Below are 57,671 nucleotides of genomic sequence, written 5' to 3' on the forward strand. Positions count from 1 at the left end.
ACTGCGACTGAGGTTGGGAGTTGTCTTTAGATAGAACAATTTCGTTTCCCTCGCTTAAAAGAATCTTATATTGTGTGTGTAAGATGTTGTCAGTGTGAAAAGCGGTTCATGTGAGGTGGTGACCTTATATGGGCCGTTTTTATTTTATAAGCACTATTTTTTGCCCCTGCCCTTGTACGTTAATACGCTTAATTAAATGATCTATTTTGAGGCTAAGAACCATATTAATAGCTGAGTAAAAATTCGCTATTCAATTGTTTTAAATGCGCGTTTTAAACATACACAGCCACACATCACCCCCACCAAAGGATTTACTATTTATTGCGGATTGGAATTATTCAATTATAAAGTTATTCTTTTGTTTTAGCTGTTTAATGGTATTTTCATTCTCTTTTAAAAATACATTAAACTTTCTAATAAGATGTGGGTGCTTAATGCTCGATAGCATAAACGCTTGATGATCAACTGGCAGCTGATGCTGAAAAAACACAGGTACAGGGGTATCGAAAAACTCCTCAATATTGTACTTAAGTACATCGTGTGAAATATATATACAATCAACTCGCTCTTTATGCAGCAAGTAAATCATCTCAATAACATTATCATTTTCGATTACTTTTAAGTTAGGCATTGAAGTTAATTTATTAAGCCCTTGTAATGTAAAACCACGCACTTTTGCAAGTGATTTGCAGTCTTCAAGTTTAATATTGTCTTTTAAACTTGCTATACCTGTATGTGTAACTAATGAAGGCACAGAATAATTAATGCTTTGCTGGTGCTGACGTTTGTAGCTTACTTGCCAATTAGGGTTATCTGGATATTTAAAATCAACATGGTGATGCTCTATAAACTCTTTATATAGGCGAGGAATTGGTAAAGTATAAAACTCAAACTTGATATTTTGCTGTTTTGCAAATAACTCCAGCAGCTCTTTGCTAAAACCAAAATAATCACGTTTGTAAGTACCACTACCATCGTAATAAGGCATATACTCGATATTTTCTACGCCTATTACATATTTTTCATTTGGTTGTGCTTGGGTTGGGCTTATTGCTATAAGCCCATACACAAGTGCTAAAGTGTAAATCAGTTTGATAGTTTAACGTCACTTTTATTGGTTGATACCTAAACTTATATAACATAATTGCAGTTAATTAAAGTTTATATTTATTTAAAGAAGAGCGAACGAATCGCCCTTAAAAATTAGCTTTTGTCGCGGGGTTTAAATTCTAACACTGTGGCATTAATGCAATACCTATCCGTACCTCTAGGCCCTTCACCTATAAATAAGTGCCCTAAATGAATACCTGAACTTTTAGATTTAAGCTCAATTCGTGTCATTCCCCAGCTTGTATCCTTGTGTTTAGTCACACTATTTTTTACTGGATGCTTAAACGACAGCCAACCTGTGCCCGAATTAAATCTATCTCGAGTATCAAACAAGGGTTCACCACTTAACTTATCTACAAATACGCCATCGGGGGTATTTTTAAATTCCTTATACTCTTTGCAATACGGTCTGTCTGTGCGCTCATGAAATGCCACCTCGTATGCATCACTATCACCTAACTTAAATGCACCCAGCGCTTTATAAAATTCAGCGGGGGACGCGTAGCCTTGATGTGCATACACCTCCTTACCATTTTCTAAAAATAAAATTGTAGGGGTTGCCCACGTTGCCGATTTTATAGTTAACCCTTTGAGTTCATCTGCATGGCGAAAGGTTAAAGGAATTGAGCCTTTATAATCATTTACTACTAATTTTTTAAATTTTTCGCAGTAAGGGCAATACTCCCGCGAATCGAGTACCACAATATGCTTGCCGCTTAGTAAAAAGTTATTGTCTACATCTACTTTTTTAGTTTTATTAAAAACCACACCTGTGGCGTGATCTGGGCAATAGCCATTTGGGTTCTTTTGTAAATAATTTTGATGGTACTCCTCAGCAGATACAAACCCCTCAAGCGGTTTTATTACTGTTTTTATTTGGCCATAGCCTGTTTCTGTTAATAACAGCTGATACTCGGCTTTAACTTGATCTGCAAGCTGCGCTTGCTCTTTTGTGGTAGTAAGAATAATTGATCGGTACTGCGTGCCAATATCATTACCTTGGCGGTTCAATTGTGTAGGATCATGGCTTTCAAAGTAATTTTGTATCAATGCTTTAGAAGAAATCACATTGCTGTTGTACATAACTTGCACTACTTCAGCGTAGTTATTTTCGTCAAAACGACGAGATTGGTCGGTAATATTTTTATAGGTTGCTTTAAAACCGTGTCCATCAGCATAACCCGACTCTGCATCTATAACCCCCTCTAGTGCTTCGTAACGTTTTTCGGCTCCCCAAAAACACCCAGAGCCTAGCACTATGGTTTTTATGTGCATGGTGGCCGCTACGTTACTGTGCTCTATTTTTTCTGTTGATAAAGCAAAACAGCCAGCGCTAAAGGTAATAGCAGCGCCCAATAAATAAACTGTTCGAGAAAATGTCATAAATACCTCTTAATACCTGCGTGTTTTAATTAAGACCTAACCAACCATGTTTTAATTTCAGCAAATAAATACGTACTAAATTTGTATTCAGTTTGAGTCTACATTTTATCTTCGCCGGTTTTCTTATGGCTAGGTACTGATTAAATTGACAAAACTATGTTAGCTTTGCTTCACGTTGTATAAAAAGATTAAGTTATGACTGCATTATCACAGGTATTTACTTTAACAAATAACAGTTTGCTATTAGATGCCACACAGCATAAACAAAACAATGTGTTAGACACTCAAAAAAAAATTTGGGCGCTCACTAAGAATCTAAAGCAAAGTAACGAATTTATCGATTTAGTCCCAGGCATGAACTCTTTAACGCTTTATTTAAAATCGGCTCATAATTTAGAAAAATGGAAAAACGCTCTCCCAGATTTATGGGACAAAGTTCACGCATCAACATTTACAGGCACTCATCATAAAATACACACTACTTATGAAGGAGAAGATTTAGATTTTGTTGCCAAACAAACTAACTTAACACCCCAGCAAATTATTCAAATACACAGTCAAACCACTTACCACGTTTTATTTTTAGGGTTTCAGCCCGGTTTTGCCTACCTTCATGGATTAGACTCACGCTTGCATATCCCACGCAGAGATACGCCGCGTACTAAAGTGCCTAAAGGTGCGGTTGCTTTAGGTTCAGATCAAACCGCCATTTACCCTGCAGAAACACCTGGCGGTTGGCATATTATTGGCCACACTAATACGCCTCTTTTTGATAGCACACACGCAGAACCTTGCTTACTCAAACCCGGCGATACGCTATCGTTTGTTTCAATAAACACAGTGCAAGGAGCATAACGTGATAAAAGTTCTTAAACCCGGCGTACAACTTACAATTCAAGATAGCGGACGCTACGGTTATCGACATTTAGGTGTTAGCCAAGCGGGTTGTTTAGACCCTTACGCACAAATAATTGCTAATAAATTAGTGGGTAACAAAGATAATGAAGCTGTGCTTGAGGTGACATTAGGCCTGTGCGAGTTACAGTTTGAATCCGATACAGTTATCGCATTACAAGGCGCTGATTTAAACGCTGCGCTTGATGAAACACCCTTGTACCCAGGCTGGAGCTACCAAGTAAGAGCGAAACAAACTTTAAGTTTTGATACGGGTCGCGCTGGTTTGCGTGCCTATGTAGCCGTACAAGGTGGTATTGATGTTAAAGATGTGATGGGCTCAAAATCAACCGATTTAAACGCGCTCTTTGGTGGTTTAGCAGGTAAAGCGCTTAGTGAGGGCGACATTATCGCGATAAAAACATCGCCCGTGACAATAACGCGCTTTAGACAGCGCGGTGCTATTACCCCGCCTAAATTGAAAGTGATTCGGGTTCACGCGAGTCCGCACGCACAGCTATTAGGTGATACGCTTCTTAAACAGTTTTTCTCCAAACCCTTTAAAGTCAGCCATAACAGTAACAGAATGGGACTTAGACTAACAAACGAAAGCCCCTTAACTCATAGTCATTCACTGCCCTCATTGGGCACAGGCCCAGGCTCGATTCAATTACCGCCCAGTGGCGAACCTATTGTATTACTTAATGATGCTCAAACAACCGGTGGCTACCCATTACTTGGTACGGTAATAGAGGCTGATTTACATCAATTTGCCCAATTTAGACCCGGTGACTCTATTGAATTTAAGCAGGTAAGCCATGAGCAAGCTAAATTGGCAAAACAAAAGCTTGAAGGTCACTTACACCAGCTCAGCTTGGCGCTTAAATACAGTTAATTATAAAAGTGGGCAATTAAGCCTCTATTTGGCGGCTATTTAAAATAGCTAACTGCGCTTTGCTTAGAGGCAATAATAAGCTGAGTTTAGGTAGTTAATAGCTTTAAACACAAAAAATATACAGTAAGACAATTAAGTTTTACTTTAAATTTCGCACAACTTTAGTGCATTTGTGTGAAGTGAATTTTTTAAAACAATGCGCTAACAGCCTTACTAACGCCACTTTTAATAATAAATTTGGTGTAAATATAAACGCACCTTCACACAAAGCACCAACATGGTGCGAAAGCATTGCACTTGGTGCATAAATTATTCTTAATTAATTGCAAAAGCAGTGTGACTTGAGTAATTATTTCTGATAAAACAAGGTTTCGCAGTACAGCAACGTTGCTTTGCTGCACACATAATAGGAATGAGGAGTTACTATGTGTTCAATTTTTGGTGTATTAGATATTAAATCTAACGCCACTCAGTTGCGTACCCAAGCAATTGAAATGTCAAAGTTACTAAGGCACCGCGGCCCAGATTGGTCTGGTGTATATTCATCTGAAAAAGCGATTTTAGTGCATGAACGCTTAGCTATTGTAGGTGTTTCAAGTGGCGCACAACCATTATATAACCCTGAAAAAACAAATATATTAGCGGTTAACGGCGAAATTTATAATCATAAAGAGCTGGCAGCAGAGTTAGAAGTTGATTTTGAATTTCAAACTCAATCAGACTGTGAAGTTATTCTAGCGTTATACAAACAAAAAGGGCCTGAGTTTTTAGATGACCTAAATGGTATTTTTGCATTTTGTTTATACGATGAAGAAAACGATGCGTACTTAATTGGCCGAGATCACATTGGTATTATTCCACTTTATACTGGCCACGATGAGCATGGTAATTTTTATGTTGCTTCTGAGCTTAAAGCGCTCTCGCCAATTTGTAGGCATATTGAAGAGTTTCCTCCAGGTCATTACCTTTATAGCAAAGATGGAGAGCTTAAGCCTTATTACAAACGCGACTGGGAAACTTTCGATGCAGTTAAAGATAACAGTGCACAAGCGCAAGACGTAAAAGAAGCGTTAGAGGGCGCTGTAAAACGCCAGCTAATGTGTGATGTACCTTATGGCGTATTGCTATCAGGTGGTTTAGACTCGTCGGTTATTTCGGCTATTACGCAACGTTTTGCTGCTAAACGTATTGAAGATAACGATGAAAGTGACGCATGGTGGCCTAAGCTACATTCATTTTCTGTTGGCCTTGAGGGGTCACCTGATTTAGCCGCTGCGCAAAAAGTAGCGGATATGATTGGCACAGTGCATCACCCTATTCACTTTACCATTCAAGAAGGTATTGATGCGCTTCGTGAGGTTATTTACCACATTGAAACGTACGATGTAACTACCATACGTGCTTCAACGCCAATGTACCTAATGGCGCGCCAAATTAAAGCTATGGGTATTAAAATGGTGTTATCGGGCGAAGGCGCTGATGAACTATTTGGTGGCTATTTATACTTCCATAAAGCACCAAACGCACAAGAATTCCATGAAGAGCTAAACCGTAAAGTGTCAAAGCTGCATATGTTTGACTGTTTACGTGCTAATAAGTCAATGGCTGCATGGGGCGTAGAAGCACGTGTACCGTTTCTTGATAAAGAGTTTGTTGATGTGGCTATGCGTATCAACCCTGAAGCTAAAATGTGTAAAGATGGCAAAATTGAAAAGCACATTTTGCGCGAAGGTTTCGATGGCTACCTGCCTGAAGAAGTACTGTGGCGCCAAAAAGAGCAATTCTCTGACGGTGTTGGCTACAGCTGGATAGACACGTTAAAAGAGTTTGTAAACGAGCAAGTAAGTGACCAAGAGCTTGCTAATGCTAAGTTTAAATATCCAATTAATACGCCAGATTCAAAAGAAGCCTATTACTATCGCTCTATTTTTGAATCACATTTCCCAGGTGATGCATCAGCTAAATGTGTACCACATGGTAAGTCGGTTGCGTGTTCAACCCCTGAAGCACTTGCATGGGATGCATCATTTCAAAATAATGCTGACCCATCAGGCCGTGCTGCAGGCGTCCACAACGACGCGTATGCAAGCAAAGGCTAAACGCACCTTTTTATCGCAATGTAGGCTCAAGCAGCCTATGTTGCGGTATATAAAGCATCTCTATTCAGTTCCTGTATTTTCTAGTTCACGTTTTAACTTAGCTGGTTCACGTGCGTTAATTGTTATTTATAAACAAGGGTTAAGTACGCGCGTAATGCAAAATATTGCCGCAAATTCGCAGCACCCTGCGACCGTTTTTTTAAATGAAAGCGAAATTTCTCGCCATATATGTAACATTCGCTGGTTTAACCAAACATCAGAAATTAAGCGCTGTGGCCATGGCACCCTTGCTGCTGCAAACTGTTTATTAGCCCACTTTGGCTTTTGCCCTTTATACTTTATTTCGAACGATAAAGAGCGGTTTAAAATAAAGCGTGATAAAGGCCGTGTGCAACTTCAGCTAGCGGCTATTAATTTAAAAAAGGTTGATAAGGTTAATAGTCTTAGAGGTGTATTTTCACATTCTATAAAAGCAACTTACTCAACAGCTCATAAGAGCGGTTATACCGTTGTACTGTTTAACCACATAGTTGATTTAAAGCAATTAAAGGTTGATTTTACGCGCCTAGCAAAAGTGCATAACAATGCGGTAATTGCATTGCAAATACATAGTATTGATAAAAGCAATGCCTGCGCGCATTTTAGGTATTTTGCGCCGCAATTTGGGGTAAATGAAGATTCGGCTACAGGCTCCGCTGTGTCGGTTATAGCGCCACTTATTTTTAGACTACATGGTTTAAATGAAGCAACTCTTATTCAGCAGTCATCAAAAGGTGCGCTGCTAAACTATACATTTAACAGCAATCAGGTCGTTGTAAATTAAGCTGTTACATTGGCCTTAGTAGGCAAAGTGCAAAATAGCTTTTCTCGTCCTGCCATGTTTGTTCAAGCGATAAATTAGCTTGGGCAGCAAGGTTTTTAAACGACTCAAGCGTATATTTGTGCGAGTTCTCAGTGTGGATGCTCTCTCCCGCTACAAAGTCTATTTGCTTATCGTTAATAACCACACTTTGATTACACTTGCTCACTAAATGCATTTCAATGCGGCTGTGCACTTCGTTAAATCGCGATTCGTGTTTAAAATTATCTAAAATAAACGTGCCATTTAATTCGTTATTTATACGCTGTAGTAAGTTTTTATTAAAGGCGGCGGTAATGCCGGCTTTATCATCGTAGGCATCTAGTAACACTTGTCGTTCTTTTACTAAATCAATTCCTATTAATACATAACCATCAACGCCGCACAAACGGAAAAAATTTTTCATGATTTCTATGGCTTTTACTGGCGCAAAGTTACCTAGTGTAGAACCTGGAAAATAAACTAAATTTGTTTGGCTATCTAAAGCAGTGTCTTTTGTTAGCTGCTTAACCATTTGGCTATGGGTAAAATCACCTAACAGTGGCGTAATGGCCAGCTCCGGGAATAACGGCGATAAATGCGCTAACGAGTAATTAAGCATTTCTGATGATATTTCAAAGGGGACAAAGGTTTTTACGTTGCTCATATGGGCAAGTAAATACGCGACCTTTTTACCTGAGCCACAGCCAGGCTCAATAATTGATAGGTTTTCTGGCAATATATTAGCGATAGCTTTTGAGTAATTCTCTAAGATGGCAAGTTCAGTACGGGTAACATAGTACTCTTGCAAAGAGGTTATTTGCTCGAATAATGCCGCCCCTTTATCATCGTAAAAATACTTACACGGCAACGACTTTTGCTGTTGAGCAAGTCCATGTAATACATCATTTAAAAAGTCTAGATCGGTTATTGATTGCTGATTAATTGCTGTTACTTGGCTCATAGTAAGTCCTTTGCTAGTCTTATGCCGCTGCACATCCACGCTTGGTGTGGATAAAAAAAGTTACGGTAGGTCTGTCTTAAATGATCTTTTGGGGTAAACACACACCCGCCACGTAAAACCATTTGGTTATTCATAAATTTACCATTGTACTCCCCTGCATCTCCGCTAAAGGGTTTGAAGCCTGGGTAAGGTAAATAAGCGCTATTAGTCCACTGCCAGCATGTATCACTTAAATGTGAGATGGTATCTGGCTGTTTACATACAGTTGGCGTGAGCAAATTATTTTGCGGTTGTTTAAGTACTTGCTGCTGGGCTACATACTCCCATTCAAATTCAGTAGGTAGACGCGCACTCACAAAATTAGCGTAAGCTGCCGCTTCAAAATAATTTACATGACTCACTGGGGCATCTAAATTTAAGGGCTGCAATCCGTAGAGGGTAAATTCAAACCACTGCCCCTCAATAGACTGCCAGTATAAAGGGTGACTAACTTGCTGAGCGTTTACATTAGCCCAGCCATCACTTAACCAAAATGAGGGAGTTTTATATCCCCCCGCCTCTATAAATTGTAAATACTCTCTATTTGTCACTAGTCGGTTTGCAAACCTAAACGGATGAATAAGAGCTTGATGTTTAGGTTGCTCGTTATCGTACGAAAAGCCATTTTTGGCATCAGCCCCTATATTGGTTATGCTTTGGCTAAATTCGGTATATTTTAAAGTGCCTAACGAATAACTACCCTCGATTAGGTTACTCGGGGCTTGGCGGTAGACAGGAAAACTAGGATTAACCGAAAAATTATATTTAATATCCATCAGCATGAGCTCTTGATGTTGTTGCTCATGATTCAGCCCAAGTTCTATTATATTACACAGTGTTTGGTTAGTGCCTGATTGAAGTAGCTCATTGACGGCATTATCAACATAGGCTCTGTAGCGCATCACCTCCTCTAAACTAGGGCGAGATAAACATCCTCTATTCGCACGCTTAAATTGCTCACCTATGCCATTGTAGTAGGAGTTAAACAATACCTTAAATTGTTCATCAAAGAGTGTGTAGTTAGGCAGGTACTTTGCAAGTAAAAATGTTTCAAAAAACCAGGTGGTGTGTGCTAAATGCCATTTTATTGGACTTACATCATCCATTGCTTGTAATTGGCAGTCTTCTGCACTTAAATCTTTTATAAGCGTAAGGCTATGTTGGCGAACTAGCTGAAATTGTGCCTGTGTTTTCTCAAAGCTGTGCACTTCGTTCGCTTGCGTGTTTAGCATATTTAAGTTCGTCCCTTTTCACTCTTTTGTGATTAAAATATAGCCTACCTCAGATTTTACCTTTATGCATGTAACATAATGATTAAACTGGTAATAAACCCGTTCATATTGAAGGGAAATTCATTTACTAATAAACGAATTTTATGAGGTAGCATTAATTTTAGTTTAATAACAAACTAATTTTTAACACTCACTGAATTAACAATAGCTTATATTTCTATCTATAAATAGCATTTAGCACTAAGTAATCAGTGATTTATAACCAAATAGTTTTACATTTACGATTTAACTCATACACTATTAAGGGTATGATCTATGATTAAATTAATTAGTTCTCAAATAAGTTTTATTGTAAATATTGCAACTTACTTTAGAGGTAATTAACTTAGTATTACGCCGGAGCTCTCTGGCTTGTTAGGACAACATAAGAGGTATTCATGAGCGAAAATCATGACAAGTATAGTATTGATAATACGGACTACACCGTAGGTCAAGATAACGTACAAAAATGGGGGTTTGATATACATAATCCTGTTTTTGGTATTAGTGCCGGTTTGATTGTCATCTTTTTAGTCGCCATTCTTGTTACTGATGCGCAAACAGCAAAATCAACACTTGATGGTATTAAACTCGATATAATAAATAACTTTGATGCGTTTTTTATGTGGGCAGCAAACTTCTTTGTTATTTTTTGCTTGGCGCTGATTGTATCGCCATACGGTAATGTCCGTTTAGGTGGAGAAGGAGCCAAACCAACGCACTCGCGTATGTCATGGCTTGCAATGTTATTTGCTGCAGGTATGGGTATTGGGTTAATGTTTTGGGGTGTTGCAGAGCCAGTAGCTTACTTTACAGGCTGGTACGAGACCCCGCTAAATGTAACCGCTAATACACCAGAAGCTGCAAAAGTAGCAATGGGAGCTACTATGTTTCACTGGGGGCTTCATCCATGGGCAATTTATGCTGTTGTAGCACTCTCCCTTGCGTTTTTTACTTATAATAAAGGTCTTCCTTTATCAATCCGCTCGATTTTTTATCCACTATTAGGCGACAAAGCGTGGGGGTGGCCTGGTCATATTATTGATATTCTTGCTGTGCTTGCTACTTTGTTTGGCCTTGCAACCTCGTTAGGTTTGGGGGCGCAACAAGCTTCTGCAGGTATTAATCATGTATTTGGTACTGAAGGTGGTGTAGGCGCGCAATTATTAGTTATTATAGGCGTTACTTTGCTGGCTATTATTTCAGTTGTGCGCGGTATTGATGGCGGCGTAAAAGTACTTAGTAATATAAATATGCTTATCGCATTTGCCTTACTCTTATTTGTTGGTTTAGTTGGCTTTGCAGTGGCAATTGGTAATGTACCAAACACGGTAATGGGCTACATCGAAAATATTATCCCGCTGAGCAACCCACATGGTCGTGAAGACGAAACATGGATGCACGGGTGGACAGTTTTTTACTGGGCATGGTGGATTTCGTGGTCACCGTTTGTAGGTATGTTTATTGCGCGTGTCTCTCGTGGTCGTACAATTAGAGAGTTTTTAATCGCTGTATTATTAATTCCTACTGCGGTTACTATTTTATGGATGTCTATTTACGGCGGTATAGCCATCGACCAAGTTGTGCAAGGTGTAGGCAGCTTAGGCGTAAACGGTTTAACCGATGTACCTATGGCAATGTTCCAAATGCTAGACGAATTGCCAATGTCGAGCGTGCTTTCGTTCCTTGCTGTGGTTTTAGTATTAGTGTTTTTCATTACCTCTTCTGACTCGGGTTCATTAGTTATCGACTCTATTACAGCAGGCGGTAAAGTAGATGCACCTGTACCACAACGTATTTTTTGGGCTACGGTTGAGGGCTCTATTGCCGCTGCACTTTTATGGATTGGCGGTACAGAAGCAATTCAAGCGCTGCAAGCGGGGGCTGTTTCAACGGGCCTTCCGTTTACTTTAGTGTTACTACTTATGTGTGTAAGCCTATTGTTAGGGCTACGTACTGAGCCTCGTGCTGCTAAGTAGTTAGCTTTAATAAAATAACTATAAAAAACGCCGCATTATTTGCGGCGTTTTTATTGACTAAAATAAACGTTGTTTAATAAATTTAAAAATAGATTTAGCTTAGTAACTCACCCAATGGTGTATCATCACGGTAATGATATTGCACCTGTGCAATCAGCAACTCTGCTGTAGCTAATGCATCAGTTAGTGCATTATGGTTTTGGTACGCAGGCAAAGAGTAGCGACTTCGACAGTCAGTTAGCCTCAGTGAACCTACTTTTTGATTAAACAACCGCCCTATTAACCCTTGTCGGGCGCGCAATGCTCGTTGCTCAAGTTCCATAGTGTCGACTAACGCAAACTGGATCCCTTCGTTAATTCGCGCAAGTAATGCATTATTCAAAAAGTGCCGCTCTATCGCTGCATAATGTACCACCACGACTTTACCACTAAGTGCATCAAGTAGCGGTCTTAGCCGAGAGGTTAAATCAGGGGCATCATCTACTTCTGAGTGAGTAATACCATGAATAACAATCGACTCCTCACTTAAGCTTTTACGCGGTTGTACCACCCAATGTTTAGCATCTGTGCAATACACTCTTTGCAATGTAAAAGGGACTAAGCCAATACTAACTATATCGTCTACCTCACTATTTAGACCGGTTGTCTCAAAATCAAGAGCTACAAACGAAATGTCTTTTATTGGCGTGTGCGTATCACCATAAGCGTGCTGATAAAACGCTTTTAAATGCTCATTTTTAGCGTTTTTAGCCAACGTTTTATAATGGGCCTGCCAGTCAAAATACGATTGTTTAGCCATTCGTTACTTAACACCCGCATTGGCTGAGTAGCTAAACTTTAAGTAGCTTTGTGCTTTTTCGAGTATGGCAAATGCTTCTTTTAAATTACGTTGCTCAAACGGCGAAAGTAAATGCGGGTCTATGTCGTTATCGGGCTCTTCTTCTTGCTCTATTTGCCATGCTTGATGGCGTATTCGCATCATGGCAATGTATTCTAACGCGTCACGTAAATCTTGCGCTTTGCCCTCAGGCAACAGACGTGACTCTATAATATCTTCAAGGCGTTCAAACGAATTTTGCTTACGAGAGCCTATTGCCAGTGCATGCACTCTTATCACATCAGAAAGCGGCGCGGTGCCTCGTCGTTTTAAGTTCATTGAGCGCTTATGCTGGCCGTTATGCTCCAGCACAAAGCCTTTAAAAAACCCAAGTGGCGGTGTGCGGTTTCGGGCATTAGCAGCCATATTCGCTAAAAATACGCGGTTTTGTTTACTTTGTTTGGCAATAAAAATTTTTAGCTCATCGGCCCACTTTGTTTTACCCCACACCCCATCTAAATCAAAAAATATAGAGCTGTTAAGCAGTGCTTGTGGTTTGGGTAAGGCTATCCATTGTGAGAATTGATCAAACCATTGCGAGCGTGTTTTGCGCCACTTTTTAAACGAGGCCATAATCTCGCCACTGCAATAGGTATAACCACATTGCGCTAAGCCATCGCACACAAAATCAGAAATATTTTGAAAGTACTCGTTATGTTTTGCATCATCATAATTGTCATCTAAAATAAGCGCGTTATCTTGATCTGTTACAATAAGCTGCTCATCTCGCGCCATAGAGCCTAACGCTATAAAACAGTAAGGTACTGGCGGCGGACCATACTTTTCTTCAGCTAATACCAATAAGCGCTGTTTAAAAGTACGCCCTATTACGGCCATTGCCGTACCTATCATATGTGAATTAGCGTCTTCATTTACCATACGCACAAATACACTCGGTAATTGGCGAGCATAATGTGCCAAATCTTCAATCGTTTGCTGCGCTAAAATACCGCGTACTAAAAGTAAGCTACTTTGCGACTCGTACCTTAAAATATCGGATAATGAAATAACCCCAATGGGACGGCGCTTTTGTACAACAGGTAAGTGGTGCAAGTTATCACGCAGCATCGCAAGCACCGCTTCAAATACATACGCATTTGAATCAAGTAGTACAAGGTTCGTCGACATAATTTTATCTGCGGTAACGTCAAGGCCTAGCCCTTGTGCTACCACTTTTGTGCGTATATCGCGGTCGGTGATAATACCGACAATTTGCCCATCGTCCTCTTCAGGATCGTCACTAATGGGTTTGTCTAAATCGGTAACTAAAACAGAAGATACCGCTTCTTCTGTCATTACTTTAGCAACATCTTGAATGGTTGTTTGAGTACTTAGCGTTACTACATCCCGGTGAATGAGTGATTTAACTTTGGCGGTTGTTAAGTCGTTACTGTCGGCTTGTTCAACTAACGCTTGGCGAAGACGTACATTGCCATCAGCTTCAAAATAATCAGCAAAACTATCAAACTCATCGCAATAACGATTAAACAATTCAAAGTTAATACAATAAACCAGCGTATCTTCCAATGCTTTAGCAGGAAAACGTACTTTACGGTTCATCAATAGGCCCATTTGGCCAAAAATTCCCCCTACATCTAAACGATTATAGAGCTCGTTATTACGACGATATATTTCCACAGAGCCACTGCGAATAATAAATAAATCAGCGATATCTTGGCCCAGCGTTAATATATCAGTTTGCGAGCGGTAGTAAGCAACCTCAACTTGTTGCGCAAGCTCGTTTAACGCGTTTGTGGGTAAGTCATCAAATGGCGGGTGCTGCGCTAAAAATTGCGCAATTTCAACTTGTTCGGCTTGCATTGAGGATTCCTTGTGGCCAGACAAAAGGCATGAATATGCTTAAGAAGCTATCTTAACAAACAAGGTCTGCCAATCAACCCATAAGCATGCCCAGCACATTTTAATTTAATAACATGGCTGGGCATGGCATTAAGGTTAGTCTATTTTTCAAGCTCTTGTGCGAGTTGCTTAGATTCATCCCCTCTTGGTGTAGTAAAACGTGCTAAGCCTAAGTAAATTACTGGAGTAAGATAAAGCGTAAACAATACCGCCAATGCTAAGCCGCCAAACACCACCCAGCCTATGGCATTTCGGGCCTCAGCCCCTGCGCCTGTAGAGAGGATTAGCGGCAACGCACCAAGCAGTGTCGATATAAGGGTCATTGTAATTGGACGCAAACGCACCATTGCAGCTTGCTCGACAGCTTTTCTGACCGTTAAGCCTTGATCGCGTAACTGATCTGCAAATTCAACAAGCAAAATCGCATTTTTAGCGATTAAGCCTATCAGCATCACTAAACCTATTTGAGAGTAAATATTTAACGACGTACCGGTTAAATAAAGCGCTAATATGGCCGAGGTAATACCAAAGGGAACAGTTATCATTACCACAATGGCACTATTTACATTTTCAAATTGCGCGGCCAACACTAAAAATACGATTAAAAAAGCAAGTACATAGGTTATGAGTACTTCGCTGGATGTTTCTTCATACGTTAGCGCTTCACCTTTAAACGCAAGAGCAATACCTGGTTCTAACGATTGTTCAGACACGGTTTTTATTTGCTCTACTAAAGCAGCTATGGTTAACGACTCTGGCAGTTCCATGCTGAGCTCTATTGAACGACGCTGAGCATGTCGCTCAAGCTCTGCAGCCACGCCTTCTTCAGAAATATTCGCCACACTACTTAACGGCACTAAACTGCCATTACCCGCTCTGATGTATAAATTTGCCAAGTCACTTGGACTGTTTATGGTTTGGTTTTGCGCTTGTAGCATAATTGGCACAGACTGATCGCCAATGTTTAAATCTTCTACGTCGTCGCCATTTATTGCTGCGCGCAAGGTAATGGCAATGTCGTTTAGTGCTACTCCTAGCTCTTGTGCACGTCGTCTGTCTATATTTACACGAAGTTGTGGTTGCGATGGTTGATACGAAATACGCACAGGTGCCACCTCAGGAACGGCTTTTTCTAAGGCCGCAGAAAACTGCTGTGCCGCTTTAAATATTTGCAAATAATCTTGACCAAGTAACGCTATTTCAACGCCTCCCCCTTGGCCGCGTAAATTTAAACTATTTGCACCACCTGGGTATGCCGGTGCTCCTGGAATATCGCCAAGCGGTTGTCGTATTTTGTTAATAATTTCTTGTTGACTAAAATGGCGCTCATCCCAATGCTTTAATGGCACAGTGATAAACACAATATTAGGGTCCCATTGGCCTACAACAGTATAAATAGACTCGATTTCGCCACTATCGACAAACGGAAGTAAAATATCTTCCATTTTTATCGCTTGCCTATCCATAAAGTTAAGCCCTACACCATCTGGGCCTCGTGCAAATATACGAATTTTACCTCGGTCTTCTGTGGGCAAAAGCTCACTATCTAAACTGGCGTACAATGCCCCTGAGCCAGCGGCAACCAATAAACACGCCGAAAACGTAAGCCACGCGTGGTTAAGCACCTTATGAATTGATTTTGTATAAATTGCGCCAAGCCAGTGGCCTAGCTTTGCAAACGGGTGAAAGCCCCCCTGCTTTAACTTTAATTTAGAGGTAAGCGCAGGCACTAATGAAAGTGCAACAAAGCTTGATATAATCACGGCGCCTGCAAGAACACCGCCAAACTCTCTAAATAAGCGACCCGCCGTAGAGGGCAAAAATGCAATGGGTATAAATACAGCAGCCAGTACTGCGGTGGTTGCCACAACAGCAAAAAACACCTCTCGCGTGCCTATTACAGCAGCTGCTCGGCGTCCTAAACCAAGCCCTCGCTGGCGCTGAATATTTTCACTTACTACTATGGCATCATCAACAATTAGGCCAGTGGCTAATACAAGCGCCAACAAGGTTAAAATATTTATTGAAAAACCCAATGCCCATATAAGCGCTAAAGAACCAATTAAAGCAACAGGAATAGCAAAAGCAGGTACTAAAGTAGCACGCCAAGAACCAATAAATACCCATAAAGTGATTACCACTAACAGTACAGTGAGTAACAAAGAGTAAATTACTTCATCGACTGAGCTTCTTATAAATTGTGCATCATCAGAGGTAAGCGTAAATTCCATTTCTAGAAAGCGCGTTTGCATATTTTTTATAAGCTTGAGGACTTCATCTGATATTTCAATTGTATTTGATTGTGCTTGGCGAATAATTTCCATACCAATAACAGGTTTACCGTTTAGCCTTACCATAGAGCGCGGATCGGCAGGCCCAAAATAAACGGCTGCAATATCGCTAATACAGGTGTCGCCTTGAATTATTATATCGCCCACTTGCTCAGGGGTGATTGATGTAGCATCAGCACGGACAATAATTTGCTGATCGTTTGCCTTTAAACTCCCTGCAGGTACGTCAAATGGGGCTTGGCTAAGCACTTGTGCTACATCGGGCACAGTTAAATTAAAGCTACTTAGTTTTAATGGGTCTATGCGTACTCTTAATACTCGTTCTCTATCACCGTTTAAGCGTACATCTGCGACACCCTGAATGGTTAAAAATTGTGGCGCTAAGTCAACATTTACGCGCTCGGTAAGTGCTTCAAGCGATAAACTTTCACTGGATACAGTTAGCGATACAACCGCTTCGGCGTCGTTGTCGGCTTTAATAATAGACACACGTTCCACTTCCTCTGGAAGGTCTCGCTCTACACGTGCAACAGACTCACGCGTCTCATTTGCAGCGTCATCTAAGTTTATTCCTGGTCTAAATTCGACCACAATACGTGCATTTCCCTCTTCACTTTGTGCGCGTATTGATTTAACGCCACTTACACGTGCCACTGCGCCTTCTAATTTACTGGTTACTTCGGTATCAACGGTCTCAGGCGAGCCACCAGGAAAAGGGGCCGAAACCGTAATACGTGGTCTATCCACATCAGGAAGCTCTCTTACTTCAACTCCCGCTATAGCCGCAATACCTGCAATAATAATTAATAAGTTAAGCACCACAATAAGGACTGGGCGGCGAATCGCCATCGAGGGTAAATCGTGCATCATAGGTTGCTGTTTCATACCTACTCCTGCGTATCTTGTGCAGATAAATTAAAGCTTAGTTCTTGGCCTGCACGTAAGCGTTGTACCCCTTCAATGACTAAAATATCGCCTTTAGTTAACGGCCCAGAAACCAATAATCGCCCCGCCAAACGCTGCTCTATTTTTATATCAACACGGGTTGCTTTTTTATCTACACTAGTCCATACGTATGGACCAGTTGCCCCCCACAGTAATGCAGCCTCAGGGATTGCAGCAAAACGCTCGCCTAGCACTTCAATATGTACCCTAAAGCTCATGCCGGGTAAAAATCGTTGTTTTTCATTATTTAGCTTTGCTTTAACGCGTAAAGTGCGGGTTTGTGGGTCTACGCGTGAATCTAAATAGGCAATATCAGCGTTGATGGCAGTCCCTGATTGCCAAGGAAATACCGTTAAGCTGCTTTTATTACGCAACATAGTAATGGCCGACTCAGGCGCATTAAAATTTATATACAGGCTTGTTGTATCATCGATTGTAGCAATAGCGGTTTGCTCGGTTATTCTATCGCCTTCCTCTACATCTGTAAGCCCCATTATGCCATCTATCGGCGCAATTACTTTTCTGTCTTCAAGCTCAGTTTGCGCCTGTACTAACGTTACTTTGGCAAGCTCTACAACGGTTTTAGCATCATCAACATCGCTTTTGGGTACAGCCCCTTTGGCCTGACTTTTTTCTAATCGTTTTAATATTCGCCGGGTGTCGGCAAGTCTAATTTTAGCCTCATCAAGCGCAGCTTTTTGCCTACGAGAATCAAGTTCTAGTAAAATATCACCTTTATTTACTTTATCACCTGGCTTAAAAAAAACGCCTGTTACTCTATCGCCTACTGCCGGATACATGACAACCGAATGTATTGCCTCTGTATTTCCAACTGCTTGAACCTGTTGTTTGGCGTTTTCTAATGTAATTTTTTGCACTACAACGTTTGCGCTCATTGCAGGGGTACAGATAAATATCAATGTACTGAGCACACCGATTATAAAATTATGTGATTTCAACACAGCACCTTAATTAATTATTATTCCCATTACCTTACGAAGTCTAACACCTCATTGATCAATAAGTAGAATAGAGAGATAAATTAGCAAAACTATAAGATGAAATTAAAGTTGGTAATACCAATTTGATTTTAAAAGGCCCCTAAAGGCTGATCATTTATGCAAATACAGGCAGGATTAAACTAAAAAGTGGCTATTTAAATAAAAAAGCCCAGTATAAACTGGGCTATGCAAATAATAAGGAGTTAGAGATTATTTACCGCGCTGCGCATCTTTTTGAGCTTTTTTAGCTTCTTTACGTTGTTGTAAAACCGCTTGCGCTTCATTACCAATATGCCCTTCACCACGAGCTTGTGCTAATTCTATTTGCTTTTGACGCTCAGCAAAACGAGCACGCTGCTCATCGGTTACATTGTCAATACAGTGATGGCACGAAACACCTTCCATGTATTCTGGCTTTTGCTTTTCTTCTTCTGTAATCGGCATACGACAGGCATGGCACTGATCGTAAGAGCCTTTTTGTAAATCATGATTTACTGCTACACGATTATCAAAAACAAAGCACTCACCTTCCCACATTGTTTCTTCTTTTGGCACTTCTTCTAGGTATTTTAAAATACCGCCTTCAAGGTGGTAAACTTCATCAAACCCTTGCTCTTTCATGTAAGCCGTTGATTTTTCGCAGCGAATACCGCCGGTACAAAACATGGCTACTTTTTTGTGTTTTTCTGGGTCTAAATTTTCTTTAGCCCACTGAGGGAACTCACGGAAAGTTTTGGTATTAGGATCGACTGCATTTTGAAAAGTACCAATTTCAATTTCGTAATCGTTACGTGTATCAATCAAAATTACATCAGGGTCAGATATTAATGCATTCCACTCTTTAGGTTTAACATAGCTACCCACTACTTTAAGTGGATCAATCCCTTCAACGCCCATAGTAACAATTTCGTTTTTTAGTTTTACTTTAGTACGGTAAAACGGGCATTCGTCATCGTATGATTCTTTAGTTACTATGTCTTTTAGGTTTTCTTGTGTGTCTAACCACGCAAGTAAGTTATCTATTCCTTCGCGCTTAGCCGATACAGTACCGTTAATACCTTCAGCAGCAAGCAATAAAGTACCGCGTACTTCGTTTGCTTCCATTACTTCTAAAAGGGGTTTACGTAGTGCTTCAAAATTTGGCAAACCTACAAATTTGTACATTGCACACACTACAAAGTGCTCGTTTGTTACATCATCTTTATGAACAGCAGTCATTTTACTTCCTATTTTGCTTTGATAGCCTTTAGTGGCGTTTACCGAATCGTAAATCCGGCGCATATGGGGCGCGTATTTTACGCTTTTTATAATTAATTGCAAAAAATAGCGCGTTAGAATGGTTTTTACTGTCGGCATAACCCTTGTGTAAGCTATAATGCGGCAATAATTTTAAGTTGCACATTGGAGAACACGACTTTGCACTTTACTGATCTTGGGATTGATACTCGCCTTGAAAAACAATTAGCACATCAAGGGATCACCCAGCCCACAGATATTCAAGCACATGCAGTGCCTACCGCACTTGCAGGGCATGACATTTTTGCCCAGTCTAAAACTGGGTCGGGCAAAACATTAGCGTTTTTATTACCTGCTGTTCAGCGAGTTATGAAACAAAAAGCGCTCAGTAAACGCGATCCACGTGTCCTCATCGTTGCACCAACCCGTGAGCTTGCAACGCAAGTATTTACGCAATTGCGTTTATTAATTGCGGGCACAAGCATTAAAGCTGTAAAAATACTCGGTGGCGAGAACTTTAACGATCAAATTAAAGCGCTTCGTAACGACCCGCACTTTGTTGTGGCAACCCCAGGGCGTTTGGCCGATCACATTACAAAACGCTCATTACAATTAAGCGGGTTAGAGCTATTAATTTTTGATGAAGCTGACCGTATTTTAGACTTAGGTTTTACTGAACAACTTAAGATGATTAACGAGCAAGCGAATCACCGCTTGCGCCAAACATTACTTTTTTCAGCAACACTAGATCACGCTCAAGTCGATGCCTTATCGCGTAATTTATTAAAAAAACCAAAGCAAATTACTTTGAGCGCCGCAAACGAGCAACACAGTGATATTAAACAAACACTCTATTTAGCCGATCACCTTGATCATAAAGAAGCGTTACTTGAGCATTTTTTAAAGCAGGACAATGTTGGCCAATGTATTATTTTTACAGCAACACGCGCCGATACCGGCCGTTTGAGTGAAGCATTAAATGCAAAAGGTTTTAAATCGGTGGCTTTAGCTGGCGATTTAACGCAGAGCAAACGCCTTGAGATCATGGATTCGTTTAGCCGCGAAAACTTTAAAATTTTGATCACCACTGACGTCGCTTCACGTGGACTCGATTTATTAAGTGTAACGCATGTAATCAACTTTGATTTACCAAAACACGCTGAAGAGTATGTACACCGTATAGGTCGTACAGGCCGTGCGGGATTTAAAGGTAATGCACTATCGCTAGTAGGTCCTAAAGACTGGGCAAGTTACTTAGCAATTAAGTCGTTTTTGAACGACGAACTGGTTTTTGCAAGCGTTGATGGCCTTAAAGCTAAATTTAAAGGTATAAAACAGAAAAAGCCTGCAACAGCCGCTGTAAAAACTAAAAAAGTTGCACAGGTCAAAAAGCCGCAAGTTAAACGCAAGGCAAAACCTAAAAAACCAGCTGCACCTATAAAAGCCCCATTGAACATTGATGGCAATTCACCAATGCGCCGTAAAAAAAAGCCTGAGCAGGAATAATTATGAGTTACCTAGGAACAACACAAACCTTATTTGTTAAAGAAGTGAGCAATGAAGGTGCTTACCTTGATGGCCACAATTTAGGGGAAGTGTTTTTACCCAAACATGAAATTAAAGATGAACTCGAAGCTGGAGATAGCATAAGCGTTTTTATTTTTTTAGATAACGCAAACTTACCTACAGCAACAGTAAAAAAACCTCACGCCCAAGTTGGTGAATATGCATTACTTCGTGTTAAAGAAATAAATAGCATTGGTGCTTTTTTAGATTGGGGTCTCGAAAAAGATGTTTTAGCGCCTTTTAACGAGCAAAAGCCACGTATGCAAGAAGGTCATTCCTATTTAGTTCGCTTGTACTTGGATAACGCGAGCCAACGTATTTGCGCATCAAGTAACTTTAATCGCTTTTTATCAAAAGATGAACCTCAATACACTCACCTTCAAGAAGTTGATTTAATAGTGGCTGGTAAAACAGATATTGGCTACAAAGTGCTTATTGAAGAGTCTCACTTTGGTGTTGTTTTTTACAACATGGTGTTTAAAAACTTATTTGTAGGGCAAAAGCTTAAAGGCTTTATTCAAAAAGTACGTGAAGACGGAAAAATAGACGTCATCCTTGAAAAGCCAGGCATGGGTAAAGTAAGTGAGCTTGGTGATAAAATAATGGAAAAACTTAAAAACGAAGGCGGCATACTAGCCATTGGTGATAAATCTGATCCTGAGCTTATCAAAAAAGTATTTTCAACCAGTAAAGCTAACTACAAAAAAGCCATTGGTGGTTTATTTAAGCAAGGCTTGATTGATATAGAAGCAAAATCTATTCGCTTAAAATAGTCGTACACTTTTTATAAGCGCTAACATTATGTTGGCGCTTATAGTTAAATTTTTTCTAAATAGTCTAATTAAATGATTGTTGATAGGTGATAAAACGTTTTGATGAATAAAAAACGTGAGTTAGCCACTACCACTAACGGCACTTATATTGCCCTGCTCTTTGCCTTCACGTTGTAGTGAGTGAAATTTATTAAACAAAGCTAAAACTAAGCTTTCTCCGCTTAAAATAATTAGGGGATCGCTAATAGGCATTAACCCATAATACGCTTATACGGTAACGTACATTCTGTATATTGCTTAGAATAATCAAGTATCTCAGCTTTGGTTTCTAAGCTGAGCGGTGCCAACCTAAATACTTTATTTTCACATTCACTTTGTTTGCTATCGTGATTCGAAATACATTCCGAGGTAGTCACGTTTTGGCGCGTTAAGCGCTCTTCATTTTTATAGCATAAGTGGTGTGCATAGCCATGCATGGTTTGTCTAAACTCAAATAAATCTACGGGGTAATTTGCGACGAGATCAGTAATCGCCGCGACACCATCATATGCCTTACTCGAAAAAACATATTTATTTACTGAAAAACCCGCAACAACGATTAATATAGATCCCAAAATTAACTTCAAAATAAACCCCTTACTGCATTCTTAGTACTAATGTAGCATAAAAATGTATTCATAAAAGGGGTTTAGCACTAAATAATTGCTTTTTGTTAATTTAAATTAGCGAGCTGTTAACATCATTCAAAGTTTGTACTGGATTTGATGATTGTGTGATTGGTCTACCAATCACTAAGTAATCGCTACCGGCTTCAATAGCTTGCTTAGGTGTCATAATCCGCTTTTGGTCGCCTAGATCACTTCCCGCAGGGCGAATGCCTGGGGTAATTAACTTAAATTCGCTACCAAAGTGCTCTTTTAACACTTTAGCTTCTTGAGCTGAGCATACCACCCCATCAAGCCCTGCTTCTTTTGTTAATTGTGCTAAATGGATAACTTGCTCTTGCGCTGATTTTTCAACGCCCAGTCGCTTTAACTCAGTTTCATCCATGCTGGTTAGCACTGTTACTGCAATTAATAAAGGTGCTTTATCGCCAAACTTTTCAAGTGCCAGCTTTGCTTTATTCATCATTTCAAAACCACCTGATGCATGAACGTTTACCATCCAAACGCCCATATTAGCCGCAGCGGTAACCGCTTTTGCCACTGTGTTAGGGATATCATGAAATTTTAAATCTAAGAATACGTCAAAGCCTAAATCGATTAATTGTTTAACGAATGCAGGCCCGAAATAAGTAAACATTTCTTTGCCTACTTTTAAGCGACACGACTCTGGTGAGAGTTTTTTTACAAAATTAAGAGCCGCCTCTTGTGAATCGTAATCTAGGGCAATGAGAACTTTTTTTGTATCTTCTAAAGACATAACTATCCTAATGAATGGCAGTAAAGTTATAAATAGTTGGGGGTTATTAAAATCCGTCTAGGCCTCTACTTGGTACAATGGTTTCCCAATGTTTACAAGATGGGCAGTTCCAATAAATGGTGTGGCTTGTAAAACCACAATGTTGGCATTGAAAGTCTGGTTTTGTAGCTATATATGACGTAACTAGCTTATCAATTTCATCAAGTACCTCTTTGGTATTTGGATTTTTATCAGCCATTAGCTGTAATAAAAAGCTAAAACCTCTAATTGTCGGCTGACGTTTTAAGCTGTCAGTTAAAAACTCAAATGCCTGTTTGGTATTTCCCTGCTCTAACAATGCTTGGCAATGTTTTATTTTTATTAGTACCCCACCTTTGTCGAGCAAGTCACATAATAAATCATGAAATTGATGCGTTAAATTTAACTGCTTATAACTATGTGCAAGCTGGTCAATAAACAAAGGCGCAAACAATGTAAATTGGCAGACTAATTCACGCCAATAGTAAATAGCTTTTACGTAGTCTTCGCTTGTGTAAGCCGATAACCCCAATTCGTATAAAGGGCGAACCGCTTTGTAATTTAAACTAATGGCTTTGCTCATTAATTGCGGTTTATTTTCGCTTAGCGCCGCTTCGCTGTAAAAATTAGCAATGGCTTTAAAATGCTGCTCTTTAACAAATAACTCACTGTGGGCTTCGAACATATTAATGCCCTTTTCCCACTCTCGAGTTTGCGAATAAAGAGTAATAATAGGGTCAAGCGCTTGTTCATGCCCGGCTTTAACAAGCCACACTAAATGTTCTTCTGCACCGTCTAATAAGCCGGCCATAATATAATCTTCGGCTAATTCTAAACGGCTAGTGGCAGCTTGTTGCTCATTTAAACTTGGGTGTTTTAAAAGGAGTTCGTGAATTTTTATTGCGCGGTCAAGCTCGCCTCTTCGGCGAAACATGGTAGCAAGGGTTGAGTAGTGGTCGACAGAATCAGCAGCGACCTCTAATAGATTGATTAGATGCTCTAAGCCCTGATCTTCTTCTCTGTCTAGTAAAAACTTTAAGCCTTTACTGTATTCTGAAGTGATTTGGCGATTGAGTTGATGAGCTTGGTTTTTCGCACTATTTTTGCCCATAATCCAGCCATAACCGGCAGCAACAGGCAGTAGTAAAAACAAAAGCTCAATCATGATTAGGTGTCTTTATTAGCAATAAGCTTACTATTATTTTTTTCTGGCGCTAATTGTTTTTTTAAGCGGTAATTTTGCCACTTTAATTTAGAAAACAATTTAAAGCTAATAAAACACCCTATTATTACACCCAGTATAAAGCAGATACTTATTATTACAGCGAGTGGCAAGGTATTACTGGCAATAATATAATTGATTTGTACTAATTGTGGATTTTGAGAACCCAATAAAAATGCGCAAAATAGGCATAGTACAACCAGAATAATTTTTAATACCTTAAACAAGTAACTACTCCAACTGGTTAACTAGGCAATACTCTCGTTTACGCGGTCGCGTAATTCTTTGCCTGGTTTAAAATGAGGTACATGCTTACCATCAAGCTCTACTGTATCGCCAGTCTTAGGATTACGACCTGTGCGAGGAGCGCGGTAATGCAAAGAGAAACTACCAAAACCTCTGATCTCAATACGATCTGAAGTAGATAATGAGCCGGCCATTTGTTCAAGAATTTCTTTTACTGCATTTTCAACATCTTTCACTGGAACGTGTGCGTGCTGTTCGGCAAGTGTTTCTATCAGTTCTGACTTAGTCATAGCGTTTCCTTAAAGAGAATAGTGGAAGGGCAAAACTGCCCTTCCAATTAAAAACTAATTAGTAATTAGTCTTTTTGTGCATTTGCGAAAGCAGCTGCCATTGCGTTTTCAAACACTGGCTCTTCTTTCTTAAGCTTCTCTAGTACTTCTTTCTCTTCTGCTTCGAAAAGAGCTTTAACAGATAAGCTTAAAGTGCGGTTCTTACGATCAACGCCAACGTATTTAGCTTCGATTTCGTCGCCTACAGAAACAACAGTCGTTGCATCTTCAACGCGCTCTTGAGCGATATCAGCTACACGGATGTAACCTTCAACGCCTTCGATAAGCTCTACAGTTGCGCCTTTCGCATCAACTTCAGTCACTTTACCTTTAACAATAGCACCTTTTTTGTTTGCATCAAGGTAGTTATTGAACGGGTCAGCTTCGATTTGCTTAACACCTAGAGAGATACGTTCACGCTCTGGGTCAACTTGCAATACGATAGCAGTGATTTCGTCGCCTTTCTTGAATTCACGTACAGCTTCTTCGCCTGGCGTGTTCCAAGAAATGTCTGAAAGGTGTACAAGACCATCAATACCACCGTCAAGACCGATAAAGATACCGAAGTCAGTGATTGATTTGATCTTACCAGTAACTTGGTCGCCTTTGTTTTGTAGACGAGCAAATTCCTGCCAAGGATTAGCAATACATTGCTTAAGACCAAGAGAAATACGACGACGTTCTTCGTCGATTTCAAGAACCATAACTTCAACAGTGTCACCTAGTGAAACAACTTTTGAAGGGTGGATGTTCTTGTTAGTCCAATCCATTTCAGAAACGTGAACTAGACCTTCAACGCCTTCTTCGATTTCTACGAAGCAACCGTAATCAGTAAGGTTAGTTACACGACCAGAAAGCTTAGAACCTTCTGGGTAACGACCAGCGATAGCTGCCCATGGATCTTCGCCAAGCTGTTTAAGGCCTAGAGATACACGAGTTTTATCTTTGTCGAATTTAAGAACTTTAACTGCGATTTCGTCGCCAACATTAACGATTTCTGAAGGGTGCTTAACACGCTTCCAAGCCATATCTGTAATGTGTAGTAGACCATCAACACCACCAAGGTCAACGAATGCACCGTAGTCAGTAAGGTTCTTAACGATACCTTTAACTTCTTGACCTTCAACAAGGTTAGCAAGAAGCTCTTCACGCTCTTGTGAGTTTTCAGATTCGATAACTGCACGACGTGAAACAACAACGTTGTTACGTTTTTGGTCAAGCTTGATTACTTTAAATTCAAGCTCTTTGCCTTCAAGGTGAGTTGTGTCACGTACTGGACGAACATCAACAAGTGAACCAGGTAGGAAAGCACGGATTGAATCAACTTCAACTGTGAAACCGCCTTTAACTTTACCGTTGATAACACCAGTAACAGTCTCTTGCTCTTCACATGCTTTCTCAAGACGGATCCACGCTTCGTGACGCTTCGCTTTCTCACGAGAAAGGATAGTTTCACCGAAACCGTCTTCGATTGCATCTAGTGCAACATCTACTTCGTCGCCTACAGCAACTTCTAGTTCACCAGCAGCATTTTTGAACTGCTCTGCAGGGATAGCACTTTCTGATTTAAGACCAGCATCTACAAGTACAATGTTGTTCTCGATAGAGATTACTGTACCTTTAACAATAGAGCCTTGCTCTGCTTCAAAACCCTTTAAGCTTTCTTCAAATAACTGCGCAAAATTTTCTGACATACGAATATACGTCTCATATATTAATACCAATAAGCAACCATGCTGCATGGGGTTGTTAAAATAGCACTGGCGTCCTGCTGGTGCATAAAATGTGTTTAGCTTCGCTTGGGAAGCTTACCTTCTGAAATAGCAATATCTACTAAAGTTATAACTTTATCAAACACTTGCTGAGCATTAAGCTCGCTTGTGTCTATTTCAATTGCATCATCAGCAGGAACAAGCGGCGCAACGGTACGATTCATATCGCGCTCATCACGAGCTTGAATGTCCTGTAATAGACCACTTAGTGTAACATCAAGGCCACGCTCATTCAACTCAACATAACGTCTGCGCGCGCGTTCTTGTGCACTGGCGGTTAAATATATTTTTAATGGAGCGTCTTGAAACACCACGGTGCCCATATCTCGGCCATCAGCAATTAAGCCCCGCTCGGTTTTAAACGCACGCTGGCGTCGAAGTAACGCTTCACGTACACGGGGTAATGCAGCCACTTTTGAAGCAGCAGCCCCAACCTCTTCATTACGAATTGTCGAGGTTACATCTTCGCCTTCTAAAATAACTTTTCCAGCATTAGTTTGGCTATCAACCAAAAACTGCACATCTAAGTTTGCAGCAAGCGGGACAAGCGCTTCTTCGTTGTCTAATGCTATTTGGTGATGAAGTGCGGCAAGGGATAATACACGGTAAATTGCGCCGCTATCCAATACATCCCACCCCAATTTGTCGGCTAACAAGCGACAAACAGTTCCTTTACCTGAACCACTTGGGCCATCAACGGTGATTACGGGCATTAATAACGCCTGCATTTAGAACCTCCTGCAATGCACACCTAAATAAAACCGCGATATTATACGTCACTTCTACAAATAGATCCGCTTTAGTGTGTAACTTTTTATAATTATTTATAAAAGCTCTACTCACTCACTGATGCTAAAACCTTGAAAAAGGTTGGAAAAGTTTTATATGTGCACTTAGGGTCGTTGATAGTAATAGGCTTTCCGCCTACGGCAACCATCGCAAAACACATTGCAATACGGTGATCATCATACGTATCAATAGCAACATCATTAAACGAATTTGGCGGTGTAATTTCGATAAAGTCATCGCCTTCTATAACCTCTGCTCCCACTTTACGAAGTTCAGTAGCCATTGCATATAAACGATCAGTTTCTTTTACACGCCAATTATATATATTACGAATAGCGGTAGGACCCTTGGCAAATAACGCAACAGTGGCAAGTGTCATTGCTGCATCGGGTATCGCATTAGCGTCAATATCTACACCTTTTAATTCACCTTTACGCACAACTAGGCGTTCGTCATACCAATCAATCTGGGCGCCAACTTGTTCCATCACTTTTGCAAAACCAATATCACCCTGTACTGATTTAGCGCCAACCCCTTTAATTTCAATTTCGCCACCGGCAATAGCCGCTGCCGCAACAAAGTAAGACGCTGATGATGCGTCACCTTCAACCATAATACGCTCGAGTGATTGGTACTGTTGGCCGCCTTTCACTTTAAATGTTGTGTAATTGCTGTGCTCAACGGTCACCCCAAAACGTGCCATGACATCTAATGTAATATCAATGTATGGCTTAGAGACCAAAGTGCCCTTAATAGAAATTTGCGTATCGCCATTAAATAAAGGGGCAGCCATTAGCAATGCAGTTAAAAATTGGCTAGAAATACTGCCATCTATTTCAACAGTACCGCCTTTAATTTGCCCACCAATTATTTTTAGTGGTGGGTAGTCTTTATGCTTAGTGTAGGTAATATCACCGCCAAGTGCTTGTAGCGCATCGACTAGGTGCCCTATTGGGCGCTCTTCCATGCGCGGCTCACCTATTAGCTCATACTCGCCAGATACAGCAGCAAGTACCGCGGTTAAAGGACGATACGCAGTACCGGCATTTCCTAAAAATAAAGGTTCACTTGGAGTTTTAAATATACCGCCAACCCCTTCAACAGTTGCCACAGTGCGGTCATCATTAAGCGTTACGTTAACACCTAGTAGATTTAATGCACCCAACATATGACGAATATCATCACTGTCTAGCAGGTTTTCTACAACGGTAGTCCCTTGAGCCAGCGCTGCTAACAATAAAATTCGGTTTGATAGGCTTTTAGACCCTGGTAAGGTAACGCTACCATTTACACGAGAAATAGGCTCTAAACGAAGTTGTTCCATTAGCTGTGCTCCTTTGCAAATGCCGCCATAAAGTCAACCAAGGCTTGAACACCTTCAAGTGGCATTGCGTTATAAATACTTGCACGCATACCCCCTACTATTCTGTGTCCTTCTAGGGCAAGTAAGCCGGCCTCTTTAGATTGCATTACAAACTTTTCGTTTAAGCTTTCATCATTTAGCCAAAAGGGTACATTCATGCGAGATCGGCAATGCGCGGCTACTTTATTGGTATAAAAAGGCGATTCATCAATAAAATCATAAAGCAGCTTAGCTTTAGCAATATTGTGTGCTTCCATTGCCTTAACGCCACCGTTTTGTTCTAGCCATTCAAATACTTCGGCTGCTAAATACCATGCAAAGGTAGGCGGTGTATTAAACATGCTGCCTTGTTTTGCTTCAAGTGCGTAATCTAAAATACCTGGTTTAGCCAAACCCTCACGCTCAAGTAATGTTTTGCGCACAATAACGATAGCTATACCTGATGGACCTATATTTTTTTGTGCACCGGCATAAATTAAATCAAACTTGTTTACGTCAATTTCACGCGACAAAATTGTTGACGACATATCAGCAATAATTGGCGCCGTTGGGTGACTAGGCACATCAAAAATTTCTAATCCGTCTACCGTTTCATTTGGGCAGTAATGAATATAAGATGCCTCTTCAGGTAAGTCCCACTGTGCCACATCTTTTATAGAAAACAGCCCGTTAGCGTCATTTCTGACATTGATTGAGTGAGTTTGAGTAAATTTATTAGCTTCGTCAGTCGCACTTTTAGACCACACGCCGTTCTCGCAATAAACCGCCGCTTTACCATGCTGATGCAAATTTAATGGCACAGCGCTAAATTGACCGCGCCCCCCACCATGCATAAACAACACTTCAAATTCATCGCTAATATTCATTAAACGACGAAGGCTGGCTTCGCATTTAGCAGTTAGCGCTAAAAAATCTTTACTGCGATGGCTTATTTCCATCACAGATACGCCTAAATCTTGCCAGTCTAAAAATTCTTTTTGTGCTTTTTGCATAACAGCTTGCGGAAGCATAGCTGGCCCCGCACAAAAATTATATTTACTCATTACCTTTGCCTCATTCCAGTAATTTAAACTTCTTTGATAAACAAAAAAGGATTATTAATTTTTTTCAACATGATTAAAAAAAGCGGCCTTAGCCGCTTTTTCAATTTCAGTTATTCAGAAGGTGGATTATCATCCGTTGCTTCTTCATTTACTGTATCAACCGTTTCAACGTCTTCAATATCAACTAAGTCACTGTCTGTAACTTCAATCTCTTCGATACGTTGTAAACCAACTACTTGCTCTTCGTCAATAGTTCTGATCAAAATAACGCCTTGGGTGTTACGTCCAACCGTCGATACTTCGTTAACGCGGGTACGTACTAGCGTACCACGATTAGAAATAATCATTATTTCATCGTTGTCGTCAACTTGTACAGCGCCAACTACTGCGCCATTACGCTCACTCACCTTAATAGATACAACACCTTGTGTTGCACGGCTCTTCGATGGGTAATCTTCAAGTTGAGTACGTTTACCGTAACCATTTTCAGTCACAGTTAAAATAGCACCGTCAGACTTAGGCACAATTAATGACACTACGCGTTGGTCGTCGGCCATCTTAATACCACGAACACCGGTAGCAGTACGACCCATAGGGCGAACACCTTTGAAACGAACCTCAGGGTTGCCTTCTTCATCAAGCACCGGGTTGCCGTTTTCATCAACTACAGTAGACTCTTCTGCTTCTTTAAAGCGTACCACTTTACCAGCATCAGTAAACAACATAATTTCATTGCTACCATCGGTAATATCAACCCCAATTAGGCTATCGCCTTCGTTAAGGTTTACAGCAATAATACCGCTTGCGCGTTGGCGGCTGTATGCCGTTAGTGGTGTTTTCTTCACGGTACCAAATGCAGTTGCCATAAAGATGTACTTATCTTCTTCGTACTCGCGTACAGGTAGAATAGCAGTAATACGCTCATCATCTTCAAGTGGCAGTAAGTTAACAATTGGCTTACCGCGTGCGGCGCGACTTGCCAGTGGTAACTGGTATACTTTAAGCCAGTACAAACGACCCGCAGTAGAGAAACATAAAATGGTATCGTGGGTATTCGCAACTAAAAGACGTTCAATGAAATCTTCATCTTTCATCTTCGTTGCTGACTTACCTTTACCACCACGGCGCTGCGCCTCATAATCAGACAATGCCTGATACTTAACGTAACCTTCGTGCGACAAGGTCACAACAACATCTTCTTCGTTGATTAAATCTTCAAGGCTAATGTCGTGCGCGGCCGCGTTAATTTCTGTACGGCGCTCATCACCATACTGCTCTTTAATTTCAACTAACTCATCACGGATAACTTCCATTAAACGCTCAGGGCTGCTTAAAATATGAAGTAACTCAGCAATTAAATCTAACAGCGATTGGTACTCTGCTAAGATTTTTTCATGCTCAAGGCCGGTTAGTTTGTGTAAACGTAAATCAAGAATCGCTTGCGCTTGTTGCTCAGAAATATAGTACTGACCATCTCGAATACCAAGCTCACTTGCTAGCCAATCTGGACGAGCTACGTTGTCTTCCCCTGCTTTTTCAAGCATAGCTTTTACATTACCCAAATCCCACGGACGTGCCGTCAAGGCAACTTTAGCCTCAGCTGGGGTTGGTGATTTACGAATAAGCTCAATAATAGGGTCAATGTTGGCAAGCGCAATTGCTAAGCCTTCAAGGGTATGAGCACGGTCACGGGCTTTACGTAAATCAAATACGGTACGGCGTGTAACCACTTCACGGCGGTGAATAACAAACTCTTCAAGCATTTCTTTTAGGTTGAAACACTTAGGTTGGTTATTAATTAATGCAACCATATTCATACCAAACACAGTTTGTAACTGAGTTTGTGCATATAAGTTGTTTAGAATAACTTCACCAACATCGCCACGCTTAATCTCAATAACGATACGCATACCGTCTTTATCTGATTCATCACGTAGTGCGCTAATGCCTTCAATTTTTTTATCTTTAACAAGCTCAGCAATCTTTTCAATTAAGCGGGCTTTATTAACCTGATAAGGGATTTCGTGCACGATAATAGTTTCGCGGCCTGTTTTTTCATCGGTTTCGATGTCGGCACGTGCTCGCATGTACACTTTACCACGGCCTGTTAAGTAGGCATCTTCAATGCCTTTTTTACCATTAATAATGGCAGCCGTTGGGAAGTCAGGACCTGGAATGTAATCCATTAATTCATGAATCGTTAAATCAGGATTTTGAATAAGCGCTAAACAGCCATTCACCACTTCAGTTAGGTTATGTGGAGGAATATTTGTAGCCATACCTACCGCAATACCCGATGAACCGTTTACCAGTAAGTTAGGCACTTTGGTCGGTAAAACGTCAGGAATTTGTTCGGTACCGTCGTAGTTTGGAACGAAATCAACCGTTTCTTTTTCAAGATCGGCTAACAACTCATGCGACATTTTTGCCATACGTACTTCTGTATAACGCATTGCCGCTGCTGAATCACCATCAACCGAACCGAAGTTACCTTGGCCATCTACAAGCATATAACGTAGTGAGAATGGCTGTGCCATACGCACGATGGTGTCATAAACTGCACTGTCGCCGTGTGGGTGGTATTTACCAATTACATCACCGACCACACGGGCCGATTTTTTGTAAGGCTTATTCCAGTCATTACTAAGCTCGTTCATTGCAAACAAAACGCGGCGGTGAACAGGTTTTAAACCATCACGTACGTCTGGTAATGCACGTCCTACGATTACACTCATTGCGTAATCTAGGTAGGAGTTTTTTAACTCGTCTTCAATATTGACTGGCAGAATTTCATTGGCGAGATCAGTCATTTGATATCACATTCCTTCAGTATCAGCTCTTTGCAACCCGGTATTGGGTGCCAAGAGTATTTGTTATTATTTCTAAGCGACCATGCTATCACAATTAATTTTAATTTACAGGCGCAAAACTTTGCGATTTATCAATTTAGGCCTATATAATGGCCTCAGATTGACGAGGAAGTATTTTATGACCGAACATCAAAATGTAGATAACGCAGAAATAGCAAAATTTGAAGCCATTGCTGAGCGATGGTGGGACCAAGACGGAGAGTTTAAACCTCTTCACGAAATTAACCCATTACGATTAGACTTTGTGGCTAACAAAAGCCAAGGTTTATTTGAAAAAGAAACACTCGATGTAGGTTGTGGTGGCGGTATACTTAGTGAAAGCATGGCGCGCATGGGGGCAAACGTAACCGGTATAGACATGGGCCAAGAGCCACTCACCGTAGCCAAACTACACAGCCTAGAAACGGGTGTAAATGTTGACTATATAAAAGTACCTGCAGAGGAGTTTGCAAGCCAGCACCCTGCTCGCTTTGATGTAATAACTTGCATGGAAATGCTTGAGCACGTACCTGACCCTGCTTCTATTATTCATGCAGTAGCAAAGCTTGCCAAGCCTGGGGCTGATGTATTTTTCTCAACTCTTAATAAAACACCTAAAGCATACTTGTTTGCTATTGTAGGTGCTGAAAAGCTATTGAAAATGGTGCCCGAAGGCACACACGACCACAACAAATTTATCAAACCTGCACAACTTATTGCATGGGCTGAGCAAGCAGGCTTAAAAGTACGCGCCAGTGCAGGTCTTAGCTATAACCCGCTTTCTAAGCAATATTCATTAAATACAGATGTAAGTGTTAATTATATACTTCACTTTGAGAAGTTAGCGTAATGGCTAGCTCTTCTACTCCAGTAACTCCTTTTGAGTACGATGCTTTTTTATTTGATTTAGATGGCACTTTACTTGATACAGCTGATGATTTAGGTGCAGCATTGAATGCTGTACTTAAAAGTGAAGGTGTTGCCCAAGTTGCACCTGAGGCGTACCGAAAAGCTGCTTCTAATGGCGCAGGTGCATTACTTGAGCTCGGCTTTAAAGAACAATGGGCCACGCAACCTCAAGCACAGCGGATAAAACAGCTAGTGAGTTACTATAGCCAAAACCTAGCTAAGCACACACACTGCTTTGAAGGCATAGAATCATTACTCATAGCCCTTGAGAACCAAGCTATAAAATGGGGGATAATGACCAATAAACCTGGGTTTTTAACCGATCCTTTAGTGGCAGCTATCCCCGCATTCAAAAATGCACATGTGGTGATCAGTGGCGATACGCTTACCGAAGCAAAACCGTCTCCTTTACCCTTATTACACTGTACAAAACTGATGAACGTTGATCCTAAGCGTTGTTTATACGTAGGTGATGCACAACGTGATATACAAGCGGGTAAAGCTGCAGGTATGCATACCGCTACAGCGCTTTGGGGCTATATACCAAGTATTGAGGAGGCGTTGCGCTGGGAAGCCGACTTTAATTGGCGCAGCCCTATTGATGCTTTCAACCATATATAGTGCCATTGGTGTTATTAAACACTATATATTGTGATTTTGTTAGTTTTTATGCAAAGCTTGATGATAAAAAAAGCAGTCAAAATTTATTTTCAAAATGCGCAAATTTAGCTGATCATTAGTTGATTTTTACCTATTTCAACTTAAATGATTGTTCAAAGGTGAGTGACTACTAACACAATTACTTTATCCCAAAGTTATCCACAAATAGGGGCAATTATGTCCCTTGCAAATCAACTCAGACCACACTATCTTGTGATCTCTAAATTGAACAACACCAGATATTGTGGCCAAATGTTATTCAATTAAATTCGCCCATACGGTGAAACTTATAATAAATGAATACGTACCTTGCTTTAGCGAGGTATAAAACATTGGTCAAAATACTCAATTCCCAAGGAATACAGGCAAAGCTATGAACCAACAGTTATCTGTAAGCAAGCGTGACGGGCGTAAAGAGCCGCTAGATCTTGATAAGATCCATCGCGTTATTGAATGGGCCGCCGAAGGTTTAAACAACGTATCGGTTTCACAGGTTGAATTAAAGTCGCACATTCAATTTTACGACGGTATTCGTACAAAAGACATTCACGAAACCATCATTAAAGCAGCAGCCGATCAAATTTCAAAAGAGTCGCCTGACTACCAGTACTTAGCTGCCCGCTTAGCTGTATTCCACTTACGTAAAAAAGCGTATGGCCAGTTTGAGCCTCCACGTTTATTTGACCATGTTACAAAAATGGTTGAAGACAAACGCTACGATGCTCACTTACTTGTTGATTACACAGAGCAAGAGCTTGACGAGCTAGATGCGTATCTTGATCATTCGCGCGATCTTAACTTTAGCTACGCAGCCGTAAAGCAACTTGAAGGTAAATACCTGGTACAAAACCGCGTAACAGGTGAAATTTACGAAAGTGCTCAGTTTTTATATATTTTAGTGGCTGCGAGTTTATTCTCTGACTACCCGCGCGAAACACGTATTGATTACATCAAGCGTTTTTACGATGCTGTATCAACGTTTAAAATCTCTTTGCCTACACCCATTATGTCGGGTGTACGTACCCCTACTCGGCAATTTAGCTCATGTGTACTTATTGAATGTGGCGATAGCCTTGATTCAATCAATGCTACATCATCTGCGATTGTTAAATACGTATCACAACGTGCGGGTATTGGTATTAACGCCGGCCGTATTCGTGCGTTAGGTAGCCATATTCGTAACGGTGAAGCGTACCACACTGGTTGTATCCCTTTTTATAAGCACTTTCAAACAGCTGTTAAAAGCTGCTCGCAAGGTGGTGTTCGTGGCGGTGCAGCAACCTTATTCTATCCGCTTTGGCATTTAGAAGTAGAAAACCTGCTTGTACTTAAAAATAACCGTGGTGTTGATGATAACCGTGTTCGTCACTTAGATTACGGCGTACAGTTTAATAAACTAATGTATTCTCGTTTGATTAAAGACGATTATATCACGTTATTTAGCCCATCAGACGTACCAGGTCTTTACGATGCATTCTTTGAAGACCAAGATGAATTTGACGCACTATATATAAAATACGAGCAAGACGAGTCTATTCGTAAAAAGCGTATCAAAGCGATTGAGCTATTCTCAATGTTTGCGCAAGAGCGAGCCAGTACAGGTCGTATTTATTTACAAAACGTGGATCACTGTAACACTCACAGCCCGTTTATTTCTAAAGTTGCGCCAATTCGCCAATCTAACTTATGTTTAGAAATTGCATTGCCAACTAAGCCGTTAAATAACGTAAACGACGAAGAAGGCGAAATTGCCCTTTGTACGCTATCGGCATTTAACTTAGGTGCTATTGAGTCACTTGATGAACTTGAAGAGCTTGCGGAACTTGCAGTACGTGCACTTGATAATCTACTTGATTTCCAAGACTACCCAGTACCGGCTGCACGTAATGCCACAATGGGCCGCCGCACATTAGGAATAGGTGTAATTAACTACGCTTACTACTTAGCTAAAAATGGTAAACGCTACTCAGATGGCAGTGCTAATGCACTGACTCATAAAACGTTTGAAGCAATTCAATATTACTTAATGAAAGCATCAAACGAGCTTGCTAAAGAGCGTGGCGCGTGTCCTAAGTTTAACGAAACAACGTACTCTCAAGGTATTATGCCAACGGATACGTACAAACGTGACTTAGATAAAATTTGTGATGAGCCACTGCACTTAGATTGGGACTCATTACGTGCCAGCATTAAAGAGCACGGCATGCGTAACTCAACACTTAGCGCATTAATGCCTTCAGAAACATCGTCGCAAATCTCTAACGCGACTAACGGTATTGAGCCACCACGTGGTCACATTAGCGTTAAAGCAAGTAAAGACGGTATTTTAAAACAAGTAGTGCCAGAGTACGAACGCTTAAAAGATAACTACGAGCTGCTGTGGGATATTCCATCAAACGATGGTTACTTACAGTTAGTGGGCATAATGCAAAAGTTTATTGACCAAACTATTTCGGCCAATACAAATTATGATCCAAGTAAGTACGAAGGCGGTAAAGTACCTATGAAAGTCTTATTAAAAGACTTACTGGGTGCCTACAAATTGGGTGTTAAAACACTTTATTACCATAACACCCGCGATGGTGCATCAGATGCACAAGACGATACGCCAGAAGTCGAAGATGACGATTGTGCAGGCGGCGCGTGTAAAATTTAATAGATAAACTTAAAGCGGGCTCTTTGCCCGCTTTGTCCTGATAGTTTTAGTGATAGTTTTTGAGTGATAGACATGTCTTATACTACTTTTAGTCGTAACCATAATGATCAAATGCAAGAGCCAATGTTTTTTGGCCAAACCGTTAACGTTTCGCGTTACGATCAACAAAAATACCCTATTTTTGAGAAATTGATTGAAAAGCAACTTTCGTTTTTTTGGCGTCCAGAAGAAGTAGACGTAAGTAAAGACCGTTTAGACTTTCAAGCGTTACCAGAGCACGAAAAGCACATATTTTTAAGTAACTTAAAATACCAAACGCTGCTTGATAGTGTACAAGGCCGCTCGCCAAACGTTGCCCTACTTCCTATTGTGTCTATTCCTGAACTAGAAACATGGATAGAAACCTGGGCATTTAGTGAAACTATTCACAGTCGCTCTTATACCCACATTATTCGTAACGTAACACAGTCACCAGAACTAATTTTTGATGACATTGTAAGTAACGAAAAAATCAGCGAACGTGCTGATGCGGTAACCACCTACTACGACGATTTAATTAATGGCGTGTCGCTTTATAACCTGTATGGGGAAGGCAAGCACGACATTAACGGTCAAACCGTTGTGATTAGTTTATTTGACCTGAAAAAGAAACTTTACCTTGCGATGATGTCGGTAAATATTCTTGAAGCTATTCGTTTTTATGTTAGTTTTGCCTGCTCATTTGCCTTTGCAGAACGTGAATTAATGGAAGGTAATGCTAAAATCATCAAGCTAATCGCTCGTGATGAAGCGCTACACCTTTCGGGTACACAGCATATTTTGAACATTATGCAAGATGGTAAAGACGACCCTGAAATGGCGATTGTCGCTGCGCAGTGCCGTGAAGAAGCCATTAAAATGTTTGTAGAAGCAGCAGAGCAAGAAAAAGAATGGGCCGAATACCTGTTCAAAGATGGCTCAATGATTGGCTTAAATAAACACATCTTGTGTCAATATGTTGAATACATCACTAATGCACGTATGACAGCAATTGGTTTACCAGCGCAGTTTGAAAACAACAGCAACCCTATTCCATGGATCAACTCTTGGCTTGTGTCTGACAACGTGCAAGTTGCGCCGCAAGAAGCTGAAATTAGCTCATACCTTGTAGGTCAAATCGACTCTCAAGTAGATGCCTCAGAATTTGGTGACTTTGATTTATAATGAGTGACAAACCCACTGCAAGTATAACGCTTGCAGATAACAGCCAGTGTATTGAATTTAGCACTGGCTGCCCTTCTGTTTTACATTGCTTAGAAAACCAAAAAATAGACGTTGCCTATCAGTGCCGCGAAGGCTATTGCGGCGCGTGCAGAGCCACGTTAGTCTCTGGCCAAGTGCAATATAACGAAGAACCTTTAGCGTTTGTACGTGACGGAGAAATACTGCTGTGCTGCTGTAAACCCAATGGCAATATAAGCATAAACTTAAAATAAAGTTATACCAATGCGCATAATTAAGTATTATTGCAAATGAGTATTACTGCGTCTTATGAATCTGCTTTGGTTCGAACCGATAGTGCCCTGTGATTTTATAATCAAAGAGCATATCGGTTTTTTCAGGACCTCGCCCAATATTATGTACAATTAAAGGATTGCCGGTTTGTGTAGAGTGCTCATTAACGACCATGCCAATATGAGGAAGATTCCCCGGTAACATCCAAGTTATTATATCACCCGCTTTGTAGTCATTAGGATCACCAGATATTGCTAAATTTAAACCGTGTCTTTTAAAGTAAATTTGTAAGTTAGGCACTCTTCGGTGGTCGATATTTTTATCCGGTTTAGTCAGCCCCCAGATTCGTTTAGAGGGGTAAAGCGCAAAGTTATTTTTTATATCTTCATGTACTAATTTTTGTAAATCTACACCTAACTTTCTGTAGCTTCTGATAATAACATCAGTACATACCCCAATGTTACTTGGCACATCACCGCCTGGGTAACTTATTGAACGATAACTCCCATCATACGTAACATGCTGTGTTGTTCGCTCGAGTTAGGCTGCTACTATGCCTTCTTCAAAAGTTACAGCTTGTGCATCAATACACATTAAAGTAAATAAACATCCTAACGTTTTGTTCATATAAATTCCTTTGAAATTCAGAGCTAATTACAGAGTATAAGTAACATATTTTGGCACATCTATTGTTTTACCACGACTAGCAAATTGCTCATCAAACCCGTATTCCATCTTTTCGAGCGGAGCATAGTGATATCCCACTCGCTGAATTTCACTAATGTAACGAAGCATAAATCTGTCTGCGCCCAGTTCAACCCACTGCGCAACATTAACCCTTAAATTAGTAGTGACGTGGGGAAGTAAATAATAAGTATTTTTATACGTTATACCCGCCGCGACCATATCGACAAAATCACCTAGATCCAATTCTGGCAGACCCGCAAAGTCTGGCTTTGGTATTTGGTCTACAACAACGTAATTATGTGTTTTTAAAGAATTCGGTAGGATAAAACCCATCAAATTCATTACTGAATTTATCACAACTCACTTTTTGACTACTGTATTTTAAATTTGTAGTAAATTTTTACCAAGCACTTGGACTTCCCAGCTTTCACTAGACAACTTTTAGTATTAATACCTCGCAACTAGCGAAGAAAATAGAACGCATAGAATACCTAAACAAAAAGCTCTTTATCAAAATTATCATATAAGCATAACCGGTCTATAAACAGTAAAACCCTTTTTTATATTTTTTAAAGTGTTATCATTTGTAACTAAAATAGTAACACTTAAAATCATGTATAATTTTACTAATACACTCTTTCGCATAAAAATAATGCATTTTATTCCTATTGTCTTACTGGTCATATTTAGTGATACAGCAAATGCTGACAATATAAAACCGTTCACATCAGATGGCTGTAGTGCTTTTCCGGACGGCACCACGAAAGATAAAAAGTTGTGGCTTGCATGTTGTAAAGCGCACGACTACGCCTACTGGCAAGGTGGCACTTATTGGCAACGTTTAGGAGCAGATAAAGCCTTGCAAGAGTGTGTTATTGAAGCCGGCGAAACGAGTATAGCGAACCTTATGCTTGTCGGAGTTCGATTTGGTGGCAGCCCTTATATACCATCGACTTTCAGATGGGGCTATGGTTGGCCCTATCCTAGGTTATATCAAGCATTAACCGCTGATGAAATTAAGCAAATTGCTGCTTTAAAAACGGCATCAACTCAAACCAATTAATAAGTTGTGAAAACTGGGTTATGAAAATAATATCAAAAGTAATTGAATCACTATGCTTATACTGCTAAGTGTCATTTTAACTTTGTTTCCAACGGTAATATCTTATTTTGTTTCACGTAATTACGCTAAAAAGGCTAAAGCGACTAATAAAGGTGCTTACATCAGAGCAGTGCTTTGGCCTAGCGTTTTCTCGTGGACACTATTTGCGGCTGTTGGGCACGGTGCAATCATCTTTCCCTTACCTTCAACGTTTGCGGTCATGTTATATGTGTTTTTATATGACGAACGTGGTATCTATTTTCACCCTCACATATTTTTAAGCCCAACGATTCCAATAACCGTTTATTTAATAAGCTATTTCAAATACAAAAAAAGGGCTAATGTAGGCTAACGCCCTAACCCACTGTTAGCTCATAAGTATCTTGTAAGATCGAAAAGTAAGGGGCCCAGATAGCTGGACTCACGATCTTCACTTTTTACAAACCAAATCCGATAGAGTCATTCAAGTACAATTGCTACAAGGTTACTTCAACAACTTTCTCAACTATCCAAAATGGCAAGCTTATTTACGCAATTACCAACCACCAACGTTAATTGTATGAGGTAAAAGCGACCCTGCGTTTATAACCTCAGGCGATAAAGCATACTTAAAAGATATCCCAAACGCAGAACTTCATTTACTCGATTCAGGACACCTTAGTGTTGAAGAAAAATCAATAGAAATTGCAAAATCCATTGCCGATTTTATGAATCAGCTAGCACAATAGTAAGCCTTTTCTTTTGGTTTAGCATTTATAGCGAACATAAAAAAGCACTGAGGATATAAACCATCTGCGCTTTATTAAGCTCAAGCTGAATCCACAAGAATCACATTTAATATGGATAAGTTATCTATTTAATCTTCTTCAATAAGTGACTCGAGCAACTCGTGTATTTCTGCTTTGAGTTCTTTATCTTCAATTTTATTAGCACTTACCTTGGCACTTTTAAGGCTATTAATCGCCTCATCTTTTTTACCTAGCTCTATTTGTAAAGTGGCCATTGAATAAGCTATCGATGCAATATGATCTTTATTATTTATTGCAATCGACTTTTCTAGCGCTTTCTCGTATGTAGTGAGAGCGTCTTCAAGCTCTTCGGTAAAGTCAGCTAAGGTTTCCCACTGTACAGGGTGATCTTTTGAGGTATTCTCGTTTTCTTCACAAATCGTTTTAAGCCTAGAAAATAATAATTCAAATCTTTTGCGGTCGTTTCTATTTGCAGCCTCCATCAACTGTTCTGCTAAATCATGTACTGCTTTATATACTTTGGTGTTCATCATCAAGAACTATCCTTAACTGGCCGCTAAACTAACTATTTAATTTAGCAAAAATACTATTTATAGGCGTCCTGATCTTATAAGAACGGCTAATTATCTAGGTGTAATGATACATTAATAATAGATAACCGGTTGTAATTAAAAGTGTGGTTTTAAAATTATATATAAAAAGTAGCCCACGTTAGTTACAGTGATACACTGAGAAACTTATAAATACCTAATATACTGGCTAAAAATGAAAGAGTGCAACCAATGTGGCAAATGTTGTATTAAATACGGGGGTGGTGATTTAAGCGCAACTGTACAAGAAATTGAGATGTGGGCACTGTTTAACCCAGAGATTTATCAATATGTTAAAGATGATGAAATTTGGTTCGATCCACATACGCAATTAAGGCTTACCGTTTGCCCCTTTTTAGAAATAGCGCCTAAAAAAGCGCCCTCCCATAAAACAATGTATACCTGTAGCATTTACCTAGATAGACCAGAAGATTGCCGCCAATACCCCAGTTTGGTTTCTGAGATGATACGTGATGAATGCGAAATGATAGAGCCTAAGGATATAAATAACCAGCCTAAAGCGCAGCGTAAACTCGATATAATTATGCTCGATAGCCGCTCTTAAAACAGCTTATCTTATTCGCGTGTTTATTCATCGAAAAAAATTAAGCTATAGTATAACATTGTTGATATGTCAAATACGCGGTGTTATATTATATCACAACATAGTAACCGCGAACCTTTAAGATAATGACAAAGTTAACATTAATTTCTTCTGCAGTTTTTTCTGTTTTATGTTCTCATTCAGCACTTGCTGCTACCGTTACCGGTAAAATAACAGATGATAAAAACCAACCTATTGAAAATGCAGCTGTACACGTACATGGTAAAGACCAAGGTGTAAAAACCAACGCACAGGGCGAATTTTCTATTGATGTAGACTCTCAAAGCCAATTACATGTAAGTAAAGACAACTTTATAGACTCGCGTATTGCCGTAAATGAAAACTCAAACAATGTGACGGTTTCACTTACCCCTACCTCGGTAGAAACCGTTGTTGTATATGCCTCTGCACTGCATAAAAACAGCCTAGAGATGATTTCTCCAGTCAGCGTTTTATCAGGTGATGAGCTTAAAAACAAATCAAAACCTACCCTTGGTGAAACGCTAAAAGGCTTACCAGGTGTAAATGCCAGTTACTTTGGTCCGGTATCGTCAAGCCCTATTATCCGTGGTTTAGATGGCCCTCGCGTTAAGATTACCCAAAACGGTTTAGATGCTAGCGATGCATCGCGTATTGGTCCAGACCATGCGACTTCAAGCGACAGCTTAGCGGCTGAACAAATTGAAGTATTGCGCGGACCAAGCACCCTACTTTATGGCTCAGGTGCAATTGGTGGTGTAGTAAATGTAGTTGATAACCGTATACCAACGAGCAATTTAGATGATTTATCCGGCGCTGCTGAATACAGCCATGACACGGTATCTAATTCAAATACGGTGGCTGCAAAACTAGAAACAGGCAATGATGGATTTAACTTTCATTTTGATGGTACCAAACGCAGTGGTGATGACTATGAAACACCGACCTTTAGTATTACAGATGAAGATGGTGACGTTGAAACAGCAAACACTGTAGAAAACACCTTTATAGATAGTGATACATTCAATGTGGGTACTAGTTATGTGGGCGATCATTTAACGGTTGGCTTTTCTTACGGTAGCATTGACACCGATTACGGTATCCCTGGGCATGAGCATCATGACCATGACCATGAAGGTGAAACCGAAGAAGAACACGACGATCACGCAGAGGAAGAAGAAGAGTCTGTTTATGCTCATCTTGAGCAAGATCGTTGGCAAGGCCTGATTAGTTATGCGCTGGATAATAACTGGGTTGAGAATATTAACCTTCGTGTTGGCTACACTGATTACTCACACAGTGAAATTGAAGACGGTGAAATTGGCACTACCTTTAAAAACGAAACAACCGAAGCGCGCTTAAACGTAGAGCATAAATTAGCTCAATGGCACGGTATGATTGGCTATCATTATAGCGAGTCTGATTACGACGCCATTGGTGAAGAGGCCTTTACTCCTGCAAGTGTTACCACTACTCATGCACTCTATCTACTTGAAGAGCGTAAATTTGGAGATGTAACTGTAGAGCTTGGTGCACGTATTGAAGACTATGAGATTACAAGCACAATTACAGAAACAGAGCACGACCACAGCCATGATGAAGAAGAGGAAGATCATGATGAAGGTGAAGAAGAAAGTATTGCATACAGTGAAAGCTTTACTAATGTAAGCGCCTCAGTCGGCGCCATTTGGCAATACACACCTGGGCAAAGTGTAGCGCTTAGCTTATCTCACTCTGAGCGTGCTCCTCTTTCTGCTGAACTTTTATCTAATGGTTTACACATTGCCACAGGTACTTATGAAGTAGGCCTTGGCTATCATATTGAAGATAACGAGGTACACTTTGAGCCAGAAGACATTAAGCAAGAAAAATCGACTAACCTTGATTTAAGCTTTAGACGCTTTAGCGGTGATTTTGGCTACACAGTAAACTTTTTCTATAACGATATTAAAAACTTTTATTACCAACAAAATACAGGCTTAGTTTACGACGAAGAAGATGGGTTAGAATCAGCGATTGGTGCACACGATGATGCGGTTGCTGTTTATCAATTTGCCAGTAAAGATGCTGAGCTATATGGTATTGAGTTTGACGTGCACTACCAAATAGACCCAAGTGCGATGATTAAAGTTTTTGGTGATTCAACTCGCGCTAAGCTTAAAGATGATGCGGGGAATTTACCACGCATCCCTGCTAATAAATTAGGCTCTGAATTACAATACAACTTGGGCGATTTACAACTAACGCTCACCGGTACGCACTACTTTGAGCAAGACGATATAAGCGCCTTCGAGACCAAAACAGATGGCTACACAATTGTTGATGCACAAGCTAATTATCAATTAAGTTTAGGCGCTATTGATACGCAGCTGTACTTAAATGTAGATAACATTACCGACGAACTTGGCTTTGTTCATAGCTCGTTTATAAAAGATAAAGCTCCACTACCAGGCAGAAACTTCCGCTTTGGTATTAGAGGTTACTTTTAATAAAGCTTTGGCATTTATTTAGTTAGTTTTAAAACCGCATTTTATATGCGGTTTTTTTATGCCACTTCATTTAATTAACTAGGCTATTTAATTGATGTTTATAAAGCAGTAAGCGTGAGACGAAGATTTAATACCATCGCAGTAATAAATAAATCTAAGTATTAAATGGTGCGCTATTGAGGTTAAAAAATTCATTTTAAAGTAACCAAACAGCGTATTGTTGCCTAGCTAGCAACACGGCTATCTGTCCTCACCATAGCCTACTTCTTCAAACTGTTTGGGCTACACTGGTAAAGAACTGAGAATTGGTATTAAACTTCGTATTACAAAAAAGCCGTGGTCTAACACCACGGCTTTTTAAATACTGACTTAATTACTAAATTAAGAAAGGATTTCGTGTAGCTCAACGTCAAATATAAGCGTTGAGAAAGGTGCAATTGCAGCACCTGCGCCACGTTCACCATAAGCAAGCTCATGAGGAACGTAGATACGCCATTTAGTGCCTACAGGCATCATTTGTAATGCTTCAGTCCAACCTTTGATTACGCCACCCACTGGGAATTCAGCAGGCTGACCGCGCTCGTAAGAGCTATCAAAAACAGTTCCGTTAATTAGTGTACCGTGGTAGTCAACACGTACTGTAGACTCAGCTGTTGGCTTTTCGCCTTCACCCGTTGCTAATACTTCGTATTGTAAACCAGACTCTGTAACAGTGATTTCAGGACGCTTAGCGTTTTCTTCTAAGAATGCGATACCTTCAGCAGAAAGTACTTTTGCTTCTTCTTCACGACGCGCTTGGATCTCTTCGTTAATTTTTTCAAATGCAGCTTGAATCTCAGGGATCTCAACTTGAAAAGCGCTACCAGCGTACGCATCTTTCATGCCTTCAAATACTGAATTTAGGTTTAAGCCTTCAAAAGGGTTAGACTTAAGTTGCTCACCCATTTGTAAGCCAATACCGTAACTTGCTTTTTCAGCATCTGTAGTAAAATTATCTGACATAATGTGTTTTTCACGTTTTGTTAGTTAAAAGACGCGTACATGCTAACATAAAATAAAACCGGTTTGGGGCTAGTTTTTACTGTGTTTTACCTTAATTTTGCCAACTATGTAGCTACAAAGGGGTAAACTGAATAAAAATCCAACAAGCAGTGGCCATGCTATTAAACCGCCACTGCCAAACAACACTAGCGGCACTAATACTAAACCTACTAAAGCAATAAAAGCGGCGCCAATTACAGGCCAATGCGTATCGTACTTAGTAATAAGATGCGCAGTTAAAACATTAAAGCCAATACCATATGCAAAGGCAGTGATAAGCGTTGCGTCTGGTTGCGCATCTGCCGCCATTTTTATTAATAAATTAATCGCGCTTTGATAACAGTAACCAAATACAATCCACAGTAATACATGCTTTACTAAGCGTTGCGATGTAGTCAGGTCTACTTCTTTTGACATTTATTAAACTCCACAAAGCAAAAAACCGCCCATAAGGCGGTTTTTTTAAATAATGGTGGAGAGATAGGGATTTGAACCCTAGATAGGCTACAAACCTATGCCGGTTTTCAAGACCGGTGCATTCGACCACTCTGCCATCTCTCCGTACGGCGCGAATAATAGGGGGTATTGAGCAACTTGTAAAGAGCTAAATATAAATAATTAGCTAAAAAAGGCATTTGCTTCAAAAAAACACTAAAAACAACTAAAAACCTAGGTTGCTCATTGGTCTATTAGTAGTATTGCTTTGGTCTGCGTGCAATCCACGAGCAAATCAAACACAGTAATAAGCTAAGCGCTAAAAATGTAACGCTTTGAAATATTAAATCAAAACGGTTTAAATCATCACTTGGTACAACCACAAATAAAAACGCAGGCAATACACTTAGCAACAACACATAAAAACAAATTTTAAATGCCCGGCCAAAATCGAATCGTTTAGTCTGCTGCATCCACCATGTCAATAAAACAAGCATTCCCATGGCAGAGCCTGCAATAAAATGTGCAGTATTAGTACTCATTGCAACGTACAGTGTAACAAAAGCACCTACGATTCCCCAAATTGACCATGCCAGCCAATTCTCTTTTTCTTGTAAAAATAAATTTCCCATCGTTTTCGTCTTCTTTATCGTTATTTTTATTAAGACTTTCCATACTTTAGCAAAAAACAACCGATTAAAAAACAAACTGAAGAAGAAAAAGTTAACCTAATATTGCTTCCGTGCGCTTCTCACAGCTAAATCAAAAAGGGCGAGCTTAACAGCAGCAACCTTAATGCTATATGACTGCGCAAAACTGCACTAGTTCAATATTAATTACAAATCGGTGAAGTAGTCCTCTGGTTTATGTTTAGCTGGCTTTTTGCACTCAACCTCTGGAGTACCAAGATACAAATACCCTACAATTTCATCTTGTTCGTCTAAATTGAGGGCATTTTTTACAGCAGTGCTTTGGGCAAAATAGCCTGTTCGCCATACACCACCCAAACCTTGTGCAAAAGCGGCTTGCTGCATTGCAAGTACACTGCAACCGGCGCTTTGTACTTGCTCAATACGCGGCACTTTTGGATGAGCTTGATACTTTGCAATAGCAATGATGATCATTGGTGCGCGCAGAACAAGCTCTTTTGCGCGTTTAATCACTTTTTCTTCTTGCTGCTCAGCAACGGCACTTTGATAGTATATTTCTCCAAGCTTTTGGCGAGCATCGCCCTGCACTACAATAAACTCCCAAGGTGCTATACATCCGTGATCAGGCACCCGTAATGCAGCTTGCTTTATAATATCGAGCTGCTCTGAATTTGGCCCTGGGGCAGTTAATTTAGCGTCTGATTGGCGGGTTAGTAAAAGCTCAATAGCATCCATAGTGTACTCTCATAATTCAAAACGTTAGAGTACCATTTATGCCTTTAAAAAATAAACTCTGCTTAATTATCAATTTTATTAAAATCATACTTACCCCCTTCGTATTAAAGCGCCCTTACTGTACTAAATGATATTCAGATCCCCCTGTTTAAATACGAAAGAGGCGCTATACACTTAACACGCGTTACAAACAAAAAGGGCGTATAAAAAATATTTATACGCCCTTTTTAAACCAATTTGCTTGCTACTGTTTTACTACTGCGCGCCTTAGCCAATAATCAACACTGACGTAGCGACCGCCACCTACAAAAAACAAGCCAAGTAACATGGCAAAATAAATAGCAGAAAATTCGATACCGTTATTTATTATGGAAGGTTTACCTTTTTCATATAAGTAATCTGTAAATCCGTGCTCTTCAACTATGTCCCTAATTTTACTTATACGCTCTTGTACTTCTAGTGAGTTTTCAAGGCTTTCTTTTGCCCCTGGTATCGCTAACCAATCAAGTACTTGAGCCGAGCTGGTCGTAGGGTTTGATGGCGCTATAGCAAACCAACCATTATGCCAATGCACAGTTGTTGCTGCCACAACCATTGTAAACATGAGCGGAATGCTTACTAGGCGAGTAAATAAGCCAAATAATAAAAACCAACCGCCTAAAAATTCACTCCACCCAGCCAAAAAAGCCAGTAAATCAGGGAAGGGTAACCCTAAGCCCCATTCACTATTTCCAAACCATTGCACAACACTTGCATCAGCAAGAAAATAGCTAAAAAAGCCGTCGGTTTCTCCACTTAAGGCTAATTTATTAAAGCCCGCAATAATCATTACAGGAGCTAAGATTAAACGAAAAAGTAATGCGGGTAATCCGTCGGCATAGGATAGATTACCCATGATTTTATTATACAAAAAAAATAATTTACTCATGTGTGGCCTGCTTTGTCAGTATATTTAGTTATGAACTCTATACTTACCAGACCCGAGACCACGGTAAATTATTTCATTTTATTAACACTGTTAAATAGCTCTGGCCACTTGAAGCGCCTCAAAAATTGCACGCTTGGCATCAATTGCTGCAGCTAATTTTGCGCCACCAATAACATGTACTTTTGCATTTTCGCGATGTTGCTCAAGCACTTCACTATTAGAAACCTGGCCTATACACGCAATAACCGTATCGACAGGTAATACTTGTTTTTCACCTGCAACAGTAATTGTAAGGCCGTTTTTATCAAAACTATGGTATTGGCAATCAGCAATTTGTTTAACACCATGCTGCTTAGCAACCTGACGATGTATCCAACCTGTGGTTTTACCTAGTCCGCTACCAAAGCGCCCTGCACTGCGTTTTAGCATATATAACTGTCGCTCGTCTTTATGTGGCTGTGCCTCGCACTCAATACCCCACTGTTTTTTAAACTCAGGAATACTTTGCGATTTGTGCTCGCTTAAAAAAGCAACCATATCAAAGCCAATACCGCCGGCGCCTAAAATGGCGATTGATTTACCAAGCTCTACTTCACCGCGAATCACTTCATCATAGGCAAATACGCGTTTATCATCACTGCACTTAATTGATGCTTCACGGGGGCGAACACCTGTAGCAAATACGATGTCATCGTATTTTTGCAACATTGAATCATCGTAGGCTTTTCCAAGCTCAACATTTACGTTAAGCCTTTCAAGTTCATTGGTAAAATAGCTTAGCGTATGGTTGAAGTCTTCTTTACCAGGTATTTGCATGGCTAAATTGAATTGGCCACCCATTTGTGTTTTTTGATCGATAAGCGTTACTGTGTGCCCTTTTTGAGCCAAATAACAACTTGCCGAAAGCCCAGCAGGACCCGCACCAACCACCAATACATTTTTAGCTTTAGAAGCTTTATCTAGAGGGTAATCCAGTTCAAAAGCAGCTTGTGGGTTGACTAAACAGGTTGCACGTTTATTTTTGAATACGTGATCTAAACAGCCTTGGTTACAGCCAATACAAATATTTATTTGTTTAGTTTGCTGATTTTGGTATTTGTTAAAAAATTCAGGATCGGCCAATAAAGGACGTGCCATTGAAATTAAATCGGCTTCTTCATCGTTTAGAATTTGATTGGCTATATCCGGTGTATTGATACGGTTTACAGCTATAACAGGTACATTTACCACTGACTTTAATCGTTTTGACGCTTCTTTAAATGCGCCTGGTGGCACCATACTGGCAATTGTCGGCACGCGTGCTTCATGCCACCCAATGCCGGTATTAAAAATATCAACACCAGCTTGCTCAAGTGCTTTAGCCTGAATAGTCACCTCATCAGGGGTTGAGCCATTCGGGATAAGATCCATAACAGATAATCTAAAAATAATTAAAAACGTATCAGATACTTTCGCTCTAACGGCTTTCACTATTTCAAGCGCTAATCGCATTCTATTTTCTAGGCTGCCGCCGAACTCGTCATCTCGCTTATTGGTGTGTGGCGCCATAAACTCGTTAATTAAGTAACCTTCAGAGCCCATTATTTCCACACCATCGTAACCCGCTTTTTCTGCCATATAAGCAGAGTGAGCAAAGTCTTTTATCGTTTTTTTAATTGAGCTTAACGACATTTGTTTAGGCTTATACGGATTTATAGGCGCTTGAATAGCACTAGGTGCTTGGTTAAACGGGTGATAAGCGTATCGACCAGCGTGTAAAAGCTGCAAACATATTTTTCCACCATGTTTGTGAACGGCGCCTGTGTATGCACGGTGTTTAAATACATCATAATAACTATTAAATGATGAAGAAATAGGCGTTAATTTGCCACGCAAGTTAGGGCTATACCCGCCCGTAATGATCATGGCCGTGCCACCCTTAGCGCGCGCCTCATAAAAGGCACTTAATCTTTTTCGGTTATGCCACCCTTCTTCAAGGCCTGTATGCATTGAGCCCATTACTAAGCGGTTTCGTAATTGTGTGTGTTTTAATTCTAATTGTTGTTCTAACATCCTGTGCCCCGTTAACTGGTCTAACCTGTATACATTAGCTAATTCTGCTTTAATGGCAAGTAATTAGCAATATGTGCCTGCATTTAATTAAAAATACTATTAAAAACGTATATTTATGTAACCTTATAAACACTTCGTTACGATTTAGCAGTTAAAATTATTTTTATTCTAGGCTAAGATGGAACTAATGTATTAGCTGTACCAAATTAAGGAGCTATTTTGATAGCAAAGGTATTTAAAGGTATTTGGGCTGGAATCAACTTTTCTCGTCGTTTAATACTCAACATTTTGTTTTTATTACTGGTTGTTGTGTTTTTTATGTCACTTTCAAATGATGACGATACAATAATTGTAGAAGATGGCTCTGTACTTAGGCTTAATCTTAATGGGCCTATCGTAGAAGAAAAAACATACATAGACCCAGTTGAAGCAGCTATTAACGATGCAACATCAAGTTCAGAAGCACCTAGCGAAATTTTGCTTGATGATGTAGTCAAAGTAATTGATGAAGCCACTCAAGATGAGCGCATCAGCGTTATATTACTTGATTTACAGGAAATGCCTAAAGCCCACTTAAACAAGTTAAAGCGTATTACTAAATCGTTAGATGCCTTTAAGCAAGCGGGTAAAAAAGTGATTGCATCAGGCTACTATTACACTCAATCGCAATATTATATTGCCTCTCACGCCGATGAAATTGCGATGCATCCATATGGTTCGGTAGCCATTGAAGGCTATGGAATCTATCCACTTTACTTTAAAGAAGCACTCGAAAAACTTAAAGTAACACAGCATATATTCCGTGTTGGCACATTTAAGTCGGCAGTAGAGCCGTTTATTCGTAACGATATGTCTGATGCAGCTAAAGAAGCTAACCGTGTTTGGCTTGGAGCGTTATGGAGCGAATATAAGCAAGATGTTGCTGCAGTGCGCCCTTTTGATGAATCTAACTTTGACGAAACCATGGATGCTTACCTTGCTAAAATGAAGGCTGCAAATGGCGATGCAGGTAAATATGCCCTCGACCATCAATGGGTCGATTCGCTTAAAACAACTCAGCAGATTCGCCAACAACTCATTGATTTAGTTGGCGCACAAGAAGACGGTAAAACATTTAAGCAAGTGTCTTTTCGTGAGTACTTAAGCTTAGTTAAGCCCCCTATTGAATTTGATAACCCAATTACAGAAAAAGTAGCTGTGGTTGTTGCAAAAGGCACCATAGTTGACGGTGAGCGCAAAGCAGGTGAAATTGGCGGTGACTCTACCGCAGCATTACTTCGTAAAGCACGCCTTGATGATAAAGTAAAAGCCGTTGTTTTACGTATTGATTCGGGTGGCGGCAGCATGTTTGCCTCTGAGGTTATTCGCGCTGAAGTATTAGCACTTAAAGCCGCAGGTAAACCCGTTATAGCATCAATGAGCTCAGTCGCCGCATCTGGTGGTTATTGGATTGCCTCAGCAGCTAACGAAATTTGGGCCGCTCCAAGCACCATCACCGGCTCTATAGGCGTGTTTGGCACCTTCATGACTTTTGAAGATACGTTATCTGAAATTGGTGTGTACTCAGATGGTGTTGCCACAACAGAAATGGCTGGATTTTCTATTACTCGCCCTCTTAATGAAAAAATGGCGCAAGTTATTCAAATGAGTGTCGAACAAGCGTATGGCCGCTTTTTAGATGTGGTAGCTGATGCGCGCAATATGACACCAGAGCAAGTTGATAAAATTGCACAAGGGCGTGTATGGATAGCTTCACAAGCACAAGAGCTTGGCCTAGTTGATAAGCTTGGCGATAAACAAGATGCGATTGATGCCGCTGCAGCACTTGCAAAACTAAATCACTACGAAGTGAAAACGATTAAGCAAGACCTGAGCCCACAAGAAAAAATGCTGCAAGATATTTTTGGCAGTGCATCGGTTAAATCTATGCTTGGTTTAAATACAAATACCACCTCGGTGTTAGCCACACAAGCGAACATTAATACGGTGATAAAGCGTCTAAGTAGTGAAGTAGCTGATCTTAAAGATTATAACGATCCGCAAGGTGTATACGCACGTTGTTTAGTGTGTAGCGTTGCACAATAAAAGTGCACGTATTTACATAAGCAGCTGTATTTAAAACAACTTAACGTTATACTAAGCCCAGTTTTTTTACTGGGCTTTTTTATGAAACGTAAACGCATTTATATTGCATACACTGGCGGCACCATAGGGATGAAAAAATCGAGCCGAGGATACATTCCTGCTGAAGGATTTTTAACAGAAACAGTGGTCAATAACGCAGAATTTAACCGTGAAGAAATGCCTCTTTTTGATATTCACGAATACTGCCCATTAATCGATTCCTCAGATATGTCACCGGCGCACTGGCAACTTATAGCTGATGACATCAAAAGCAAATACCACGATTACGATGGTTTTGTGGTACTGCATGGCACCGATACAATGGCTTATACAGCCTCAGCCCTGTCGTTCATGTTCGAAAACTTAACTAAACCCGTTATTGTTACAGGCTCGCAAATTCCTTTATCGCAATTACGCTCTGATGGGCAAGTAAACTTATTAAACGCCATGTTTTTAGCGGCTAATTACCCGATAGCTGAAGTAAGCTTATTTTTTAATAACCAATTATTTAGAGGTAACCGAGCCACTAAAGCTCATGCTGATGGCTTTAATGCGTTTGCATCGCCTAATCTAGAGCCTTTAGCGTTATCTGGTATAAATATTCAGCTAATTAAAGGTCAACTTAGTCCTTATGTAGAAAACGAACTACAGGTAACCACCATTACACCCCAACCCATTGGGGTCCTTTATTTATACCCTGGCATTAGCAAAGACGTGGTTAAAAGTTTGGTGAATGACAATATAAAAGCACTGGTATTGCTTAGCTTTGGCGTAGGTAATGCTCCACAAGACCCTGATTTTTTAGACGTACTAAGTGAGGCAAGTAAACGCGGCATGGTTATTGTTAATTTAACGCAGTGTTTAAAAGGCCATGTAAATATGGGCGGCTATGCTACGGGTAACGCGCTATTAAATATTGGTGTAATAAGTGGCTACGACATGACACTAGAGGCGTGTTTAACAAAGCTGCATTATTTGTTTAGCCAAAACCTAGAAATTGAAACGATTCGCCATTTAATGCAAGACAATTTACGCGGTGAATTAAGCCGCTAATTTGTGTTACCAAAACGCAAAAGGCACGCTAAACAGCGTGCCTTTATTATTTTATAAACGCGGTAATTATCTTACTTTTGCGTCTATGCTCACTAAATCGGTTAAGTGACATACTTCACCTGAGTGAGTTTTAATACCATGCTCACCAAAGTAATCACGCTGAGCTTGAACTAAGTGCCCATTACTTGGTGTAGTTAATGTTGCTAAATACGTTTGAGTGGATGCAAGTACAGGGAACGCTAAACCGGTCATGATTGCTTGCCCAGTTACTTTACGTAGCGCATTGGATTCGTTTTCAAGTGTATCAATGTATTCAACACCTTGAGCAACGCTATCTAAATAATCAGCACGAATAATACAACCAGCACGCCATGTTTGTAGAGTTTTAGACAAATCGACTTTCCACTGGTGAGTGCGAGACGCCCCTTTTATTAATGCTAAACCTTGACGGTACGCTAATAAACTCGCCAATGTGAATGCATCTTTTAGCTCTGCTAGGTCGACATCAACTTTGTTGGTCGCTTTAGCGGCATACGTCATCTCTTGCGCAGCGGTAGTGTCACATACATTGGTTAAGTGACGAGCTTGCACAGCAGCAACCAATGAAGGAACTGCAATACCTAATTCAAGTGCATTTTGTGCAGTCCAAAGGCCTGTGCCTTTTGCACCTACTTTGTTATCAATTAAATCAACTAGCGGTTTTTGCTTGGTGTTTTCAAGAGACAAAATATGACTAGAAATAGCAAGTAAGTAGCTGTTTAAATGACCGGTAGACCAGTCATCAAAAATTTCAGCCACTTCTTTAGGTGAGCGACCGGTGCCAATACGCAGTAATTGATACACTTCTGCAATAAGCTGCATGATTGCATACTCAATGCCGTTATGAACCATTTTTACAAAGTGACCACTGGCTGATTGACCCACGCGGGCAAAACACGACTCGCCATTGTAATTAGCTGCTACTTTTTCAAACCACGGTTCAATTCGCTCCCAACCGCCTTCTGAGCCACTTGCCATCATTGCAGGACCATGGCGTGCGCCTTCGGCACCGCCAGAAATACCCATGGTGGCAAATTCAAATTTGTTTTGATACTTAAGTTTACGGTTAATGCCGTCTTTGTAGTTACTGTTACCACAATCTACAATCATATCGTTACACTGTACGCCAGCTTCAACAAGCTCATTACATACAGCATCAACTAGTTCGCCCGCAGGCACTAATAATAAAATAGAGCGAGGTGCTTCTAAACGCCTTACCATGTCTCCTAAATCAGAAACAATATGAAGTCTATCGGCCATGCCTTGCGATTTAGCACAACTTAATAACTCTTCACCCGCATGTGGATTTTTATCATATGCGACTAATGTTATGCCTTTTTCAATCATGTTTAAGGCAAGGTTTTTGCCCATAACGCCTAACCCGACTAATGCAACTTGCATTTAGTGTCCTCCTCGGTAACAACTATTTGGTTAGTAAACTCAGTAATTCATAAAATAATACCGCGTGCATTATACTCATACCGCCATAAAATGCGAACGTTGAGCTAATACAGCATGCTTTTTTATTACGCTAATAAAAAGCACTGCAATTGTATCAAATATAAGGGCTTGGCGGTTACAAATACTCTACGCATTTTAAATTTAAGATCATTGACCTATTTTGACACCGGTGTCATAATGATGACATATTCGTTTTGTATAAAATAGTGGCAATACTAACTAGTTTGCCTATAACTAAAAATGTTTGTACATAAGTTATAAGTATTTTGAAGTCACAAAATAACCGTCAACCTGCTTATACATCTAAGCACACAGGAGAATTTGATGCTAAGACGCACAAAAATAGTCGCTACACTTGGGCCTGCAACAGATCGAGATAACAACTTAGAAAAAATTATTCGCGCTGGCGCTAATGTAGTACGTTTAAACTTCTCACATGGTGTTGCACAAGATCACAAAGACCGTGCACAAGCTGTACGCGAGATAGCCACAAAATTAGGTAAACATGTAGCTATTCTTGCAGACCTTCAAGGCCCTAAAATTCGTGTTTCAACGTTTAAAGAAGGTAAAGTAAACCTTGAAGTAGGCGCTAAGTTCACCTTAGATGCAAAAATGGAAAAAGGTGAAGGCGATGTTAACGCAGTCGGTATTGATTACAAAGAATTACCACAAGATGTAAGCCCTGGGGATTTGTTGCTGTTAAATGATGGCCTTATTCAACTTACTGTTGAACAAGTTGACGGTCACTTAGTGCACTGCTCAGTAACTGTAGGTGGCGTTTTATCAAATAATAAAGGTATTAACCGTTTAGGTGGTGGTTTAACGGCCCCTGCATTTACAGAAAAAGACAAAGAAGATTTAATCACAGCCGCTGAAATAGATGTTGATTACATTGCAGTATCATTCCCACGCAGTGGCGATGATATGCGTTACGTACGCTCTTTAGCTGAAGCGGCTGGCTCTAAAGCACAGTTACTTGCAAAAATTGAACGTGCTGAAGCCGTAGAAACACAAGAAGCAGTAGATGATATTGTATTAGCATCAGACGCTGTTATGGTTGCCCGTGGTGACTTAGGTGTTGAAATTGGCGATGCTGCACTGATGGGTAAACAAAAACTCATTATACGTCGTGCTCGTTCATTAAACCGTACTGTTGTAACCGCAACACAAATGATGGAATCGATGATCGATAACCCAATGCCAACACGCGCAGAGGTTATGGATGTAGCAAATGCCGTACTTGATGGCACAGATGCAGTTATGCTTTCAGCAGAAACCGCTGCCGGTGATTACCCTGAAGAAACAGTAGCCACAATGGCCCGTGTTTGTTTAGGCGCTGAATCGCAAAAAGAGACTCATGTATCTAAGCACCGTTTAGACAGCCGTTTTTCTAACAATGCAGAATCTATCGCGCTTTCGGCTATGTACGCTGCAAACCATTTAGATTCGGTTAAAGCAATTGTTACCTTAACAGAGTCAGGCAGCACCGCTAAACTTATGTCGCGTATCAGCTCTGGTTTACCTATTTACTCGCTGTCACGTCATGCTAGTACGCTAGGTCAAACAGCGCTTTATCGTGGTGTTTACCCTGTGTTTTTTGACTCGACTAAAACTGAAAAAGACGGCATGGTAAAAGCTGCCCTTGATACACTTGTAGCACAAGGCTCTTTGAAATCAGGTGAGACAGTCATTATTACTCACGGTGACTCAATGGAAACTGTGGGCGCAACCAACACAATGAAAATTGTAACTGTTGCATAGTTTCTGCCTTATATAAAAAATGCGAGCTAAGCTCGCATTTTTTGTGCCTGTAAAATAGTAAACTAGCTGGCCAGCGCTGCTTTTACTTTATCGCGGTAGCTTCGGCTTACTTTAAGCTCTTGTCCGTTTTCAAGCACTAATAAATACTCACCACTTACTTGTGTCACCAGCTTGCTTATTTGTTTAGTATTTACAATGGCACTGCGATGAACGCGAACAAACAAATGTGGATCGAGCTCTTGCTCAAGCTCTTTCATTGTTTTGCGCAATATATGTGTTTGCCCGTCTTGGCAATGTAAACACATATAATCGCCCGCGGCATCAACCCACTGAATTGTCGCAACCGGCACGCGAATAATTTCCCCCTGCTCTTTTACAGCTAATGATTCTGGGTAACGT

47 protein-coding genes, 1 tRNA gene and 1 pseudogene (1 of these 49 running past the window's edge) are annotated in these 57,671 nt (G+C 40.3%); 18 read left to right on the plus strand and 31 right to left on the minus strand.

Features of this window, described 5'->3' with window-relative positions:
- Positions 1–334: 334 nt before the first annotated feature.
- On the minus strand, positions 335–1,069 hold the full coding sequence (locus CWC17_RS09285; RefSeq protein ID WP_249935912.1) for a substrate-binding periplasmic protein: 735 nt from the start codon (positions 1,067–1,069) through the stop codon (positions 335–337).
- Between the two features lie 134 nt (positions 1,070–1,203).
- Positions 1,204–2,493, minus strand: coding sequence for a peptide-methionine (S)-S-oxide reductase MsrA (gene msrA / locus CWC17_RS09290; RefSeq protein WP_138612686.1), 1,290 nt, complete (start codon positions 2,491–2,493; stop codon positions 1,204–1,206).
- A gap of 195 nt (positions 2,494–2,688) precedes the next feature.
- Between msrA and pxpB the strand changes: the two genes are divergently transcribed.
- The 4 genes from pxpB (at position 2,689) to CWC17_RS09310 (ending at position 7,204) form a co-directional block, all read left to right on the plus strand.
- Entirely contained in the window at positions 2,689–3,348 is a 660-nt protein-coding gene (gene pxpB, locus CWC17_RS09295) for a 5-oxoprolinase subunit PxpB (protein WP_138612687.1), read from the plus strand.
- Position 3,349: 1 nt separating this feature from the next.
- Complete coding sequence (locus tag CWC17_RS09300; RefSeq protein ID WP_138612688.1) at positions 3,350–4,282, plus strand: 5-oxoprolinase subunit C family protein; 933 nt, start codon at positions 3,350–3,352, stop codon at positions 4,280–4,282.
- Between the two features lie 425 nt (positions 4,283–4,707).
- Positions 4,708–6,381: an asparagine synthase B gene (gene asnB / locus CWC17_RS09305; RefSeq protein ID WP_138612689.1), complete on the plus strand. Its 1,674-nt coding sequence runs from the start codon at positions 4,708–4,710 to the stop codon at positions 6,379–6,381.
- Positions 6,365–7,204, plus strand: a complete 840-nt coding sequence (locus CWC17_RS09310; protein WP_138612690.1) for a PhzF family phenazine biosynthesis protein — start codon at positions 6,365–6,367, stop codon at positions 7,202–7,204. Before asnB ends, CWC17_RS09310 begins: the two co-directional genes overlap by 17 nt.
- Positions 7,205–7,208: 4 nt before the next feature.
- Here the strand turns inward: CWC17_RS09310 and egtD are convergent, their stop codons facing one another.
- Entirely contained in the window at positions 7,209–8,183 is a 975-nt protein-coding gene (gene egtD / locus CWC17_RS09315; protein WP_138612691.1) for an L-histidine N(alpha)-methyltransferase, read from the minus strand.
- On the minus strand, positions 8,180–9,454 hold the full coding sequence (gene egtB, locus CWC17_RS09320; RefSeq protein ID WP_138612692.1) for an ergothioneine biosynthesis protein EgtB: 1,275 nt from the start codon (positions 9,452–9,454) through the stop codon (positions 8,180–8,182). Before egtB ends, egtD begins: the two co-directional genes overlap by 4 nt.
- A gap of 437 nt (positions 9,455–9,891) precedes the next feature.
- On the opposite strand from egtB, the gene CWC17_RS09325 reads away from it, so the two are divergent.
- Positions 9,892–11,472 carry a BCCT family transporter gene (locus CWC17_RS09325; protein WP_138541881.1) on the plus strand — a complete coding sequence of 527 codons (1,581 nt, stop codon included), beginning with the start codon at positions 9,892–9,894 and terminating at the stop codon, positions 11,470–11,472.
- Positions 11,473–11,566: 94 nt separating this feature from the next.
- On the opposite strand, the gene CWC17_RS09330 is transcribed toward CWC17_RS09325, so the two are convergent.
- From CWC17_RS09330 to trhO, 5 genes are all read right to left on the minus strand, one after another.
- Positions 11,567–12,271, minus strand: coding sequence for a 3'-5' exonuclease (locus CWC17_RS09330; protein ID WP_138612693.1), 705 nt, complete (start codon positions 12,269–12,271; stop codon positions 11,567–11,569).
- Between the two features lie 3 nt (positions 12,272–12,274).
- On the minus strand, positions 12,275–14,170 hold the full coding sequence (locus tag CWC17_RS09335; protein ID WP_138541879.1) for a DUF294 nucleotidyltransferase-like domain-containing protein: 1,896 nt from the start codon (positions 14,168–14,170) through the stop codon (positions 12,275–12,277).
- A gap of 140 nt (positions 14,171–14,310) precedes the next feature.
- Positions 14,311–17,385, minus strand: coding sequence for an efflux RND transporter permease subunit (locus CWC17_RS09340; protein ID WP_138612694.1), 3,075 nt, complete (start codon positions 17,383–17,385; stop codon positions 14,311–14,313).
- Positions 17,386–17,387: 2 nt separating this feature from the next.
- The gene (locus CWC17_RS09345; RefSeq protein WP_171042078.1) at positions 17,388–18,404 is read right to left on the minus strand and encodes an efflux RND transporter periplasmic adaptor subunit; all 1,017 of its coding nucleotides are present in this window, start codon (positions 18,402–18,404) and stop codon (positions 17,388–17,390) included.
- 252 nt (positions 18,405–18,656) lie between these two features.
- A complete protein-coding gene (trhO, locus tag CWC17_RS09350; RefSeq protein WP_138541877.1) occupies positions 18,657–19,664 on the minus strand; it encodes an oxygen-dependent tRNA uridine(34) hydroxylase TrhO in 1,008 nt (335 codons plus the stop codon).
- Positions 19,665–19,862: 198 nt separating this feature from the next.
- Between trhO and CWC17_RS09355 the strand changes: the two genes are divergently transcribed.
- Positions 19,863–21,188, plus strand: coding sequence for a DEAD/DEAH box helicase (locus CWC17_RS09355; protein ID WP_138612695.1), 1,326 nt, complete (start codon positions 19,863–19,865; stop codon positions 21,186–21,188).
- A 2-nt stretch (positions 21,189–21,190) separates the two neighbouring features.
- On the plus strand, positions 21,191–22,021 hold the full coding sequence (locus CWC17_RS09360; protein WP_138541875.1) for a CvfB family protein: 831 nt from the start codon (positions 21,191–21,193) through the stop codon (positions 22,019–22,021).
- 251 nt (positions 22,022–22,272) lie between these two features.
- Here CWC17_RS09360 and CWC17_RS09365 read toward each other — a convergent pair whose 3' ends face one another.
- The 10 genes from CWC17_RS09365 to gyrA form a co-directional block, all read right to left on the minus strand.
- Positions 22,273–22,647 carry a hypothetical protein gene (locus CWC17_RS09365; RefSeq protein WP_138541874.1) on the minus strand — a complete coding sequence of 125 codons (375 nt, stop codon included), beginning with the start codon at positions 22,645–22,647 and terminating at the stop codon, positions 22,273–22,275.
- Positions 22,648–22,738: 91 nt separating this feature from the next.
- Entirely contained in the window at positions 22,739–23,443 is a 705-nt protein-coding gene (gene pyrF / locus CWC17_RS09370) for an orotidine-5'-phosphate decarboxylase (RefSeq protein ID WP_055016055.1), read from the minus strand.
- A gap of 46 nt (positions 23,444–23,489) precedes the next feature.
- A complete protein-coding gene (gene lapB, locus CWC17_RS09375; protein ID WP_138541873.1) occupies positions 23,490–24,626 on the minus strand; it encodes a lipopolysaccharide assembly protein LapB in 1,137 nt (378 codons plus the stop codon).
- A 2-nt stretch (positions 24,627–24,628) separates the two neighbouring features.
- Positions 24,629–24,910: a lipopolysaccharide assembly protein LapA domain-containing protein gene (locus tag CWC17_RS09380; RefSeq protein ID WP_004587873.1), complete on the minus strand. Its 282-nt coding sequence runs from the start codon at positions 24,908–24,910 to the stop codon at positions 24,629–24,631.
- A 21-nt stretch (positions 24,911–24,931) separates the two neighbouring features.
- The gene (ihfB, locus tag CWC17_RS09385) at positions 24,932–25,219 is read right to left on the minus strand and encodes an integration host factor subunit beta (protein ID WP_004587872.1); all 288 of its coding nucleotides are present in this window, start codon (positions 25,217–25,219) and stop codon (positions 24,932–24,934) included.
- A gap of 65 nt (positions 25,220–25,284) precedes the next feature.
- The gene (rpsA, locus tag CWC17_RS09390; RefSeq protein ID WP_055016073.1) at positions 25,285–26,952 is read right to left on the minus strand and encodes a 30S ribosomal protein S1; all 1,668 of its coding nucleotides are present in this window, start codon (positions 26,950–26,952) and stop codon (positions 25,285–25,287) included.
- Between the two features lie 95 nt (positions 26,953–27,047).
- Entirely contained in the window at positions 27,048–27,758 is a 711-nt protein-coding gene (gene cmk / locus CWC17_RS09395) for a (d)CMP kinase (protein WP_138612696.1), read from the minus strand.
- A 107-nt stretch (positions 27,759–27,865) separates the two neighbouring features.
- Complete coding sequence (gene aroA, locus CWC17_RS09400; protein WP_138612697.1) at positions 27,866–29,143, minus strand: 3-phosphoshikimate 1-carboxyvinyltransferase; 1,278 nt, start codon at positions 29,141–29,143, stop codon at positions 27,866–27,868.
- On the minus strand, positions 29,143–30,225 hold the full coding sequence (gene serC / locus CWC17_RS09405) for a 3-phosphoserine/phosphohydroxythreonine transaminase (protein WP_138541870.1): 1,083 nt from the start codon (positions 30,223–30,225) through the stop codon (positions 29,143–29,145). The genes aroA and serC overlap by 1 nt, the downstream gene beginning before the upstream one ends.
- A gap of 110 nt (positions 30,226–30,335) precedes the next feature.
- Entirely contained in the window at positions 30,336–33,035 is a 2,700-nt protein-coding gene (gene gyrA, locus CWC17_RS09410) for a DNA topoisomerase (ATP-hydrolyzing) subunit A (protein ID WP_138541869.1), read from the minus strand.
- A 178-nt stretch (positions 33,036–33,213) separates the two neighbouring features.
- Between gyrA and ubiG the strand changes: the two genes are divergently transcribed.
- The 5 genes from ubiG (at position 33,214) to yfaE (ending at position 38,774) form a co-directional block, all read left to right on the plus strand.
- Complete coding sequence (gene ubiG, locus CWC17_RS09415) at positions 33,214–33,924, plus strand: bifunctional 2-polyprenyl-6-hydroxyphenol methylase/3-demethylubiquinol 3-O-methyltransferase UbiG (protein ID WP_138612698.1); 711 nt, start codon at positions 33,214–33,216, stop codon at positions 33,922–33,924.
- Entirely contained in the window at positions 33,924–34,604 is a 681-nt protein-coding gene (locus tag CWC17_RS09420; RefSeq protein ID WP_138612699.1) for an HAD family hydrolase, read from the plus strand. Before ubiG ends, CWC17_RS09420 begins: the two co-directional genes overlap by 1 nt.
- A gap of 412 nt (positions 34,605–35,016) precedes the next feature.
- Positions 35,017–37,299: a class 1a ribonucleoside-diphosphate reductase subunit alpha gene (gene nrdA / locus CWC17_RS09425; RefSeq protein WP_055018416.1), complete on the plus strand. Its 2,283-nt coding sequence runs from the start codon at positions 35,017–35,019 to the stop codon at positions 37,297–37,299.
- Positions 37,300–37,371: 72 nt separating this feature from the next.
- Positions 37,372–38,502, plus strand: coding sequence for a class Ia ribonucleoside-diphosphate reductase subunit beta (nrdB, locus tag CWC17_RS09430; protein WP_055016064.1), 1,131 nt, complete (start codon positions 37,372–37,374; stop codon positions 38,500–38,502).
- Positions 38,502–38,774: a class I ribonucleotide reductase maintenance protein YfaE gene (gene yfaE / locus CWC17_RS09435; protein ID WP_138541866.1), complete on the plus strand. Its 273-nt coding sequence runs from the start codon at positions 38,502–38,504 to the stop codon at positions 38,772–38,774. Before nrdB ends, yfaE begins: the two co-directional genes overlap by 1 nt.
- Before the next feature lie 43 nt (positions 38,775–38,817).
- Here yfaE and CWC17_RS09440 read toward each other — a convergent pair.
- Together CWC17_RS09440 and CWC17_RS09445 are read right to left on the minus strand one after the other, a co-directional pair.
- Positions 38,818–39,420, minus strand: a pseudogene (locus CWC17_RS09440) (DUF1287 domain-containing protein).
- 27 nt (positions 39,421–39,447) lie between these two features.
- Positions 39,448–39,837 carry a hypothetical protein gene (locus CWC17_RS09445; RefSeq protein WP_349654488.1) on the minus strand — a complete coding sequence of 130 codons (390 nt, stop codon included), beginning with the start codon at positions 39,835–39,837 and terminating at the stop codon, positions 39,448–39,450.
- A 295-nt stretch (positions 39,838–40,132) separates the two neighbouring features.
- Between CWC17_RS09445 and CWC17_RS09450 the strand changes: the two genes are divergently transcribed.
- Positions 40,133–40,543, plus strand: a complete 411-nt coding sequence (locus tag CWC17_RS09450) for a hypothetical protein (protein WP_138612700.1) — start codon at positions 40,133–40,135, stop codon at positions 40,541–40,543.
- 895 nt (positions 40,544–41,438) lie between these two features.
- Here CWC17_RS09450 and CWC17_RS09460 read toward each other — a convergent pair.
- A complete protein-coding gene (locus CWC17_RS09460) occupies positions 41,439–41,864 on the minus strand; it encodes a tetratricopeptide repeat protein (RefSeq protein WP_138612701.1) in 426 nt (141 codons plus the stop codon).
- Positions 41,865–42,096: 232 nt separating this feature from the next.
- Here CWC17_RS09460 and CWC17_RS09465 point away from each other — a divergent pair, with 232 nt between their 5' ends.
- The gene (locus CWC17_RS09465; RefSeq protein WP_138541863.1) at positions 42,097–42,486 is read left to right on the plus strand and encodes a YkgJ family cysteine cluster protein; all 390 of its coding nucleotides are present in this window, start codon (positions 42,097–42,099) and stop codon (positions 42,484–42,486) included.
- A 125-nt stretch (positions 42,487–42,611) separates the two neighbouring features.
- The gene (locus tag CWC17_RS09470) at positions 42,612–44,993 is read left to right on the plus strand and encodes a TonB-dependent receptor (protein ID WP_138612702.1); all 2,382 of its coding nucleotides are present in this window, start codon (positions 42,612–42,614) and stop codon (positions 44,991–44,993) included.
- Between the two features lie 381 nt (positions 44,994–45,374).
- Here CWC17_RS09470 and bamJ read toward each other — a convergent pair whose 3' ends face one another.
- The 7 genes from bamJ to CWC17_RS09505 form a co-directional block, all read right to left on the minus strand.
- Complete coding sequence (gene bamJ, locus CWC17_RS09475; protein ID WP_055018421.1) at positions 45,375–45,995, minus strand: BamJ family beta-barrel-assembly machinery protein; 621 nt, start codon at positions 45,993–45,995, stop codon at positions 45,375–45,377.
- A gap of 69 nt (positions 45,996–46,064) precedes the next feature.
- The gene (locus CWC17_RS09480; RefSeq protein WP_138612703.1) at positions 46,065–46,451 is read right to left on the minus strand and encodes a hypothetical protein; all 387 of its coding nucleotides are present in this window, start codon (positions 46,449–46,451) and stop codon (positions 46,065–46,067) included.
- A 53-nt stretch (positions 46,452–46,504) separates the two neighbouring features.
- Positions 46,505–46,595: transfer RNA gene (locus CWC17_RS09485), tRNA-Ser, on the minus strand.
- A 128-nt stretch (positions 46,596–46,723) separates the two neighbouring features.
- The gene (locus tag CWC17_RS09490; RefSeq protein ID WP_055016461.1) at positions 46,724–47,101 is read right to left on the minus strand and encodes a hypothetical protein; all 378 of its coding nucleotides are present in this window, start codon (positions 47,099–47,101) and stop codon (positions 46,724–46,726) included.
- Positions 47,102–47,305: 204 nt separating this feature from the next.
- The gene (locus CWC17_RS09495) at positions 47,306–47,854 is read right to left on the minus strand and encodes an NAD(P)H nitroreductase (RefSeq protein WP_138541860.1); all 549 of its coding nucleotides are present in this window, start codon (positions 47,852–47,854) and stop codon (positions 47,306–47,308) included.
- 244 nt (positions 47,855–48,098) lie between these two features.
- Positions 48,099–48,782, minus strand: coding sequence for an HvfX family Cu-binding RiPP maturation protein (locus CWC17_RS09500; protein WP_138541859.1), 684 nt, complete (start codon positions 48,780–48,782; stop codon positions 48,099–48,101).
- A 90-nt stretch (positions 48,783–48,872) separates the two neighbouring features.
- Positions 48,873–50,834 (minus strand): oxidoreductase, encoded by a 1,962-nt coding sequence (locus CWC17_RS09505; protein ID WP_138612704.1) that lies wholly within the window; start codon positions 50,832–50,834, stop codon positions 48,873–48,875.
- Between the two features lie 219 nt (positions 50,835–51,053).
- Between CWC17_RS09505 and sppA the strand changes: the two genes are divergently transcribed.
- Together sppA and ansA are read left to right on the plus strand one after the other, a co-directional pair.
- Positions 51,054–52,919 carry a signal peptide peptidase SppA gene (gene sppA / locus CWC17_RS09510; RefSeq protein WP_138612705.1) on the plus strand — a complete coding sequence of 622 codons (1,866 nt, stop codon included), beginning with the start codon at positions 51,054–51,056 and terminating at the stop codon, positions 52,917–52,919.
- Between the two features lie 81 nt (positions 52,920–53,000).
- Positions 53,001–54,011: an asparaginase gene (gene ansA / locus CWC17_RS09515; protein WP_024034079.1), complete on the plus strand. Its 1,011-nt coding sequence runs from the start codon at positions 53,001–53,003 to the stop codon at positions 54,009–54,011.
- A 66-nt stretch (positions 54,012–54,077) separates the two neighbouring features.
- Here the strand turns inward: ansA and gnd are convergent, their stop codons facing one another.
- Complete coding sequence (gene gnd / locus CWC17_RS09520; RefSeq protein WP_138612706.1) at positions 54,078–55,451, minus strand: NADP-dependent phosphogluconate dehydrogenase; 1,374 nt, start codon at positions 55,449–55,451, stop codon at positions 54,078–54,080.
- A 384-nt stretch (positions 55,452–55,835) separates the two neighbouring features.
- On the opposite strand from gnd, the gene pyk reads away from it, so the two are divergent.
- Entirely contained in the window at positions 55,836–57,272 is a 1,437-nt protein-coding gene (pyk, locus tag CWC17_RS09525; RefSeq protein WP_055018643.1) for a pyruvate kinase, read from the plus strand.
- A 62-nt stretch (positions 57,273–57,334) separates the two neighbouring features.
- Here the strand turns inward: pyk and CWC17_RS09530 are convergent, their stop codons facing one another.
- A protein-coding gene (locus CWC17_RS09530) for a LytR/AlgR family response regulator transcription factor (RefSeq protein ID WP_055016454.1) crosses the window boundary here: on the minus strand, positions 57,335–57,671 show its final stretch. The gene runs 488 nt beyond the window's last position; the window shows 337 of its 825 coding nt (coding positions 489–825); its start codon lies beyond the right edge, outside the window; it ends in the stop codon at positions 57,335–57,337.

The organism is Pseudoalteromonas sp. S3785 (assembly GCF_005887365.1).
GTDB lineage: Bacteria > Pseudomonadota > Gammaproteobacteria > Enterobacterales > Alteromonadaceae > Pseudoalteromonas.

What these genes read in the sequence shown, in the direction of transcription:
- msrA (WP_138612686.1), bottom strand. Translation starts at nt 2,493, where the DNA reads ATGACATTTTCTCGAACAGTTTATTTATTGGGCGCTGCTATTACCTTT.
- pxpB (WP_138612687.1), top strand. Translation starts at nt 2,689, where the DNA reads ATGACTGCATTATCACAGGTATTTACTTTAACAAATAACAGTTTGCTA.
- asnB (WP_138612689.1), top strand. Translation starts at nt 4,708, where the DNA reads ATGTGTTCAATTTTTGGTGTATTAGATATTAAATCTAACGCCACTCAG.
- CWC17_RS09310 (WP_138612690.1), top strand. Translation starts at nt 6,365, where the DNA reads ATGCAAGCAAAGGCTAAACGCACCTTTTTATCGCAATGTAGGCTCAAG.
- egtD (WP_138612691.1), bottom strand. Translation starts at nt 8,183, where the DNA reads ATGAGCCAAGTAACAGCAATTAATCAGCAATCAATAACCGATCTAGAC.
- egtB (WP_138612692.1), bottom strand. Translation starts at nt 9,454, where the DNA reads ATGCTAAACACGCAAGCGAACGAAGTGCACAGCTTTGAGAAAACACAG.
- CWC17_RS09325 (WP_138541881.1), top strand. Translation starts at nt 9,892, where the DNA reads ATGAGCGAAAATCATGACAAGTATAGTATTGATAATACGGACTACACC.
- CWC17_RS09330 (WP_138612693.1), bottom strand. Translation starts at nt 12,271, where the DNA reads ATGGCTAAACAATCGTATTTTGACTGGCAGGCCCATTATAAAACGTTG.
- CWC17_RS09335 (WP_138541879.1), bottom strand. Translation starts at nt 14,170, where the DNA reads ATGCAAGCCGAACAAGTTGAAATTGCGCAATTTTTAGCGCAGCACCCG.
- CWC17_RS09340 (WP_138612694.1), bottom strand. Translation starts at nt 17,385, where the DNA reads ATGAAACAGCAACCTATGATGCACGATTTACCCTCGATGGCGATTCGC.
- trhO (WP_138541877.1), bottom strand. Translation starts at nt 19,664, where the DNA reads ATGACTGCTGTTCATAAAGATGATGTAACAAACGAGCACTTTGTAGTG.
- CWC17_RS09360 (WP_138541875.1), top strand. Translation starts at nt 21,191, where the DNA reads ATGAGTTACCTAGGAACAACACAAACCTTATTTGTTAAAGAAGTGAGC.
- pyrF (WP_055016055.1), bottom strand. Translation starts at nt 23,443, where the DNA reads ATGTCTTTAGAAGATACAAAAAAAGTTCTCATTGCCCTAGATTACGAT.
- lapB (WP_138541873.1), bottom strand. Translation starts at nt 24,626, where the DNA reads ATGATTGAGCTTTTGTTTTTACTACTGCCTGTTGCTGCCGGTTATGGC.
- ihfB (WP_004587872.1), bottom strand. Translation starts at nt 25,219, where the DNA reads ATGACTAAGTCAGAACTGATAGAAACACTTGCCGAACAGCACGCACAC.
- rpsA (WP_055016073.1), bottom strand. Translation starts at nt 26,952, where the DNA reads ATGTCAGAAAATTTTGCGCAGTTATTTGAAGAAAGCTTAAAGGGTTTT.
- cmk (WP_138612696.1), bottom strand. Translation starts at nt 27,758, where the DNA reads ATGCAGGCGTTATTAATGCCCGTAATCACCGTTGATGGCCCAAGTGGT.
- aroA (WP_138612697.1), bottom strand. Translation starts at nt 29,143, where the DNA reads ATGGAACAACTTCGTTTAGAGCCTATTTCTCGTGTAAATGGTAGCGTT.
- serC (WP_138541870.1), bottom strand. Translation starts at nt 30,225, where the DNA reads ATGAGTAAATATAATTTTTGTGCGGGGCCAGCTATGCTTCCGCAAGCT.
- gyrA (WP_138541869.1), bottom strand. Translation starts at nt 33,035, where the DNA reads ATGACTGATCTCGCCAATGAAATTCTGCCAGTCAATATTGAAGACGAG.
- ubiG (WP_138612698.1), top strand. Translation starts at nt 33,214, where the DNA reads ATGACCGAACATCAAAATGTAGATAACGCAGAAATAGCAAAATTTGAA.
- CWC17_RS09420 (WP_138612699.1), top strand. Translation starts at nt 33,924, where the DNA reads ATGGCTAGCTCTTCTACTCCAGTAACTCCTTTTGAGTACGATGCTTTT.
- nrdA (WP_055018416.1), top strand. Translation starts at nt 35,017, where the DNA reads ATGAACCAACAGTTATCTGTAAGCAAGCGTGACGGGCGTAAAGAGCCG.
- nrdB (WP_055016064.1), top strand. Translation starts at nt 37,372, where the DNA reads ATGTCTTATACTACTTTTAGTCGTAACCATAATGATCAAATGCAAGAG.
- yfaE (WP_138541866.1), top strand. Translation starts at nt 38,502, where the DNA reads ATGAGTGACAAACCCACTGCAAGTATAACGCTTGCAGATAACAGCCAG.
- CWC17_RS09450 (WP_138612700.1), top strand. Translation starts at nt 40,133, where the DNA reads ATGCATTTTATTCCTATTGTCTTACTGGTCATATTTAGTGATACAGCA.
- CWC17_RS09460 (WP_138612701.1), bottom strand. Translation starts at nt 41,864, where the DNA reads ATGATGAACACCAAAGTATATAAAGCAGTACATGATTTAGCAGAACAG.
- CWC17_RS09465 (WP_138541863.1), top strand. Translation starts at nt 42,097, where the DNA reads ATGAAAGAGTGCAACCAATGTGGCAAATGTTGTATTAAATACGGGGGT.
- CWC17_RS09470 (WP_138612702.1), top strand. Translation starts at nt 42,612, where the DNA reads ATGACAAAGTTAACATTAATTTCTTCTGCAGTTTTTTCTGTTTTATGT.
- bamJ (WP_055018421.1), bottom strand. Translation starts at nt 45,995, where the DNA reads ATGTCAGATAATTTTACTACAGATGCTGAAAAAGCAAGTTACGGTATT.
- CWC17_RS09480 (WP_138612703.1), bottom strand. Translation starts at nt 46,451, where the DNA reads ATGTCAAAAGAAGTAGACCTGACTACATCGCAACGCTTAGTAAAGCAT.
- CWC17_RS09490 (WP_055016461.1), bottom strand. Translation starts at nt 47,101, where the DNA reads ATGGGAAATTTATTTTTACAAGAAAAAGAGAATTGGCTGGCATGGTCA.
- CWC17_RS09495 (WP_138541860.1), bottom strand. Translation starts at nt 47,854, where the DNA reads ATGGATGCTATTGAGCTTTTACTAACCCGCCAATCAGACGCTAAATTA.
- CWC17_RS09500 (WP_138541859.1), bottom strand. Translation starts at nt 48,782, where the DNA reads ATGAGTAAATTATTTTTTTTGTATAATAAAATCATGGGTAATCTATCC.
- CWC17_RS09505 (WP_138612704.1), bottom strand. Translation starts at nt 50,834, where the DNA reads ATGTTAGAACAACAATTAGAATTAAAACACACACAATTACGAAACCGC.
- ansA (WP_024034079.1), top strand. Translation starts at nt 53,001, where the DNA reads ATGAAACGTAAACGCATTTATATTGCATACACTGGCGGCACCATAGGG.
- gnd (WP_138612706.1), bottom strand. Translation starts at nt 55,451, where the DNA reads ATGCAAGTTGCATTAGTCGGGTTAGGCGTTATGGGCAAAAACCTTGCC.
- pyk (WP_055018643.1), top strand. Translation starts at nt 55,836, where the DNA reads ATGCTAAGACGCACAAAAATAGTCGCTACACTTGGGCCTGCAACAGAT.